At 74.6% G+C, this 41,852-nt stretch carries 42 protein-coding genes (1 of these 42 only partly in view); 21 read left to right on the top strand and 21 right to left on the bottom strand.

The window, feature by feature from the left end:
• Positions 1–82, top strand: an 82-nt coding sequence (locus ACZ5NJ_RS16400; protein WP_450619489.1) for an aggregation-promoting factor C-terminal-like domain-containing protein, incomplete at its 5' end; no start/stop codon positions are given.
• A gap of 147 nt (positions 83–229) precedes the next feature.
• Here ACZ5NJ_RS16400 and ACZ5NJ_RS16395 read toward each other — a convergent pair.
• Positions 230–1,177 (bottom strand): NmrA/HSCARG family protein, encoded by a 948-nt coding sequence (locus ACZ5NJ_RS16395; RefSeq protein WP_468765554.1) that lies wholly within the window; start codon positions 1,175–1,177, stop codon positions 230–232.
• A gap of 235 nt (positions 1,178–1,412) precedes the next feature.
• On the opposite strand from ACZ5NJ_RS16395, the gene ACZ5NJ_RS16390 reads away from it, so the two are divergent.
• The 3 genes from ACZ5NJ_RS16390 to ACZ5NJ_RS16380 all read left to right on the top strand — a co-directional run bounded on the left by ACZ5NJ_RS16390 (position 1,413) and on the right by ACZ5NJ_RS16380 (position 4,476).
• Complete coding sequence (locus ACZ5NJ_RS16390) at positions 1,413–2,417, top strand: BtrH N-terminal domain-containing protein (RefSeq protein ID WP_468765553.1); 1,005 nt, start codon at positions 1,413–1,415, stop codon at positions 2,415–2,417.
• 241 nt (positions 2,418–2,658) lie between these two features.
• Complete coding sequence (locus ACZ5NJ_RS16385; protein WP_468765551.1) at positions 2,659–3,732, top strand: chitinase; 1,074 nt, start codon at positions 2,659–2,661, stop codon at positions 3,730–3,732.
• Between the two features lie 207 nt (positions 3,733–3,939).
• Positions 3,940–4,476 carry a hypothetical protein gene (locus tag ACZ5NJ_RS16380; protein ID WP_468765550.1) on the top strand — a complete coding sequence of 179 codons (537 nt, stop codon included), beginning with the start codon at positions 3,940–3,942 and terminating at the stop codon, positions 4,474–4,476.
• A gap of 13 nt (positions 4,477–4,489) precedes the next feature.
• On the opposite strand, the gene ACZ5NJ_RS16375 is transcribed toward ACZ5NJ_RS16380, so the two are convergent.
• Positions 4,490–5,389: an NAD-dependent protein deacetylase gene (locus tag ACZ5NJ_RS16375; protein WP_468765549.1), complete on the bottom strand. Its 900-nt coding sequence runs from the start codon at positions 5,387–5,389 to the stop codon at positions 4,490–4,492.
• A gap of 89 nt (positions 5,390–5,478) precedes the next feature.
• Entirely contained in the window at positions 5,479–5,949 is a 471-nt protein-coding gene (locus ACZ5NJ_RS16370) for a lamin tail domain-containing protein (protein ID WP_468765548.1), read from the bottom strand.
• A 370-nt stretch (positions 5,950–6,319) separates the two neighbouring features.
• Here ACZ5NJ_RS16370 and ACZ5NJ_RS16365 point away from each other — a divergent pair, with 370 nt between their 5' ends.
• Entirely contained in the window at positions 6,320–6,982 is a 663-nt protein-coding gene (locus tag ACZ5NJ_RS16365) for an AAA family ATPase (RefSeq protein WP_468765547.1), read from the top strand.
• On the opposite strand, the gene ACZ5NJ_RS16360 is transcribed toward ACZ5NJ_RS16365, so the two are convergent.
• Entirely contained in the window at positions 6,948–8,222 is a 1,275-nt protein-coding gene (locus tag ACZ5NJ_RS16360) for an FAD-dependent oxidoreductase (protein ID WP_468765546.1), read from the bottom strand. The two genes, ACZ5NJ_RS16365 and ACZ5NJ_RS16360, sit on opposite strands and share 35 nt — an antisense overlap.
• A 127-nt stretch (positions 8,223–8,349) precedes the next feature.
• On the opposite strand from ACZ5NJ_RS16360, the gene ACZ5NJ_RS16355 reads away from it, so the two are divergent.
• Positions 8,350–8,901, top strand: coding sequence for a dihydrofolate reductase family protein (locus ACZ5NJ_RS16355; RefSeq protein ID WP_468765563.1), 552 nt, complete (start codon positions 8,350–8,352; stop codon positions 8,899–8,901).
• 60 nt (positions 8,902–8,961) lie between these two features.
• On the opposite strand, the gene ACZ5NJ_RS16350 is transcribed toward ACZ5NJ_RS16355, so the two are convergent.
• The 3 genes from ACZ5NJ_RS16350 to ACZ5NJ_RS16340 form a co-directional block, all read right to left on the bottom strand.
• The gene (locus ACZ5NJ_RS16350) at positions 8,962–9,207 is read right to left on the bottom strand and encodes a hypothetical protein (protein ID WP_468765545.1); all 246 of its coding nucleotides are present in this window, start codon (positions 9,205–9,207) and stop codon (positions 8,962–8,964) included.
• Between the two features lie 70 nt (positions 9,208–9,277).
• A complete protein-coding gene (locus tag ACZ5NJ_RS16345; protein WP_468765544.1) occupies positions 9,278–10,198 on the bottom strand; it encodes a hypothetical protein in 921 nt (306 codons plus the stop codon).
• Between the two features lie 214 nt (positions 10,199–10,412).
• Positions 10,413–10,745: a hypothetical protein gene (locus ACZ5NJ_RS16340; protein ID WP_468765543.1), complete on the bottom strand. Its 333-nt coding sequence runs from the start codon at positions 10,743–10,745 to the stop codon at positions 10,413–10,415.
• A gap of 159 nt (positions 10,746–10,904) precedes the next feature.
• On the opposite strand from ACZ5NJ_RS16340, the gene ACZ5NJ_RS16335 reads away from it, so the two are divergent.
• The 3 genes from ACZ5NJ_RS16335 to ACZ5NJ_RS16325 all read left to right on the top strand — a co-directional run bounded on the left by ACZ5NJ_RS16335 (position 10,905) and on the right by ACZ5NJ_RS16325 (position 14,260).
• Entirely contained in the window at positions 10,905–11,669 is a 765-nt protein-coding gene (locus tag ACZ5NJ_RS16335; RefSeq protein ID WP_468765542.1) for an alpha/beta fold hydrolase, read from the top strand.
• A gap of 142 nt (positions 11,670–11,811) precedes the next feature.
• Positions 11,812–13,353 carry an AMP-binding protein gene (locus tag ACZ5NJ_RS16330; protein ID WP_468765541.1) on the top strand — a complete coding sequence of 514 codons (1,542 nt, stop codon included), beginning with the start codon at positions 11,812–11,814 and terminating at the stop codon, positions 13,351–13,353.
• 100 nt (positions 13,354–13,453) lie between these two features.
• Positions 13,454–14,260 carry a neocarzinostatin apoprotein domain-containing protein gene (locus tag ACZ5NJ_RS16325; protein WP_468765540.1) on the top strand — a complete coding sequence of 269 codons (807 nt, stop codon included), beginning with the start codon at positions 13,454–13,456 and terminating at the stop codon, positions 14,258–14,260.
• A gap of 58 nt (positions 14,261–14,318) precedes the next feature.
• Here ACZ5NJ_RS16325 and ACZ5NJ_RS16320 read toward each other — a convergent pair whose 3' ends face one another.
• A complete protein-coding gene (locus ACZ5NJ_RS16320) occupies positions 14,319–14,753 on the bottom strand; it encodes a VOC family protein (RefSeq protein WP_468765539.1) in 435 nt (144 codons plus the stop codon).
• Positions 14,754–14,788: 35 nt separating this feature from the next.
• Positions 14,789–15,472: a hypothetical protein gene (locus ACZ5NJ_RS16315; protein WP_468765538.1), complete on the bottom strand. Its 684-nt coding sequence runs from the start codon at positions 15,470–15,472 to the stop codon at positions 14,789–14,791.
• Positions 15,473–15,680: 208 nt separating this feature from the next.
• On the opposite strand from ACZ5NJ_RS16315, the gene ACZ5NJ_RS16310 reads away from it, so the two are divergent.
• The 3 genes from ACZ5NJ_RS16310 to ACZ5NJ_RS16300 all read left to right on the top strand — a co-directional run bounded on the left by ACZ5NJ_RS16310 (position 15,681) and on the right by ACZ5NJ_RS16300 (position 17,954).
• Complete coding sequence (locus tag ACZ5NJ_RS16310) at positions 15,681–16,619, top strand: helix-turn-helix transcriptional regulator (protein ID WP_468765537.1); 939 nt, start codon at positions 15,681–15,683, stop codon at positions 16,617–16,619.
• A gap of 63 nt (positions 16,620–16,682) precedes the next feature.
• Positions 16,683–17,354, top strand: a complete 672-nt coding sequence (locus tag ACZ5NJ_RS16305) for a hypothetical protein (RefSeq protein ID WP_468765536.1) — start codon at positions 16,683–16,685, stop codon at positions 17,352–17,354.
• Positions 17,355–17,444: 90 nt separating this feature from the next.
• Positions 17,445–17,954: a RidA family protein gene (locus ACZ5NJ_RS16300; protein ID WP_468765535.1), complete on the top strand. Its 510-nt coding sequence runs from the start codon at positions 17,445–17,447 to the stop codon at positions 17,952–17,954.
• A 151-nt stretch (positions 17,955–18,105) separates the two neighbouring features.
• On the opposite strand, the gene ACZ5NJ_RS16295 is transcribed toward ACZ5NJ_RS16300, so the two are convergent.
• Together ACZ5NJ_RS16295 and ACZ5NJ_RS16290 are read right to left on the bottom strand one after the other, a co-directional pair.
• Entirely contained in the window at positions 18,106–19,500 is a 1,395-nt protein-coding gene (locus ACZ5NJ_RS16295; protein WP_468765534.1) for an oxygenase MpaB family protein, read from the bottom strand.
• A 123-nt stretch (positions 19,501–19,623) separates the two neighbouring features.
• On the bottom strand, positions 19,624–20,130 hold the full coding sequence (locus ACZ5NJ_RS16290) for a MarR family winged helix-turn-helix transcriptional regulator (RefSeq protein WP_468765533.1): 507 nt from the start codon (positions 20,128–20,130) through the stop codon (positions 19,624–19,626).
• A gap of 69 nt (positions 20,131–20,199) precedes the next feature.
• On the opposite strand from ACZ5NJ_RS16290, the gene ACZ5NJ_RS16285 reads away from it, so the two are divergent.
• Positions 20,200–20,913: a hypothetical protein gene (locus tag ACZ5NJ_RS16285; protein ID WP_468765532.1), complete on the top strand. Its 714-nt coding sequence runs from the start codon at positions 20,200–20,202 to the stop codon at positions 20,911–20,913.
• Positions 20,910–21,713 carry an SGNH/GDSL hydrolase family protein gene (locus ACZ5NJ_RS16280; RefSeq protein WP_468765531.1) on the top strand — a complete coding sequence of 268 codons (804 nt, stop codon included), beginning with the start codon at positions 20,910–20,912 and terminating at the stop codon, positions 21,711–21,713. Before ACZ5NJ_RS16285 ends, ACZ5NJ_RS16280 begins: the two co-directional genes overlap by 4 nt.
• Before the next feature lie 65 nt (positions 21,714–21,778).
• Here the strand turns inward: ACZ5NJ_RS16280 and ACZ5NJ_RS16275 are convergent, their stop codons facing one another.
• Both ACZ5NJ_RS16275 and ACZ5NJ_RS16270 read right to left on the bottom strand, forming a co-directional pair.
• Complete coding sequence (locus tag ACZ5NJ_RS16275; protein ID WP_468765530.1) at positions 21,779–22,261, bottom strand: DedA family protein; 483 nt, start codon at positions 22,259–22,261, stop codon at positions 21,779–21,781.
• A gap of 189 nt (positions 22,262–22,450) precedes the next feature.
• A complete protein-coding gene (locus tag ACZ5NJ_RS16270; RefSeq protein ID WP_468765529.1) occupies positions 22,451–24,163 on the bottom strand; it encodes a helix-turn-helix domain-containing protein in 1,713 nt (570 codons plus the stop codon).
• A gap of 275 nt (positions 24,164–24,438) precedes the next feature.
• On the opposite strand from ACZ5NJ_RS16270, the gene ACZ5NJ_RS16265 reads away from it, so the two are divergent.
• Together ACZ5NJ_RS16265 and ACZ5NJ_RS16260 are read left to right on the top strand one after the other, a co-directional pair.
• A complete protein-coding gene (locus ACZ5NJ_RS16265; protein WP_468765528.1) occupies positions 24,439–26,838 on the top strand; it encodes a xanthine dehydrogenase family protein molybdopterin-binding subunit in 2,400 nt (799 codons plus the stop codon).
• 164 nt (positions 26,839–27,002) lie between these two features.
• Positions 27,003–27,614 (top strand): GPP34 family phosphoprotein, encoded by a 612-nt coding sequence (locus ACZ5NJ_RS16260; protein WP_468765527.1) that lies wholly within the window; start codon positions 27,003–27,005, stop codon positions 27,612–27,614.
• 15 nt (positions 27,615–27,629) lie between these two features.
• Here ACZ5NJ_RS16260 and ACZ5NJ_RS16255 read toward each other — a convergent pair whose 3' ends face one another.
• Positions 27,630–28,535: a Vgb family protein gene (locus ACZ5NJ_RS16255; protein ID WP_468765526.1), complete on the bottom strand. Its 906-nt coding sequence runs from the start codon at positions 28,533–28,535 to the stop codon at positions 27,630–27,632.
• Positions 28,536–28,604: 69 nt separating this feature from the next.
• Between ACZ5NJ_RS16255 and ACZ5NJ_RS16250 the strand changes: the two genes are divergently transcribed.
• Both ACZ5NJ_RS16250 and ACZ5NJ_RS16245 read left to right on the top strand, forming a co-directional pair.
• Positions 28,605–29,288, top strand: coding sequence for a TetR/AcrR family transcriptional regulator (locus tag ACZ5NJ_RS16250; protein ID WP_468765525.1), 684 nt, complete (start codon positions 28,605–28,607; stop codon positions 29,286–29,288).
• A 166-nt stretch (positions 29,289–29,454) separates the two neighbouring features.
• Positions 29,455–30,654, top strand: a complete 1,200-nt coding sequence (locus ACZ5NJ_RS16245) for an enoyl-[acyl-carrier-protein] reductase FabV (RefSeq protein ID WP_468765524.1) — start codon at positions 29,455–29,457, stop codon at positions 30,652–30,654.
• A 25-nt stretch (positions 30,655–30,679) separates the two neighbouring features.
• Here the strand turns inward: ACZ5NJ_RS16245 and ACZ5NJ_RS16240 are convergent, their stop codons facing one another.
• The 6 genes from ACZ5NJ_RS16240 to ACZ5NJ_RS16215 form a co-directional block, all read right to left on the bottom strand.
• Positions 30,680–32,092, bottom strand: a complete 1,413-nt coding sequence (locus ACZ5NJ_RS16240; protein WP_468765562.1) for a sensor histidine kinase — start codon at positions 32,090–32,092, stop codon at positions 30,680–30,682.
• A 109-nt stretch (positions 32,093–32,201) separates the two neighbouring features.
• The gene (locus ACZ5NJ_RS16235; protein WP_468765523.1) at positions 32,202–32,927 is read right to left on the bottom strand and encodes a response regulator transcription factor; all 726 of its coding nucleotides are present in this window, start codon (positions 32,925–32,927) and stop codon (positions 32,202–32,204) included.
• A gap of 18 nt (positions 32,928–32,945) precedes the next feature.
• On the bottom strand, positions 32,946–33,695 hold the full coding sequence (locus tag ACZ5NJ_RS16230; protein ID WP_468765522.1) for a hypothetical protein: 750 nt from the start codon (positions 33,693–33,695) through the stop codon (positions 32,946–32,948).
• A 32-nt stretch (positions 33,696–33,727) separates the two neighbouring features.
• On the bottom strand, positions 33,728–34,945 hold the full coding sequence (locus tag ACZ5NJ_RS16225; RefSeq protein WP_468765521.1) for an ABC transporter permease: 1,218 nt from the start codon (positions 34,943–34,945) through the stop codon (positions 33,728–33,730).
• The gene (locus tag ACZ5NJ_RS16220) at positions 34,942–35,817 is read right to left on the bottom strand and encodes an ABC transporter ATP-binding protein (RefSeq protein ID WP_468765520.1); all 876 of its coding nucleotides are present in this window, start codon (positions 35,815–35,817) and stop codon (positions 34,942–34,944) included. Before ACZ5NJ_RS16220 ends, ACZ5NJ_RS16225 begins: the two co-directional genes overlap by 4 nt.
• Complete coding sequence (locus ACZ5NJ_RS16215) at positions 35,814–37,163, bottom strand: efflux RND transporter periplasmic adaptor subunit (protein WP_468765519.1); 1,350 nt, start codon at positions 37,161–37,163, stop codon at positions 35,814–35,816. The genes ACZ5NJ_RS16220 and ACZ5NJ_RS16215 overlap by 4 nt, the downstream gene beginning before the upstream one ends.
• A 265-nt stretch (positions 37,164–37,428) precedes the next feature.
• On the opposite strand from ACZ5NJ_RS16215, the gene ACZ5NJ_RS16210 reads away from it, so the two are divergent.
• The gene (locus ACZ5NJ_RS16210) at positions 37,429–37,992 is read left to right on the top strand and encodes a hypothetical protein (RefSeq protein WP_468765518.1); all 564 of its coding nucleotides are present in this window, start codon (positions 37,429–37,431) and stop codon (positions 37,990–37,992) included.
• Positions 37,993–38,082: 90 nt separating this feature from the next.
• Here the strand turns inward: ACZ5NJ_RS16210 and ACZ5NJ_RS16205 are convergent, their stop codons facing one another.
• Positions 38,083–39,477, bottom strand: coding sequence for an aminotransferase-like domain-containing protein (locus ACZ5NJ_RS16205; protein WP_468765517.1), 1,395 nt, complete (start codon positions 39,475–39,477; stop codon positions 38,083–38,085).
• A gap of 76 nt (positions 39,478–39,553) precedes the next feature.
• Between ACZ5NJ_RS16205 and ACZ5NJ_RS16200 the strand changes: the two genes are divergently transcribed.
• Positions 39,554–40,216 (top strand): LysE family translocator, encoded by a 663-nt coding sequence (locus tag ACZ5NJ_RS16200; RefSeq protein ID WP_468765515.1) that lies wholly within the window; start codon positions 39,554–39,556, stop codon positions 40,214–40,216.
• A 40-nt stretch (positions 40,217–40,256) separates the two neighbouring features.
• Positions 40,257–41,852, top strand: partial view of an exo-alpha-sialidase gene (locus ACZ5NJ_RS16195; RefSeq protein ID WP_468765514.1) — the 5' portion only. It continues 441 nt past the right edge of the window; 1,596 of the gene's 2,037 nt are visible here — the first part of the coding sequence; the start codon lies at positions 40,257–40,259; the stop codon falls past the right edge of the window.

Genomic DNA, 41,852 nt, shown 5'->3' with positions numbered 1-41,852 from the left:
GTGGGGCCTGGACTACATGAACGACCGCTACGGCAGCCCGGTCGGCGCCTGGAACTTCTGGCAGGCCAACCACTGGTACTAAGCCGCCCACGGCAACCGCCGACGGCAGCACGGCGGACGGCAGCACAGCGGACCGCAGCACAGCGGACACACACCGGCGACGCCCGGCGGGACCTCCCGCCGGGCGTCGCCGCGTGCCGCCCGGCGGTGCGACCGCCCCGCGCGGGTGTCAGACGGAGGCGAACCGGTCCCGGTGGCCGGCCAGCCAGGTGGCGAAGTCCTGGAGCCCCGGATGCAGCGCGCGGACCGCGTCGACGTCCCGGGCGGCGACGAACCGGGCCTCGCAGTCGGCGTAGAACTGGAACATGTTCCCCGCCTCGTCCGCACCAGGGAACCCCAGCGCCCGGAAGGCGTCCGGGGTCAGCGGCCGGTAGCGAACGGGCCGCCCCAGGGCGTCGGTCATCGCCGCCGCCATCTCCGCGAGCGTCAGGTGCTCGCCGGCGATGCTCACCGTCGCCCCGATGAAGTCCGTACCGCCCCGGAACAGGGCGTACGCCGTCCGCCCGATGTCGTCCACCGCGATGCCCGACAGCCGCTTGTCGCCCATCGGGAAGACGAGCTCCAGCGCCCCGTCCTCGGCGGGCTGCGGGGCGAAGGCCCCGTAGAGGTTCTCCCAGTAGAACGTCGTCCGCAGGAACGTCACCGGGACGCCGTCGTCGAGGAAGAAGCGGTCCGCCTCCGCCTTGCCGTCGAAGTGCGGCACCTTGAACCGGCCCTGGAGCGTCGGCATCCGCCCGTCCTCCAGCGGGATGCACTCCCGGGTGTCCTCCAGCGTCGACCACACCGCGTGCTGCACCCCGGCGTGCGAGACGGCCCGCGACAGCGCCGCCGCCTGCGCCTGTTCGTGCGCGGCGTCCATGTCCTCCCAGAAGTTCGTCACGAGGTACGCCCCGTACGCGCCCCGCAGCGCCCCCGCCAGGCTCTCCTCGTCGTCCAGGTCCGCCCCGACCACCTCCGCTCCCAGCCGCTCCAGCTCCCGGGCGGCGTCCGAATCCGGCCGGCGGGTGACGGCCCGCACCGCGAACCCGCCGTCCCGGTCCTCCAGGACCGCCCGCGCCAGGGAACCGCCCTGCTGCCCCGTCGAGCCGAAGACCGTGATGATCCGCTTCCCGTTCATGACCACACTCTCCCGAGCACTCCGCCGAGCCGGCCGCCCCGCACCACGCGGGCGCTGTGCTGCGAACCTACGGCGCCCGCCCGCCCCCCGGCGCGGCCACACGCCGGGGACCACCCCGCCGGCCGCCCACCGGTGTACCGCGACGTCCCCGTCGCCGGCCGCGGCACGGAGGTGAACGGCCCGTACGTACTCAAGGACGGTGCTGAGCTGCTGTTTCCAAGGTTAGGGTGGCCGCATGACCGTGCTCGTATACGAAGACTTCGGCACCCGGCGCCACCGGGAGGCCTCGCTGATCCGCCACGCCCTGGGCAGCGTCCACGACGAGGAGCTCGTGGCCGGCCTGGCCGGCGGCATCGGCTTCATGTACTTCGTCTTCGCGTACGAGGGCAGGCCGCCCCTCGCCACCATCGTGGCCCAGGCGCACCCCGAGCCCTGGGCCCAGGTGGCGCTCGGCCGCCTCGGGGTCCCGTACGAGGCGACCCGGGCGATGAACCCCCGCTGGGGCCGGGTCCGTGCCGCGCTCGACGCCGGGCAGCCCGCCTTCTGCGTGGTCGACCGGGCCTCCCTGCCCTGGCACGGGCCCGACCCGGACGCCGAGATGACCGGCACCGACGCGCACACCGTCGTCATCGCCGGGTACGACGGCGACGAACTGCTGGTCGAGGACGGGGCCGAAACCCCGTACCGGATCGACCGCGAGCGGTTCGGCGCCGCCTGGACCGCGCACCGCAAGGGCCGCCACCAGCTGATCGTGCCCACCGGCCCGCCCGAGGGGGAGCCGGACGTCGAGGGGGCGATCGCCTCCACCGTCAGGCACCTCACCGGGCCCGTCCTGGGGAACGCCTTCGACGTGAACTTCGGCTTCAGCGGCATGGAGAGGCTCGCCGCCCAGCTGCGCGACGACAGCACCGGCGCGGGCTGGGAGCACCGGTTCGGCGGCACGCCGGATGCCTTCCGCGCCAACACCGCCCGGCTGTACGCGGGCCTGGAGGAGGAGTGGACGTCCCCGGGCGCGACCCGGCCGCTGTACGCGGACTTCCTGGACCTCGTCGGCCGTCCCGAGGCCGCCGCACTGCTGCGGGAGTCGGCCGGCCAGTGGTCGGAACTGGCCGCGCTCGCCCGGGACGCGGCCCCCGACGCCGGCCCGGCGCAGCGGCGCGAGCTCTTCGACGCGTGCGCGCATCGGGTGGACCGCTGCCTGGACCTGGAGCGGCAGGCGGTCCGGTCCCTGACGGACTGACGGACTGACGGACTGACGGGCCGGGGTGGCGGCGGCCGGGGCGGCCCTCTCCTGCCGCCACTCTTGACGGATGGTCTGGACCAAACCTACGTTGAGGCGTTGGGGCACCTCGCCCCGCGAACGCTCCCGGGACCCCGTCCCGCCGGCGTTCGCACCCCACGGTCGCACTTCCCTCCCGGTCACCCCGGCCTGCCCGCCCGCCCGCGCGTCCAGGCGCGGACGGCGCGAAGGGAGCACACCCATGCCCCGTCGGACCCTCCGCTTGCTCGGACTCGGCCTCGGACTCGCCGCGTCACTGCTCGCCCCGTTACCCGCCGCGGCGGACACCCCGCCGCCCGCCGGCCCCCGCACCGCCCCCGACACCTGCGCCCTGCGGCCGAAGCCCTCGGGCAAGGTGCTCCAGGGGTACTGGGAGAACTGGGACGGCGCCGCCAACGGCGTCCACCCGCCCCTCGGCTGGATCCCCCTCACCGACAGCCGTATCCGCGGCCACGGCTACAACGTGGTCAACGCGGCCTTCCCGGTCATCCGCTCGGACGGCACCGTCCTGTGGGAGGACGGGATGGACAGCACGGTGAAGGTGCCCACCCCCTCCGAGATGTGCCAGGCCAAACAGGACGGCCTCACCGTCCTGATGTCGATCGGCGGTGCGGCGGCCGGCATCGACCTCGGCTCCACCGCCGTGGCCGACCGCTTCGTGGAGACGATCGTCCCCCTCCTCAAGAAGTACAACTTCGACGGCATCGACATCGACATCGAGACCGGCCTCGTCGGCTCCGGGAGCATCGACCGGCTCTCCCCGTCACAGGCCAACCTGATCCGCGTCATCGACGGCGTCCTCGCCCGGATGCCGGCCGGCTTCGGCCTCACGATGGCTCCGGAGACCGCCTACGTCACCGGCGGCAGCGTGGCGTACGGGTCGATCTGGGGCGCGTACCTGCCCGTCGTCAAGAAGTACGCGGACAACGGCCGCCTGTGGTGGCTGAACATGCAGTACTACAACGGCAGCATGTACGGCTGCGGCGGCGACTCCTACTCCGCGGGGACCGTCGCGGGCTTCACGGCGCAGACCGACTGCCTCGACCGGGGCCTGGTCGTCCAGAACACCACCGTCAAGGTGCCCTACGACAAGCAGGTCCCCGGTCTGCCGGCCCAGCCGGGCGCGGGCGGCGGCCACATGGCCCCGAGTACGGTCGCCCAGGCGTGGAACTCCTACGGCGGCCGGCTCAAGGGACTGATGACCTGGTCGCTCAACTGGGACGGGTCCCGGAACTGGACCTTCGGCGACAACGTCAGGGCGCTCCAGGGGCGTTGAGCCGGACCGTGGCACCTCCGTGCCCCGGCGCACCGGCCGCCGCCGGTCGTACGCCCGCACCCCGTGGGAACACCTGTACGTCAAGAGCCCCCCTCCGCGGTGACCCGCGGAGCTCCCGGTCCCGCGCCGGTGCGCCGGTGCGGGATCATGAGGGGGTCGAACGCGGACGGACGGGGAAAGGGCGCCTTGGTGGAGGAGGAGCACACGATGCAGACGGCGACCGTCGCGGGGCTGCTCGCGGCGGTCGTGGAGAACCAGAGCGGGGCGTTGTGGCGGCTGCGGGGCAGCGACCGGCAGCTCGACGCCAACCTGGTACGCCACCTTCCCGGGGCCGGAGGGGCGCCGTACACCGAGGACGAGGTCGACGTCATGCTGGTCGTCGTCTCGGGCACGGGCATCCTCACCCTGAACGGCACCCAGTCGCACCTGGCGCCCGGCTTCCTGGCCCTGCTGCCCCGCGGAGCCACCCGGGCCCTGCTGGCCGGCCCGAAGGGCCTGGTCGTGCTGACCGTCCACCGCAAACGCCGGGGGATGAGCATCGCCCCGCCGGCCCCGGCCGCGGCCCCCGCGGCCGCCCCCGAGGCGGTCCCGGCTGCCGGGGCTCCCGCCACCCCGGCCACCGAGCCCCCGTCGTGCGCCCTGCACCTGGTCTGCCCCCGCTGCCACCGGCACGCGATAGAGGTCGACGCCCGCTTCTGCTCCGGCTGTGGCACCCGGCTGCCCGGCCGTCCCGCGGGCGGCTGACCGCCCGCCGGGGTCAGTCCGCCGACCCGCCGTCGACGGGCACGCCGAGCCGGTCGGCCACGGTGGTGAGGGCCGCACCGAGCGGGAGCGCGACCCGGGTGACGGCGTGCCGGTCGCCGCGGGTCCGGTCCCGGTTGACGATCAGCACCGGTTTCCCGGCCTCCGCCGCCTGGCGGACGAACCGCAGCCCGGACATCACCGTCAGCGAGGACCCCAGCACCAGCAGCGAGGTCGCCTCCCGCACCAGCCGGCGGCAGTGTTCGACGCGTTGCGGCGGCACGGACTCGCCGAAGAACACCACATCGGGCTTGAGGACGCCGCCGCAGGCCGCGCAGGGCACCACGCGGAAGTCCCCGACCTGCTCCCGGGTGAGGTCGGCGTCACCGTCGGGGTTGATCCCCGCGGCCACGGGCTCGAATCCCGCGTTGGCCTCCTCCAGTCGCCGCGCCAGCTCGCGGCGCGGGCTGAGGGCCCCGCAGGAGAGGCAGAGGACGCGGGCCAGGCTGCCGTGGAGCTCCACGACGTCCTCGCTGCCGGCGGCCTGGTGCAGCCCGTCGACGTTCTGGGTGATCACCCCCGAGAGCAGGCCGTGGCGCCCGAACGCCGCCACGGCCCGGTGCCCGGCGTTGGGCCGGGCCCGGCCGAAGGTGCGCCAGCCGAGGTGGCCGCGCGCCCAGTACCGCTGCCGGGCCGGGGCGTCGGCGGTGAAGTCCTGGTACGTCATCGGGGTGTGCCGGCTCAGGCTGCCGCCCTCGCCGCGGTAGTCGGGGATGCCGGACTCGGTGGAGATCCCCGCCCCGCTGAGCACCAGCACACCGCCGGCGCCCAGCACGTCGGCGACCGGCTGCAGATCCGTGGTTCCCGGCGGCAGGTCCCCGGAGGGGGTCCAGTCCAGGGTGGGACGCGTACGCATGCCTCCAGGGTACGAACCCTCCCGCGGCCCGGACGGGCCGGACGGCCCGGCTCCCGCACCCGGGCGGGTGCGGGAGCCGCAGGAGCCGCTCAGCTGTGGTGGTGTCCGCGCCGGCCCCAGGACTTGGAGTCGAGGACGTTGCCGCGGTCGTCGCGGAGGGTGGCGGTGTCGCGCTCGTCCCAGATCTGCCGGCGGCGGTCCTGGTAGACGTCGTGCTGCGTGTCACGGCCCTGGCCCGTGTGGACCCGGACGCCGGAGCGGCCGGCGAGGCGGAGGTCGTGGAAGCGGTAGCGGTTGCCCTGCTTGTCGGTCAGGGTGTAGCCCCGCAGGTTGACGCTGTGGCGGCCGGTGTTCCTCACCTCGACCCATTCGCCGTTGAGGGCGCGGTCGTCGTGCCCCCGGCCGGCGTTCTCGACGGCGCCGATGACGAGGGCGGAGTGCGTGCCGCGGTGGTCGCGGTGGTGGTCGTCGGCGGCGGCCGGCACCGACGCGGCGCCGATCAGGGCGCCGACCGCCAGAACGGCGGCGAGGGTGCGGCGGGTGGCGAGGGAAGCGGACATGCGGATGGCTCCTTCAACGGTCGGCACGGCCCGGCCTCGTGGCGGCCGGGCGGGCTCCGAACAGTCCCGGCGTCCTGCCGAGGAGCCACACTCTGGTCCTCGTCGAATCCTCAAACCTGCGTAGACATGACGTATTGCCCAAACTAGACATTTCCGTGACCCTTCCTTGTAGGGGCGGGGAAGAAGGCCAGGCCAGGCGGCCCGCCGGACCGGCATCCGCGGGGAACGGGGGCGCCCGGGTGCCGGATAGGGTCGGGGAGGGCCGGACACCGCACCGCGGTGCCGGGGGACCCCCGGGCCCCTCGTACGCCACCCGGCATGGGAGTAGGAGCACGATGTACCGTCCGCTGCGGCCGAGGCCGGCCCTGACGTGAACGACGCGAAGCCGGCCGTGGACCGAGGACGGAGCTCCGTCCGCGACATCGCCCCGCAGGGGATCGTCGACCTGAGGGGCCGTAACGACGAGGCCGTGCGCCTGTCCTACCCGCGGGACGCCGTCGTCGTCATAGCCGGGCTCCCGGGCAGCGGGAAGAGCACCCTGCTGCGCGCGTGGGCCGGTTCGGGGACCGTGCTCGACCCGCGCCGCACACGCGCCTCCTGCGAGGCGTTCATGCCTTCCTGGCTCCCCTACGCGGTGTACCGGCCCGTGGCGCGGCTGCACCACCTGCGCACGATACGCAGGCGGATGCGCGGCACCGGACCGCTGCTCGTCCACGACTGCGGCAGCCGGCCCTGGCTGCGCCGCTGGCTGGCCCGCAGCGCCGAGCGGACCGGACGGCCGGCGCACATGGTGCTCCTCGACGTCGGCGCCCAGGAGGCCCTCTCGGGGCAGCAAGCCCGCCGGCGCCTCACCTCGCCCCGGGTCTTCGCCACGCACGCACGGGGTCTGGCGGCCCTCCTCACCGGCATCGAGGGAGGCGGCCCGTCCGGGCCCACCGGCTTCGCCTCCGTGGTGCTCCTCGACCGGCGGCTGCGCGACTCCTCGCCCCGCGCCCGGTTCACGGGACCGCCCCCGGCACGGCGGGAGCCCTGAGGTCGGCGAGCACCTCGCGGGCCGCCCTCGCCCCCGAGGCGAGCGCTCCCTGGAGCGAGCCCGTCGCACGGTGGTCCCCGCAGACGTAACGGCCCGGGGCGAAGCGGGTGGTCCGGGTGAGCGGGAGCGGCGGCGGCATGGCGGGCAGGGCGTGGCGCACCGTCACGCGGTGCACCGGCTCCCAGCTTCCCGTGTCCGCGCCGTACGCCTCGGCGAGGGCGGAGACCACCGCCGCCTCCTCCGCCGGACCCGGGGCCCCCAGCACGGACGTCGACACCAGGGCCCTGCCGTCACCGGAGTACCCGGGCTGGACCTCGGTGAGGACGCACGAGTTCAGGAACCGGCGGCGCGCGTCGACCAGCAGGGTGGGTTCGCGCAGCGGAGAACGTCCCACCGCGTGGTACAGGGTCGTGACGGTCCGCCCCTCCGGCGCCCGCAGGCCGGGCAGCAGGCGTGCCGCCGCGCCGGCTCCGGTGGCGACGACCACGGCGCGCGCCCACAGTTCCCCGCCTGCGCACACCACTCCGCCCGGAGCCAGTCCGGAGACCTGTGACGAGGTGCGCAGGACGCCCGGGGGCAGGCCCGCGGCGAGTTGCGCCGGTACCGCGCCGATCCCGTCGCGGGGCAGACAGAGCGTGCCGCGCAGCATGCTGCGCCAGACCAGGTGGAAGAAGCGCGCGGAGGTCTCCAGGGAATCCTCCAGGAACACGCCCGACAGGAAGGGCCGCAGGTACGTCTCGACGAACTCCTCGGACAGGCCCGCGTCGGCCAGGGCCGTCCGCGTCGTGACGTCCGGCCGGGCCCGCACACGGGACGCGGGCTCCAGCAGGGAGCGGGCCGAGAGGACGCCGAAGGCGAGCGCGTCGCGCGGACCGACCCGCCCGCCGGTCAGCAGCCCGATGCCGTCGCGGGGGCGGCGGGTGGGGTCGGCGAGTCGGACCCGCCCGGCGTCGGTGTGCACCAGGACCCCGGGGGTGAACGGCCGCAGGAACAGGGCGCGCAGGTCGAGGCGGCGTCTGACCTGCGGATAGCAGGTGTTGAAGACCTGGAAGCCACGGTCGGCGGTGAAGCCCGCCACCCGGTCGGTACGGATCCGGCCGCCCACCGCGTCCCCGGCCTCCAGCAGCCGCACGCGCAGCCCGGCCGCGCGGAGGTCCGAGGCGCACGCCAGCCCGGCCGCCCCCGCCCCGACGACCACGGCGTCGTACGCGTACCGGTCGTCGCCCCGTGCCTCGGCCATGAACGCCCCGCCTTCCCGTCTCCCGCCGCCTCGGGCCGCCAGGCTACGCGCGGGGCCTCCCGCGTGTTCCGTGCCGCGCCGCGCACACTGGACGGAGGAAGGGGAGGCAACCGTGCTGATCTACTCCATGAACGTCTCGGTGGACGGCTACATCAAGGACCGCGAGGGCGGGTTCGGGTGGACGGAGCCCGAAGAGGAGCTGTTCCGTTTCCACCTCGCGCAGACGGGCCGGCTCGGCGCCCACCTGTGCGGTCGCCGGCTCTACGAGACCATGCTCGTGTGGGAGACGGACCCGGCGCTGCGTGCCGACGCGCTCGGGGACGCGTTCGCCGACGTCTGGTGCGCCCTGCCGAAGATCGTCTTCAGCCGTACCCTCGACACCGTCGAGGGCAACGCACGCCTCGCGCGACGGCCGCTGGCGCAGGAGGTCGCCGCGGCGCTCGACGCGTCCGACGGGGACGTCGCGATCGGCGGCGCCGGCCTGGCCGCGGAGGCGATCGGCCTCGGTCTCGTCGACGAGCTGCGCATGGTCCGCCACCCGGTCGTCGTCGGTGGCGGCACGCCGTTCCTGCCGCCGGTCACCGCCCTCCTGCGGCTGGACCTCGTCGAGACGAGGACGATCGGCTCCCACGTGGTCTACGAGCGCTACGCCCGCACCCCCGGGGAGAAGACGGGCTGACCTCGGGCACGCCCGCGCGCCCGGCCGGCGCTGCTCCGGCCGGGCGCGGTCCCGGTGCGCTCAGGCTTCGCCGTCTTCGCCCTCGGCCGCCGGGCGACGCCGGTCACCCCGGAGCCTCTCGCGCTCCTCGCCCTTCTCGTGCTTCTCGTGCTCCTCGCGCTCGGCTTCGTCGAGCTCGCGCATCCGGCGTTCGACGCCTTCCCGCAGGCTCTCCCGTTCGGGAGGCCCGGGCTTCGACCCGGGTCGTCGGATCATCTCGCGCAGGCGATCCGCGCGCTCCTTGCGTCGCTGGGTGTCCTCACTCACGACGGCCTCCCTGCCAGGCGGGCTGAAGGTGCTACGCGACCGATTGTCCTCCGCACCTGCGCACCTCCGCCTACTTCCCCTTCCCCTTGGCCTTCGCCTTCGCCTTGCCGGCCTTCGTCTTCCCCTGTCCCTCGGCCTTGAAGGCGTCCGCCGCCGGGTTCGCCGCCTTCAGCCGCTCGATCTGGGCCCGCCATGCGTCGGCCCGGGCGCTGGTGGACTCGTGGACGCGGGCCGTGAGGGCGCGCGCCGCCTGATAGGGCTTGGAGGAGGGGCCGCTGGCGGCGAGGCGGCTGACGGTCTTGGTCTGGGCGTCGATGGCCTCGCGGATGCTGCCGCCGCCCGACAGCTTGCCGAGCTTGCGGAACGTCGGCGCCTTGCCGTCGAACCAGGTCTGCTGCCACCACTCGTCCGCGACCGGGTCCCGCCAGGAGATGTACCCGCCGCGCAGGATCGTCCGGGGCGCGGTGATGTGACCGCCGAAGCTGTAGCGCACGCCCGCGACGGTGACCGGATCGTAGAAGCGCGGGGTGAAGAAGTCGGAGACGAGCAGGCCGTTGACGGTGTAGCCGAACTCCTCGGCCTCCGACGGGTCGGAGACCTCCACGAGGAACTCGACCTGTCCCTGGTCGGGGTGCGGGGACTTGCCGGAGACCACACGGTTGCCGAACGGGTCGCCCAGCATTTCCAGCATCTCGTGGCTGGCCGTCAGCGACCAGCTGCCGCTGAACTCGATCAGGGAGTACGGCTGCCCGTTCTCGTCCGTGTGGAACCCCGCCGCGCCGCTCACCTCGTCGACGACGATCAGCGGCCAGTACCCGACGGGTACGTCCTCCAGCCTGTCGAACGCGTCCACGGTCGCGTTCACTTGCCACAGGGGTGCGAAGTCGCGCGTCGCCTGTTTCTGGAGCGCGGCGGCGACGCGGTTGAGCTGCGAAGGGGTGATCTGGTTGGTCTTGGTCTCGGATACGAGAGCGAGCTGGTTGACGAGCATGGTCGCGGCTGGCCTTCCGTTTCGGGACGGCGGCGGCTTGGAACCGATCCGGCTCCCCAGCCGCCAGACCCGTCGAGCGTGACCGAGCGGCGGCCCGATGGTGGGGGGACGTGTCCTGACCCGCCGGAGAGACCAGCCGAATGGCGGTTTACCGGAAGGCGTCGACCTGAACCCGCCCAACCCTCGCCGCCGGCCGCTGCACTCGCCCCGCCCGTCACATGGCGCTCGTCAGCAGGATCACCGCCACCGGGGGGAACAGAGCGGCCCGCCCGGCCCAGCGTCCGGCGACGGCCAGGTCCGGGCGGGCGGACAGCAGCCGGGAGGCCGCGACCAGGAGCGGGGTCGCCGTCCAGGACGACCACCACAGGGCCGTCGTGACGGCCACCGTCCCCGGGTGGGCGTCCGTCGCCATCGGTGCGAGGCCGCCGAAGAGGAAGGCCACGGGGATCAGGGCCACCGTCCAGGCCGTCGTCCACATCGACGCCCCGCCCGTGCCGGGCCGCCCGGAGGCGGCGTCGGTGGGCGGGGACGGGTTCGTTTCGCGCATGACCCCAGCCCACCGGATTCCCGTTCCGGCCGCATGAGCGGAGGTACTCAGGCCGCCCCCGGCCCCGTGCTCATCCCAAGCGCCTCCGCACGGCCGCAAAGGGGATCATGGGATGGTCACATCCCCCGACTGTCGGTGCCGGGTCCTATGATCCGCCGCATGCGTACGTACTTCGGAGCCGGTGGGCGGAAACTGTCGTATCTGGACTTCGGCGGTCCCGGGGCACCGCTGCTGGCCCTGCACGGGCACTACAACGAGGCGGCGGCGTTCGCACCGCTGGCCGCGGAGCTGGCGCCGCGGTGGCGGGTGATCGCGCTCGACCAGCGCGGCCACGGGGAGTCCGACCGCGCCCCGGACTACGGCCGCGACGGCTACGTCGCCGACCTCCTCGACTTCCACCGGCACCTCGCGGTCGGCCCGGTACCGGTGCTGGGCCACTCCCTGGGCGGGGTGAACGCCTACCAGTTCGCCGCGCGCCACCCGGACCGGGTCGGCCGGCTGATCGTGGAGGACATCGGGGCGGTCGTCGACTGCGACTGGTCGTTCACCACGCGCCTTCCCCGTGCCGCCCCCTCGCGGGAGGCCCTCGTCGCCGCCCTGGACGCGGCGGCGCCCTATCTGGAGTGCTCCTTCCGGCAGCGGGACGGGGGTTGGGGCTTCTCCTTCGACGCCGACGACACCGTGGCGTCCCAGCGGGCGCTGTGCGGCGACCACTGGGACGACTGGACGGCGGTGTCCTCCCCCACCCTGCTGGTCCGCGGGACGGAGAGCGACGAGCTGGCGGCCGGACACGCCCGGGACATGGTGGCCCGCCGGGGCGCGGGTGCCCGCCTGGTCGAGCTGACGGCCGGTCACGTCGTCCACCACGACGCCCCGTCCCGCTTCGCCGCCGAGGTCGACCGCTTCCTGTCGGAGCCCGGCTGAGCGACGTGCCCGGCGGCGTCACGCACCGCACCGAGCCGATCCGGGCGGCCCGCGGTGGCCGGATGTCGGCGTCCGACTTGGGCTTGTGGATCACCGGCCGCTAATCTCCGCCTAGTTGCTCAAGTCAACCAATAGGATCGGTATGGACGGCACCACCGAACACTTCCACAGCCACGTGGAGGAGATACTCGACACCCTGGCCAAGGAACCCGCCCGTGAGGCCCTGGTGCACGGGGACCGGCGCATCAGCGCGGGCGAACTGCGCGGCCTCGTCCACGCCATGGCCCGCGCCCTGCGTTCCCAGGGGATCGGCCGCGGCCAGACGGTCACCCTCCTCTCCGGCAACCTTCCCGAGACCCTCGCGGCCCGCTACGCCGCAGGGCTCCTCGGCTGCGCCGTGAACCACCTCTACGGCGGCCTTTCGGCCGATGTGCACGCCGACATCCTCCGGGACGTCGAGACCCGCGCGCTGATCGCGGACCCCGCCCACCACGAGCGCGCCGCCGACCTGGGCCGCCGGGTGCCGCTCGATCGGGTGCTGGTCCTCGGCGGCGGCACCGGCACGGGCGTCGACCTGACGGCACTCGCCGCCGGCGCCTCCACCGAGGCCTTACAGGGCGAGGCGCGTCCGCAGGACATCTGCACCATCCGCCACACCGGCGGCACCACCGGGCACCCCAAGGCCATCTGCACCACCTTCGAGCAGTGCGCGTCGATCGGACCGCGCTGGTCGCAGGAGGAGCCGGTCAGGACCCTCGTGTGCACCACCCTCGCGCACGCGGCGGGCCTCATGGCGGACACCACACTGCTCGGCGGCGGCACCGTCGTCCTGCTGGACGGGTTCGAGGCCGGCGCCGTGCTCGACGCCGTCGAGCGCGAACGCGTCACCCACATGTTCCTGCTGCCGCCACTGCTCTACCAGTTGATGGACCACCCCCGGATCGACCGGGCCGACACCTCCAGCCTGCGCGTGCTCACCTACGGGGGCTGCGCCTCCTCCCCGGCCCGCCTCGCGGCGGCGGTCCGGCGCTTCGGCCCCGTACTGACCCAGTTCTACGGACAGAACGAGGCGGGCGGCATCAGCCTGCTCACCCCCGAGGACCACGACCCGCGCCGCCCGGAGCTGCTGCGGACCGCCGGGAAGGCCATGGAGGGCGTCGAGGTCGCCGTCCTCGCCCCCGACGGGCGGCACCTGCCCGCCGGCGAGCACGGTGAGATCTGCGTACGCTCCCCCCACGTGATGAAGGGCTACTGGAAGCAGCCCGAACTCACCGCCGAGGTCCTGCGGGACGGCTGGCTCCACACCGGGGACATCGGCTACGTCGACGCGGACGGCTACCTCACGATCGTGGACCGGCTCAAGGACATGATCGTGGTCGTGGGGGGCCACGTGTACACCGTGGAACTCGAAGACGTGCTCAACTCCCATCCGCAGGTCCAACAGAGCGCGGTGCTCGGAGTCCCCGACGCCAACCTGATGGAACGCGTGCACGCCGTCGTCGTCCGCACGCCCGGCGGCACCGTCGGCGAGGAGGAACTGCGCGCCCTGGTACGGGAGCGGAAGGGCGCCATGTACGAGCCCGCGCGCATCGCCTTCGTCGACGCGCTGCCCCTCACCGACGCGGGCAAACCGGACAAGAAGCTGCTCCGCAGCCGCGCGCTCCCGCCGGCCGGAGGCCGGTGACCGCAGCCCCGCCGGGACGGCCGGTTCGCGTCCTTGTGGGGGAGGTCCGGGCACAGGAGGATCCCCCTCGACCCGATGGGAGCGGCAGAAGGGGGCGGCGATGGGGTTGTGGGGGGTTCTCGGGAGGGCGGGGCTCGTGGTGGTCCTGGCGGGCGCCGGGCCGGCCGGGGGCGGAGCGGCGCAGGCCGCGCCCGCCGGCCCGGAGCTCGCGGTGCAGCGGACCACCAGGCTGCTCGACGGCGACGTCGTCGGGTTCTCCGTCAAGGGCGGACCGCCCAAGGCGTACGTATGGGTGGAGATGTGCGCTCCGGACACGGTGGCGGGAGCCTGCGACGAGGCCACCGGGCGGCAGTTCCGGGTGCTGCCGGACGGCACCCTCGACCCGTCTCCCAAGAAGCTCTACGCACAGCTCGCCACCGGTGCGGGCACCTTCGACTGCCGTACCGCCGCCGCGGCGCACCCGTGCCGGCTGGCCCTGACGGACAACACCGGCGCCGTCCTGACCACCGTCCCGCTGGCCTTCCGGCCCCACGGCGCGCCGGAGGCGCCCCCTACGGTCCGTGTGGACCCCTCCGAGGGCCTGGTGGACGGCCAGTCCGTGCACGTCACCGGGCGCGGTTACGAGCCGCAGTACCACTCGCTGGTCATGGAGTGCGTGGCGGGCTCCACCGAGGCCACCGGCTGCCGCCCCCGGAGCCGCCCGCCCGCCACGACGGACCGGGGGCGGCTGGACGAGACGGTCGCGCTCTCGGCGACCTTCACCACCGTCGACGGGCGCACGGTCGACTGCCGGGTCGCGCCGGGCTGCGAGGTCGTCGTCTTCGGGACCCGGGTGCGCGGCCCGCACGCGGTGTCCCGTCCGGTTCGCTTCGCTCCGGCGGTCACACCGGCGGGCCGTGCGGGGTGACCGGCCGCCGCCGGGCGGGGCGGGGTGGCCACGGCCGGGGCGGGGGAGTCCGTCCGGCTCAGTGGCCGCCGAAGTCGGGGAGGGTGATCGAGCCGTCCTCGTTGAACGGGAACCCGGGATTGTGGGCGATCTCCCAGGCGTGTCCGTCGGGGTCGGTGAAGGCGCCGGAGTAGAACCCGACGGCGTTCACGGTGGCGGGCCTGGTGACCGTCGCGCCGGCCCGTTCCACCGTGGCGAGCAGGGCGTCCACCTCCGCGTCGGAACGGACGTTGTGCGACAGGGCGATCCCGCCGAAGCCGGTCGCCGGGCCCGGCTCCAGGCCGCACTCCCGGGCGAGTGCGCCGCGGTCCCACAGGACGAGTGCCAGGCCGCCCGCCTGGAAGAAGACGGTCTCCTCGACCTCCTGCCCCCGCCAGCCGAGCGCCTGGTAGAAGGCCTTGGCGCGGGCGAGACCGGAAACCCCGAGCGTGACCAGGGTGATGCGCTGCTCCATGGGGCCACGGTATGCCCCGGCGGGCCCGGGGTGGTTCAGCCGCAGGTGGACACGGAGCAGAGGCCGACCCTGCTGATGCCGGGCAGCCGGGCGATCTCCCGCCTCAGGCTCGCGCGCTCCGGCTCGGAGAGCCCGTCGGGGAAGCGGACGTCCAGGTGGGTGCCGCCGTCGGACTCCGATCCCCACACGTGCGTCGCCCCGTACTCCGTCAGGCGGCTTTCGATGGTCCCGATGGGCGGCCTCGCTCCGGGGCTGATCTGGGCCCGGTAGGTGTGGGGCGGGGTCCACACGGGGGCGAGGTAGAAGTGCCAGACGTAGGCGGCGCAGCACGCGAGCGCCGCCGCCGTCACCACGGCCCCCAGGGCGCCGGCCACCCGCGCGGTGACAGGGCGCCGGCGCGGGTCCGCGTACGCCGCGAGCAGGAGCAGCAGGGCCGACGGCCAGAACAGGAACATCCCCAGCATCACGCCCAGCAGCCCCCAGCAGAGGAGCCCGAGCCCCGCGGCCACGCAGGCGGGGCCGAATCCCGACGACCGGTGCGTGCGCAGGGTCAGCAGCGGGAGCGCCACGGGAATGGCCGTCAGGACGAACAGCCCGCCGACTCCGCTCGGAAACCCCCAGGCCACGACGGGCACGGCGACCACGGTCGCGGCCACGGCCAGGCCCTTGCGGAGCCAGTGGACGGGCGCCGCGACGTCCGGGTCCCGGTCGACTTTCATGATCCCCCCAATGAATTGAACACGTTCAACTGAACGCGTTCAGTGTACGGGCTGCGCGGGCCCGTGCAAAGTGGCCGAAGGGGTGCGGCGCGGGCCCGGCCGGCCGGGGGCGGTTTTCGTCCGCCGCACGGTCGGCGTAGCGTCGTAGGCCCAGGAACCGCGCGGCCCCGGCCGGCGGCCCGGCGTCGTGTCGCGGAAGGTGCGGATCGTGGAGCGGTTGTCGTTCGCCAGTGAGAGCCTCAGCGAGACGGAGGCCTTCCTCTCCTCCGCCTACACGCCGATGCGCATCGGCGGCCGCCCCGAGCGGACCGGCACCCGGGTCGAGCGGCGCGCGGCCCCCGGGCTGACCGTCGACGAACTCGCCTTCGACTACACGATGGCCTACGACGCCGGCTGCCTGGAGCGGATCTGCCTGCTGACGATCCACGACGGCACGGTGGTCGACACCACCGGCGGCCAGGAGGAGATCCACGGGCCCGGCGAGACCTTCCTCATCGCCCAGCCGGACCGGCCGTATACCGGCGAGGTGCGTGCCGCCTCCTACACCATCACCATGTTCGACCCCGGCCTCCTCACCGGTGTCGCCGCCGCCCCCGGCCCCGTACGCCTGACCGGACAGCGCGCGCACGACGCCGCAGCCGACCGGCTCCTGGCGCGGACCGTCGCCTACCTGCGTGACGACGTCATGGCCGGACCGGCGGCCCAGGACCCGCTCGTCGTCGCCACCGCCGTGCGCCTCCTGGCCGCCACCGCCCTCGCCGCCTTCCCCCACACCGACGCCGACCCCACCCCCGCACGGAGGGACAGGCGGGACGCGACGAGCGACACCCTGCGCCGCGCCATCGACTTCATCGAGGCCAACGCCCACCGCGACATCGGCCTCGCCGAGATCGCCGCCTCGATCCCGCTCAGCCCCCGGGCCGTCCAGTACGCCTTCCACCGGCACGCCGGGACCACCCCCCTCGCCTACCTGCGACGGGTCCGCCTGGCCCGCGCCCACGCCGAGCTGAAGTCCGCCGACCCGGCCACGGCCTCGGTCACCGCCATCGCGGCGAAATGGGGCTTCGGGCACTTCGGGCGCTTCGCCGGGGCCCACCGTGCCGCCTACGGCGTCAGCCCGGCCTCCCTCCTGCGCACCCGCCGCTGACCGGGGCGCGCCCTGCCCTACGATCGGGGAGCACCCGTACGAGGAGCGAAGGAGCGGCACCCCATGGCGATCGAGAGGCCGGGCAGGCCCGAGGACCTCCCCGCGGCCGAACTGTTGTGGGCCCGCTGGGCGTTGGCCGCCGTGCTGGAGGCCACCGCGGACGCGGAGACGCACGGCGTCCACCGCACCGGCACCTGGATCGACGGGGCGGGACTGCACCTCGACGACTGCGGCTGCACCTGGTGGACCCTCGCCCCGATGGGCCAGGGCCGCTACGTCCTCTACGGCGAGGACGAGTCCAGCGGGGTCAAGTGGCACGACCCGGAGATCGACATGCTGGCCCAGGCCCCCGACTGGCTGCCGTTCGAGCGGCTGCGGGAGCTCCTGGACGGCAAGGAACTGGGCTGCGTCTACTGGTACGAGGACGGCGCCTGGGCCCGTGCGCCCTACCCGGACGGACTGCCGGACGACGGCCTGGACTGCGGCATGAGCCGCTTCGCGGTCCGCGAGGAGGCCCTGGACCTGCTGGTGCGCTCCGAGCGGGGCCTGCCCCGGGAACGGGCGGCGCACCTGCTGAGCGTGGCGGAGGCCGGCCGTCTCACCCGTCCCGAGGCCGAAGCGTTGCTCGTCCCCGATGACGGCGGCGAGGACGGGGACGGGGACGAGGAGGCGGAAGCCGACCGGCAGGCCGTCCTGCGCGCACTGGAGCGCTCCGGCCTCTCCACCTCCGGCTGACCTCCGCTCGATCCCCGTACGAGGAGTTCTCCTTCCGCCCGTGACAGCGTCAGGGCTCCAGGCTCCACCGGGGACGAAAGGACCAAGGGAATGACCAAGTCAGGGCGCAGGTTCGGCATCGGCGCCGTGGCGGCCGCGATCGTGGCCGCGATGATCACCTTCACGGCGCCGGAGGGGGCCAGCGCGCAGGACCAGGCGCGCCGGGGCTGGGACCACTTCGGGTTCGGGGTGCCGTGGGAGGAGTCCTACGGCTACTCGCAGGGCATCAGGGCCGGGGACACGATCTACATCTCGGGGCAGGTCTCCCACGACGCGGCCGGGAACTTCGTGGGCGCCGGCGACTTCGAGAAGCAGGTCCGCACCTCGTTCGACAACCTGGACAAGGTCCTCGCCCACTACCGGGTCCCGCGCAGCCAGATCATCAGCATGAAGATCTTCACCAAGGACCTCCGCCAGAACTTCGACACGGCCGCGCGCCTGCACAAGGAGTACGTCGGCAACCACCGCACGACCGACACCATCGTCGGCGTCAGCGACATGTCGGTCCCCGAGCAGCTCGTCGAGATCGAGGCCATCGTCCAGGTCTCCCCGCGCTCCTGACCACCCGCCCCCGGCCGGCCCGGCAGAACCCCTGCCGGGCCACCCGCGGTTGACGGCCTCCGGGCACCGTGACGGCCCTGTGGGCCGCAGGGGCGACCCGGACCACCGCCGGCCACGGCATCAGCGGCCCGCGCGGGCGCGGAATTTCGCTTCAGGCCCGCCCGAGCAGCCCCGCCCCCGCCGCGCCCGCGGTCCGGGCGGTGAAGAAGGCGCAGAACGCGGTGACGAACTCCTCCTCGTCGACCTGGCCGTCCCCGTCCGCGTCCAGCTCCCGGAACCCGTCGTTGAGTTCGGCCGGGTGCACCCGCGGGCCCCCGAACAGCCGCCGGTACTCGTCCGCCCCCAGGTGGCCGCTGCCGTCGGTGTCGGCCGCCCGGAACAGGGCCCGCACGGCCGGTACGAGGCCCTTCTCCAGGTACCCCGGGTCACGGTCCACCCCGGCCAGCATCGCGGACACGAACTCGCGGCAGTCCACGCCCCCGTCGCCGTCGGTGTCGGCCGCCCCACGGAGCTGCCGCCACCAGCCCTCGAACGCGGCGTACACCTCGTCCTCCCGCTCGGCGGGCAGTTCGAGCCGCCAGCAGACGGTGTGGACCATGGCCTGGAGGTCGGCGGAGTCGACCCGGCCGTTGCCGGTCTGGTCCAGCACCTGGCGGAAGAACGCCTCCAGCCGGGCCGGACGCGAGTCGCCCCCGTTCCGGGCCCGGGGGACCGAGGCCCGGGCGGGCGCGGGTGCCCCGCTCACCGACCGGTGGCGGTAGCGGATCCGGTCGGGAGCCAGCTGCATGGCGTGGCGCAGCCCGTGGTGCAGGGTCCACGACAGCGCGGCGCCCGCGGGGCCCCGCGAGGTCCCGAACCGCTCGTGCCAGGCCGGCGGGAGGTCGCTGACCGTGAGGGCGGCCAGCGCACGGGCGACCACGACCCGCAGCAGCGGCCACGCGGGCGCGAGCCGCCCCAGCCGGCGCGGGGCGGGGGCCTGGCGGAGCATCCCGTGGAGCAGGTCGCGCACCTCGGGGCCGTACTCCAGGACCTCCCGGACCATCCGCTCGACGTACGCCGGGACCTCGGCGGCGCCGGCCGGGAGCACCTCGACCGGGATCCCGAGGGCGGTGCACACCTCCAGGAACTCCGCGTACAGCATGTCGCGTTCGGCGGGGGACAGGGGATCCCCGGACAGTTCGCGCATCGCGGTCATGGACTCGTACAGCGTCACCATCACCCAGCCGCGCACCTCGGGATCCTCGGCGCTGTACGGCCGGCCGGCCGCGTCGGTCCCGCTGATGCGGCGGTGCGTCCGCCCGAGCCGGGCCACCTCCAGGCGCCGTTCCTCCGGCCCGGCGAAGAACAGCCGGCTCCCGCTCTCCATGGTGTGCTCGATCCGCCGCCAGGGGTGGGCGCGGTAGGTGGAGTACCGGTCCATGCCGGCGGCGACGACGGGGTGGGCGATCTGCAACACGAGCAGGCGCCAAGCCACCAGGCCCATGCGTCGCTCACCGAGGGTCCGCCGCAGCAGGGTCTCGACGGCGGGTAACGCCACAGAAGTCACAGGAGTTTCCGTTCCTCACAGGAATACCAACACCCCTACAACGCTCCCGCCCCCTACCCGTCCCACCCGACCCTGGGTCTCCACCCTGACGTGCGTCCCCCCGAACGCCCGCACGCCTCGGCTTCAGCCGCGGCCGCGGTAGCCGGGGTGGACTCCCGGCGTCAGTTCCTGTTCGGTGGCGACGCGTTCGAGGAGCCCCAGGAGCTGCGCGCGCTGCTCCGGGTCGAGGGCGGCCAGCAGGGCGTCCTCGTGCGCGGCCGCCGCGCGGGAGACCTCGCCGAGGGCGCGCCCGCCCCCCGCCGTGAGGTGGAGTTCGTGGTTGCGGCGGTCCTCGGCGCTGCGGCGCCGTTCGACGAGGCCCTTGCCCTCCAGGCCGTCGATGAGCGTGACGACACGGCTCGGTACGACGCCCAGCTCCTCGGCGAGGGCCCGCTGACTACGGCCCGGCTGACCGGCGATCATGCGCAGCAGCCCGACGTCCGCCGGGGTCATCCCCAGGTCGCCGACGCGCTCGGCGAAGCGTCCCGCGGCGTGCGCGCCGATCTGGGCGAGGAGGAACGCGGCTCCTCGCGGCCCGGTGGCCGGGGCGGGGCCCGTCGTACGCGCTTGCGCTTGCCGAGGACTGTTCACCCGCCTATCGTAAGCGACGCGCAATGATTCTCCTCGCTGAACCATTAAGTTGAGAGAACGGATACTGCCGTGACCACCACCTCCCAGGCGCCCCCGCAGGCCCGCCGTGACCCGCAGGCCGGGCCGCCGCCCGGCGTCCTCGCGGTCGTCTTCACCGCCCTCTTCCTCGCCGGGCTCGGGCTCGCCGTCCTCCTCGCCGACGGAGCGGTCTTTCCCTCTCCCTTCGGCCCCGCCGACACGGTGACCTCCTACTTCCGCGACCACACCGGTGCGGTCCGGGTCTCCGGCGCCCTGCAGTTCGCCGCCTCGGTGCCCCTCGCGATCTACGCCGCGACCGTCTCGGCGCGGCTGCACAGACTCGGGGTCCGCGCCCCCGGCGCCACCATCGCCCTCACCGGAGGCGTCCTGGCCTCCGCCTTCCTCGCCTGCTCGGGACTGGTCACCTGGGTGCTGTCCCGGCCCGAGGTCGCGGGGCGCCCCGACGTCGTACGGGCCCTGCACCACCTGGCGTTCGGGCTCGGCGGGCCCGCCCACGTCGTCTTCCTGGGGCTGCTGGTCGCCGGCATCGCCGTACCCGGACTGCTGGCGGGCGTGCTGCCGCGCGCCCTGGCCGTCGCGGGCCTGGCCGTGGCGGCGGTGGCCGAACTGTCCACGCTGGTCCTGCTGACCGACGGCGCCGCCCTGCTGCTGCCCGTCGCCCGGTTCGCCGGCCTGCTGTGGCTGATCGCGGCGGGCTTCCTGCTGCCGCGCCGCCGGGTCCGTACGGAGGCCCGACCGTCATGACGGACACCACCGCCGTCCCCGACCACGACCGGGCGGAACGGATGCTCCGCTTCCACCGGCCCGAGACGGCCCTGCGCCACCTCGGCCCCGCCCCCGACGAGGCCGTCCTCGCCCCCCTGTTCGGCCTCGACCGCACCCGCTACCGGACGCACCTGGACCGGCTGGAGGAGCGCAACCGCAAGGCCGCCGCCGCGCTGGCGGCCGCGCCGGGGGCGGCCGCACGCCTCGCGGGGCTGCCGTTCCGGCCGGGCGAGCACGTCGTGGCCGTCGGGGAGAGCACCACCGCCGACCGGCTCTCCTGGTTCGAGATCCTCCGGCACCTGCTGCCGGAGGGCGTCCGCTGCACCAACCTGGCCGTACCGGGCAGTACGACGGTCCAGGCCCTGGCGGCCGTTCCGCTGCTCGCGGCGCAGCGGCCGGACTGGGTGCTGTGCATGCTGGGGGCGAACGACGCCCAGCGGCTGGACGGGGTCCCGCTGGTCGCCGCCGCCGAGACCCGTCGCGCCCTGCGGGCCCTGCGCGACCTCACGGTCGGCCGGACCGGGGCCCGGTGGATCCGGCTCACCCCGACCGGTGTCGATCCCGGGCGCGTCGCGCGGTACGCGCACTTCCGGCGGGCCGGGCTCGGCTGGGCCCCCGCGGACCTCGACGCGCTCGCGGAGTTCCTGCTCGCGGAGCCCGGGACCACGGTCGACACCCGGGCCGCCGCGCACGGCCGTCTGGAGGAGGACGGCGTCCACCTCACCCCGGACGGCCAGCGCCACGTCGCGGCGGCCGTGCTCGGCGCGCTCGGAGGGTGACGGCGATCCCCTCGCATGCGGGCGGTCCCTCGGGTGCGGGCGATCCCTGGCGGGCGATCCGGGGCTCAGGATTCCCCGGCCGCGGTGTCACCGGCGGAGCGCGCCGTCCTTCTCCTGCGGTACACCACCGCCCCGCACACCGCGAGGAGGAGGACGGCCACGGCCGACACCCCGAGGGCCGTCCGCTCGGCGAAGAGCCGCCCCAGCACTTCGAGGAGGCCGAGCCCCGCGGTCGCGTAGATCAGCGCCCAGGCCGCGCCGCCCACGAACAGGGCGGGGAGGTAGCGGGGCAGGGGCATCCGCATGCTGCCGGCGAGGAAGTTGGCGGCGGTCTGGAGACCCACGGTCAGGAAGGAGACGGCCACTCCCGGCGCGCCCCACCGCTGGATCGCGCGCTCGACCCGCAGGAACCTGGCCGAGGAGATCCGCCCGGCGAGCCGGCTGCGCCGGGCGCCGGCGCCGGCCAGCCATCCCAGGGCGAACGTCCCTCCGGCGCGGAGCAGCACGATGGCGTACAGGGCTCCGGCCGTGACCGCGACCTTATCCACGGCTCCTCCGGTCACTGTCCCTCACCTGTATCCCGCCTCTGTCCGATCCGTCCGATGGGCCGCCTCACCCGTGCTGTGGTACCGGAACCCCGGACCCGCGCGCAGGCAAGGTAAGCCTAACCGAACGTGCATGCGGCGACTTGATTCCCGGTCCAGAGCCCTGAGCCGTACGGGGCCGCCCCTGCGGCGTCAGCCCGCCCTCAGGGCCGCGAGGAAGTCGAGGCGGGTTTCGAGGGAGGCGAGGTCGCGCCCCGTGAGCTGCTCGATACGGGTGACGCGCTGGCGCAGGGAGTTGACGTGGAGGTGGAGTTCGGCGGCACAACGCGTCCAGGACGCGTCGCAGTCGAGGAACGTCCTCAGCGTGCGCAGCAGCTCGGTGCGGTGGCGGCTGTCGTGATCGCGCAGGGGGCCGAGGAGACGGGCGGCGAAGGCGTGCAGGGTTTCGGCCGGAAGGAGGGACAGCAGGGACAGGACGTGTGCGGTCAGGTCGTCCGGGCCGCGCACGGCCACCGGCTCCGGGGCGTTCAGGGCGGCGCGCAGCGCGGTGCGGGCCTCGTCCAGCGCGCGGCGTGCGCCCGCGGCGGTCTCCACCGGGGAGCTCACGCCGACGCACACCCGGTCGGCCGGGCCGAGCCAGCGGGCGAGCGCCGCCGTGAGGCCGCGCTGCACGGCGGCGGGGTCGACCGCCGGCCCGACCGCCTGCCCGGCCGCCGGCCCGGACGGCGTGTCCGGGGGAGTGCCGGTGACGGGGCCCGGTACCAGGACGAGGAGGACGGCCTGGTCGCCGTCGGTCGTGGCGGCGATGTCCCGCGGTGACACCGGCACCGGGCCGGCCGGCCGCAGCAGCGCCTCCTCCAGCAGGACGCGCAGGGCGGCGGCCGGGACCGGGCGACCGCCCGGCCGCAGGCCCTCGGCGACCACGAACTGGCAGGGCGGCCAGTGCGTCACCCGGCTGACCAACGCCTGCGCGGTGGCGCTCAGCCGGACGGGGATCTCCTCCGCCGGCACGCTGCTGTACAGGAGGGGGAGGAGCCGGCCGGCCAGGTCGTGGAGCGCGGCCTTCCCGTGCTCGTGGGCCGACCGGGCATCGGCGATCAGTTCGACCGTGCGGTCGAGGAGCTCCTTCTCGGGAGCCGGCCAGGCCGAGGTGTCGGCCTCCACGACGAGCAGCCAGTCACCGAACTCGGCCGCCTCGTCCCGGTCCGGCGGCCCGCCGGGACCCGGTACCGCGAACAGTGAGTGGGTCCGGTCGCCGATCGTGACCCGGTGCGCGGCGGGCCCGCCCGAGCGGCGTGCGGACAGGTACCTCGCCGCGAGCGCGGCCGCCGTCTTCGCGTGCAGCGCGGGCCGGGCCCCGGCGATCTGACGTCCGGTCACGGACAGGACGCGCACGGCGACCCCCAGGCTCCGCCGGACGAGTTCCAGGACGGCGTCCGGGGCCGACGCCCCGTCGGCGAGGAGCCTGCGGTGGCGCTCCACCCGGGCGGCCAGGTCGGCGGTGGGCCGGCCGGGCAGCCGGCGCAGCACGTACTCCGTGACGGCGGCGAACGGTGTCTCCGGGCCGACGGCCACGAGCGGCAGACCGTGACGCCGGCACGCCCGCACGAGGTCGTCCGGAACGTGTCCGTGCGCGGCCTCCCCGGCGGCGAGGGCCGCCACGCCCGCCCGGGCGAGGGCGCCCACGAAGGGCTCGGCGTCCCCGTCCCCGCGCCACCACGCGAGTTCGCTGAGGACGAGCTCCCCGCCGTGCAGGAACCGTCCGGGGTCGGCCAGGTCGAGGGTCGGGACCGCCCGTACGTCACGGTCGAGCACGTCCGCGGCGGTCTCACCCTCACCGCCGTCCCGTCCCACGAGCAGCACCAGCCCCAGCCCGTCGGCGTCCAGAAGTTCACGCAGCCGCATGATCGCCCCCCTCAGGCCCCACCCTTGCACCACCGGGATCATCGCAGCTCACCGGCGTACGGGCAGGGGAAAGCACGTTCTTCCACAGGCGGCGGGGCGCAGGCTCTGAGGGATCGGTGACTGCCCCGGCGGCCGGACCGCGCTGTCTACTTCTGCGCAGCCGGCCCGGCACGGGACGTGCCGCGCACGGGGGTCGCGGCACGGCCGGCGGTCCGCACCGGCATCCCGGAAGCACCAGGCACCACGAGCACCAGGAAGAAGAGGCGGTCTGCACCATGGCTCGAACTCGAACCACCACCGGCGTCCCCACCGACGTCTCCCAGGGCTCCCGGACCGCCCGGGGAGGCATCGGCGAGTCGACGCTCCGCCCGGACGGCACCCTCAAGGTCACCGGTGAGTTCGCGTACTCCTCGGACCTGTGGCACGAGGACATGCTGTGGGGTCAGATCCTGCGCTCCACCGTCGCGCATGCCGAGATCGTGTCCATCGACACCGCCGAGGCCCGGGCCCTGCCCGGAGTGCGCGCGGTGCTGACCTACGACGACCTGCCGGCCCCGGTGAAGTACTACGGCATGGAGTTCCGGGACACCCCGGTCCTCGCCCACCGCAAGGTCCGTCACCACGGTGAGCCGGTCGCCGTCGTGGCCGCCGACCACCCGGAGACCGCCCGCCGCGCGGCCGCCCTGATACGGATCGCATACCGCGAGCTGCCCCTCGTCACGGACGAGGCCTCCGCGACCGCACCGGACGCGGTCCTCGTCCACGAGGACCGCGACGACCACCACGCCGCCCACGTCCCGCACCCCAACATCGTGCACCGCCAGCCCATCATCCGCGGCGACGCGGACGCGGCCGCCCGGCGCGCCGACGTCATCGTCACGGGCGAGTACACCTTCGGCATGCAGGATCAGGCCTTCCTCGGCCCGGAGTCCGGTCTCGCGGTCCCCGCCGAGGACGGCGGCGTCGACCTCTACGTCGCCACCCAGTGGCTGCACTCGGACCTCAAGCAGATCGCACCGGTGCTGGGGCTGCCCGAGGAGAAGGTCCGCATGACCATGGCCGGTGTGGGCGGTGCCTTCGGGGGCCGCGAGGACATCTCGATGCAGATCCTCGCCCCCGTGCTCGCCCTGCGTACCGGGAAGCCGGTCAAGATGGTCTACAACCGCTTCGAGTCCTTCTTCGGCCACGTGCACCGCCACCCGGCGAAGCTCCGGTACGAGCACGGCGCCACCAAGGACGGCAGGCTCACGCACATGAAGTGCAGGATCGTGCTCGACGGCGGCGCGTACGCCTCGTCCACGGCCTCGGTCGTCGGCAACGCCGCCTCCCTCTCGGTGGGCCCGTACGTCATCGACGACGTGGACATCGAGGCGATCGGCCTCTACACCAACAACCCGCCCTGCGGTGCGATGCGCGGCTTCGGCGCCGTCCAGGCCTGCTTCGCGTACGAGGCCCAGATGGACAAGCTCGCGGCGAAGCTGGGCATGGACCCGGTCGAGTTCCGCCGGCTCAACGCCATGGAACAGGGCACCGTCATGCCCACCGGCCAGCCGGTCGACCACCCGGCCCCGGTCGCCGAGCTGCTGCGGCGGGTCAAGGCCCGCCCGCTGCCGCCGCGGCGCCAGTGGGAGACCGCCGACGGCGAGGCCGACGTGCGCGCCCTGCCCGGCGGCCTGTCGAACACCACGCACGGCGAGGGCGTCGTCCGCGGCGTCGGCTACGCGGTCGGCATCAAGAACGTCGGCTTCTCCGAGGGCTTCGACGACTACTCCACCGCCCGCGTGCGCCTGGAGGTCCTGGGCGGCGAGCCCGTCGCGATGGTCCACACGGCCATGGCGGAGGTCGGCCAGGGCGGTGTCACCATCCACGCCCAGATCGCCCGCACCGAGCTGGGCGTCGACCGGGTCACCATCCACCCCGCCGACACCCGGGTCGGTTCGGCGGGTTCGACCTCCGCGGGCCGCCAGACGTACATGACCGGCGGCTCCGTGAAGAACTCCTGCGAACTCGTCCGCGCGAGGGTCCTGGAGATCGGACGGCGCAAGTTCGGCGCCGGCCACCCGGCGTGGGCCGGAGCGGGCCTGCGCCTGGCGGACGGCAAGGTCGTCACCGCCGGGGGCGAGGTCCTCGCCGCCGTCGCGGACGTCCTGGAGGACGAGGCCGTGGAGATCGAGGCGGAGTGGCGGCACCGCCCCACCGAACCCTTCGACCGCGTCACGGGACAGGGCAACGGCCACGTCCAGTACTCCTTCGCCGCACACCGGGCGGTGGTGGAGGTCGACACCGAACTCGGCCTGGTGAAGGTCGTCGAGCTGGCCTGCGCGCAGAACGTGGGCAGGGCGGTCAACCCGCTGTCGATCGTCGGCCAGATCCAGGGCGGAACCACCCAGGGGCTGGGGGTCGCGGTGATGGAGGAGATCATCGTCGATCCGAAGACGGCGAAGGTGCGCAACCCGTCCTTCACCGACTACCTGATCCCGACGATCCTCGACACGCCGACGATCCCCGTCGACTACCTGGAACTGCCCGACCCGCACGCCCCGTACGGGGTGCACGGCATCGGCGAGGCCCCGACCCTCTCCTCCACCCCGGCCGTCATCGCGGCGATCCGCGACGCCACGGGCCTGGCCCTGGACCGCACCCCGATCCGCCCCGAGCACCTCACCGGCCTGTGACCGGCGGTCCCACCGCAGGCAGGCCGTGAAGAACCCCCGGGCCGCGCCCAGGCGCTGGAAGTCCCTGCCCAGGACGAGGTTCACGGGCGCGCCGGACGTCGCGCTCCTCGCCCGGAGGGGTCCGCTGCGCCTACCATCGTGGATGTCTGCGAGGGGAGCCGTTCATGAGCACGGCGAAGGACCTGTTCGTCATCGCGCTGGACCCGGAGGCCGAACGGCCCGTGGGGCAGGGCGATCTGTCGCTCGCCCTCGCGGGGGCGGAGCTGATCGATCTGATCGAGGCGCGGACCGTCACCCTGGACGGCGACCGCATCGTCCCGGGCGGGACGGGGGCTCCCGCCGACCGCCTCCTGGCCGACGCGGCGTCCGCCCTCACCCGGCACGCGCCCTACGAGCGGGTCGAGGACTGGCTGTGGCGGCGGGGCCATGAGCTGGCCGCCGCCTACCTGGCCGCCCTGGAGGAGGACGGGCAGCTCGTCCGCACCCGTGGCGGCCGCTCGCCGTTCGGGGCCGACCGGGTGGAACCGGCCGACACCGCCGACCGCCGGCTCGCCCTCGACCGCCGCGCACGCAACGAACCCGTGCTCGCCGTCCTCGCCGCGGCCGTGGGCCTCGACGACACCCGGCCCGAGGCCGAGGCCGAGGCGGACCCCGGCGACGAGGCGGTCACCACCGTCCTGGCCGTCGTCCACGACGCGGTGATGGAACTGGAGGCCGTACGCCAGAGGCGGTCGATCGAGAACGCGGCCTTCGCCAACATCTGGCGCGCCCCCTGACCCTGCCCCGCGGGGTCAGGGCCGCCAACGGGCGATGGCGCCCGCCTCCAGGGCGACGTACAGGGCCCCTTCGGGACCGAAGGCGAGGCCGTGCGGTTCGGGCGCGGGGGAGGGGGCGCCGGGGATCGCGGTGGTGGGCAGCGGATGGCCGGTGACCCGGCCGTCCGGGGTGATCCGGCCGAGCCGGCCCGTCCCCCACTCGGTGTACCAGCAACCGCCGTCGCTCCCCGCGACGACGGCGTGCGGGCGGCAGCCGGGGTCCGCGAGCGGGTACTCGGTGAGCGTCCCGTCCGGGAGGATCCGGCCGATGCGGCCGGCGCCGATCTCGGTGAACCACACCGCCCCGTCCGGGCCCGCGGCGATGCCGACGGGTGCGGCGCCCGGGGTGGGCAGCGGGTACAGCGCGACCTCCCCGTCGCAGGTGATGCGGCCGACGGCACCGGCCCGGTTGAGGGTGAACCACAACGCCCCGTCGGCGCCCGCGGTGATGAAGGAGGGGAACGCCTCCTCGACGGGCAGGGGGAAGGCGGAGACCTGCCCGTCGACGGTGATCCGGCCGATCCGCCCGGTCTGCGTCTCGGTGAACCAGAGCGCGCCGTCAGGACCGGTGGTGATGCCGAACGGGGCGCAGCCGGGGGTGAGTTCGTGGCTGGAATGGGTGCCGTCGACGGCGATGCGGCCGATCCGGTGGTCGCGCATCCGGGTGAACCAGAGGGCGCCGTCCGGGCCCGCGGTGATCACGGAGGGGCCGGATTCGGGCGCGCCGAGCGGGTACACCGCGCTCTGCCCGTCGGGGTGGAGGCGCAGGACCGCCCCCGTGTGGACGAGCGTCGCCCACAGGGCGCCGTCGGGTCCGGCGGTGATGCCGTAGGGGCCGGCCGCCCCGGGGACGGGGTGCAGGGTGAAACGGTGCTCGGTCATCGGGCTCCTTCCGGTGACGGGCTGCCAGGAGAACCCTTAAAGCTACGGATGTTGCGTTAGGATCGTGGCATGGACTCCACCAGCCCCGCAAGTGACACCCCCGCAGGCACCCCTTCCGCCGGCTCCCGGCCCGGCGGCCGCAGCGCCCGCGTCCGGGCCCAGGTTCTGGAGGCCACCGGCCGCCGACTGGTCGAGCAGGGCTACGACGCGCTGACCGTGGACTCCGTCGCGGAGGCCGCCGGAGTGCACCGCACGACGGTCTACCGGCGCTGGCACGACGTCGGCGGACTCCTGGCCGACCTGCTGGAGGCCGCCGCGGACGACGCCTGGCGGCCCGCCGACACCGGTTCCCTGGAGGGCGACCTGACGGCCCTGAACCAGGAGGTCCTCGACGCGGTGGCCGCCGAACCCTCGCTGACCACGGCCCTGATCGCGGCCTCCTTCCGCTCCGCCGAGGCGGCCCGCGCCCTGCGCGCCTTCTGGGAGGACCGCTACGCCCGCTCGGCCGAGGTCGTCACCCGGGCCGTCGAGCGGGGCGAGGCCCCGCCGGGGACCATGGCGCGGCCCCTGCTGATCGCGGCCACCGCGCCGCTCTACCAGGAGCTGGTGCTGCTGGGCTCGGCGCCGGACCCTGCCCTGCCCGCCGCGGCCGCCCGCACCGCCGCCCTCGCCGCCCGGGCGGGCGCCTTCACGCCGCCCACGGGCGCGCTCACGCCGCCGACGCGCGCGCTCACGCCGCCGACGGAGGCCTGAACCCGCGCGCCTGTCAATCGCCGCAGGCCACAAGGGGCGGCCGCCGGATGCGTGACGGATTGTCATAAACGTGCGACCGAGCGCTGGATACGCTCGGTGACATCGGACGGCCGCACCAGGACTTCGGTGCCCCCGTCCGCCACGCCCCCGACTGAACGGACCCTTCGTGAGCCCTCGCCGGATCGAGCCCAAGCAGCGCGGCTTCCTCATCGTCAACTCCCACCCCGAGGGCGCCGCGCGGACGGTGCACCGCACGTGGGACGCCATCGCGCCCCGCACCGACGGCCGCCGCCCGGTCGCGCTGGTCCTGGGGCACTCCGCCGGGTACGGACTCGCCACCCTCCTGACCGGCCTGCGCCGGCACGGCATCCGCGGCATCGGCGTCGCCTACGAGACCCCCGACACCGGCCGCCGCACCGCGAGCGCCGGCTGGTACCGCACCGCGGCCACCGCCGAGCTCGCCGCCGCACACGGCCACGACATCCGCTTCGTGAACACCGATGCCTTCTCCGCCGACGCCAAGACCCACGTCGCGGACCTGCTGGCCGAGCACTACGGGCCGGTCGACCACCTCGTCTACAGCCTCGCCGCACCCCGCCGTACCGACCCGGCCACCGGCGAGGTCCACCACTCGGTCATCAAACCGCTCGGCGCCGCCTACGAAGCCCCCGCGCTGGACTTCTCCGGCCCCGAGCCGAGTGTCTCCGGGGCCCGCATCGAACCCGGCACCGACGAGGAGACCCGGGCGACCGTCGCGGTCATGGGCGGCGACGACTGGGACCTCTGGGTCCGCGCCCTCGCCTCCCGCGGACTCCTCGCCGAGGGGTTCACCACCGTCGCCCTGACCTACGTCGGCTCCGAAGTCACCGCCCCCGTCTACCGGCAGGGCACCATCGGCGCGGCCAAGGCGCACCTGGAACGCACCGCCCGCGCCCTCGACGACTCCCCCCTCCTCAAGGAGAAGGGGGGCCGCGCCTTCACCGTCGTGGCGGGCGCCGCCGTCACCCAGGCCTCCAGCGCCATCCCCTCCATCGCCCTCTACACCGCCTTCCTGCGCACCGTCCTCGGCGGCGGCTTCCGCACCACCGCCGAGCAGGCCGCCGACCTGTGGGACCAGCTCGAAGGCCGCAGCCCCCTCGTCCTCGACGAGGAGGGGCGGATCCGCCTCGACGGCTGGGAACTGGACGGTGCCGTCCAGGACCGCGTCCGCGAACTGTGGGCCGACCCGCGCAGCGCCCTGAGGGCCTCCCGCTCCGGCGCCGACTGGTTCATGGACGAGGTCAGGGCCCTGTACGGCTGGGGCGTCGACTCCGTCGACTACGACCGGCCGGCCGAGACCGACATCCCCTGGCCGGCGCCGCGGTAGGGGGCACACGGCGGCCGGGCCGACGTCAGGGGGCGGCGGCGCGCAGCCGTACCCGGAACACCGCCCCCCGGCCCGGCGCCGTCTCCAGGTCCAGGTCGCCGCCGTGCGCGTGGACGAGCGCGGAGGCGATGGCCAGGCCGAGGCCGGCCCCGCCGCCCGCCTGGCGGCTACGGGAGGCGTCCACCCGGTAGAACCGCTCGAACACCCGGGCCGCCTGCTCCGCGGTCAGCCCCGGCCCCCGGTCGGCGACTTCGATCACCGGGCGCCCGTCCACCACGCCCACCCCGACGCGTACCGGCGAGCCCCCGGGCGTGTGCGCGACGGCGTTGCCGACCAGGTTCGCCACCACCTGGCGCAGCCGTGCCTCGTCGCCCTCCACCGGAGCCGGGCCCGGCGGGCCGAGACCGCCCGGCCCGGTCAGCGTCACCTCGCGCGCCGGATCCAGGGCCCGGATGTCGTGCAGGGCGTCCACCGCGAGGGTGCGCAGGTCCATCGGGGCCAGCTCCAGTGGGCGCTGCTCGTCCATCCGGACCAGGGTGAGCAGGTCCTCCACCAGCGCGCCGAGGCGTACGGCCTCGCTCTCGATCCGGGCCATGGTCCGCGTGACGTCCGCCTCCCCGGTGAGGGCGCCCATACGGTACAGCTCGGCGAAGCCGCGGATCCCCGCCAGCGGCGTGCGCAGCTCGTGGCCGGCGTCCGCGACGAAGCGCCGCATCCGGGTCTCCGACGCCGTGCGGGCCGCGAACGCCGCCTCGATCTGCGTGAGCATGCCGTTGAGGGCGATGCTCAGCCGGCCGGTCTCGGTCCGGGGCGAGGCGCCGGGGATACGGTGCGAGAGTGGGCGGCCGGCGGAGATCTCGGCGGCGGTCTCCTCGATGCGCCGCAGCGGCCGCAGCCCCGCCCGCACGGCGAACCAGCCGGCCACCGCCAGCACCAGGGACACCACGACCCCGATGATCCGGAAGGCGTCCTCCAGGCTGTCGAGCGTGGAGGTCACGTCGTCCAGCGGAGCCGCGACCACCACCCCCGCGGGGAGCGCCGCGTCGTCCCCGTCCACCGGGACGATCAGCACCCACCAGGTGCCGTCACCGTGGTCGCTCGGCACCTCGAACGGCTTCCCGGTCCGCGCGCGCAGCCCCGACGCGTCCATCGCGGGCCACAGCGGACCGGGGTCCCCGGCCGCCACGGGCTGGCGCAGCGGCTGAGACACCGTCCCGTCCGCCCCGGCGAAGGCCATCACGTACTGGCTCGGCAGCCAGGCCCGGCCGCCGGCCGAGTGCCCGGCGTGCGGCTGCGGCAGCCCCTCGGCCCGCACCCGGTGGGCCATCGAGTCGCCGAACCGCTGGAGCTGCTGGTCCACCCGGCCCAGCAGCTGGGCCCGTACGGAACCCAGCACCACGGTGTCGCTGACCGCCAGCCCCAGCGCGACCAGGACCATCGACAGCGCCACGAGCCGGGCCCGCAGCGACAGGGCGGCGAGCGGGCTCGCGAGCCGCCGCAGCAGCGGCCGCACCCGAGGCGGCCGCGGGGGAGCGCTCCGTGCCACGTCAGGCCTGCGGGCGCCGCAGCACGTACCCGATGCCGCGCACGGTGTGGATGAGCTTGGGCGCACCCTGCGCACCCGAATCCACCTTGCGGCGCAGGTAGGAGATGTACGACTCGACGATGCTGAGGTCACCGCCGAAGTCGTACGCCCAGACGTGTTCGAGGATCTGCATCTTGGACAGCACCCGGTCGGGGTGGGCCATGAGGTACGCGAGCAGCCTGAACTCGGTGGGGGAGAGCGACACGGGCCTGCCGCCCCGCAGCACCTGGTGCCCCACCGGGTCCAGTTCGAGGTCGCCCGCCCGCAGTCGGCCGTCCCCGCCCGGAGTGCCGGTACGGCGCAGGATCGCCCGGATCCGGGCGATCAGCTCCTCCAGACTGAACGGCTTGGTGACGTAGTCGTCGCCCCCGGCCGTCAGCCCGCTGATCTTGTCGTCCACCCCGTCCTTCGCCGTGAGGAACAGCACGGGCAGCTGGTCGGCGCCCGGCCCGGTACCGGCCGCCTCGCGCAGCCGCCGCACCACGGCGAAACCGCTGATGTCGGGCAGCATGACGTCGAGCACCACCAGGTCCGGCCGTTCCTCGGAGACCGCGGCGAGGGCGTCCCCGCCGGTGGCCGCCGAGGTGACCTTGAAGCCGACGAAGCGCAGGGAGGCCGCCAGCAGCTCCCGGATGTTGGGTTCGTCGTCGACGACGAGCAGGCTCGCTTCGGGCACGGCCGAATCCATGCGGTCCTCCCTCTCGGCTCAGCCCCGGCCGCCGCCCGCGAAGCCTCCTGCGCCGCCCTGGGCGACGGAGGCCGCGGCGACGTCGCCGGAGGCGTCCTGGGTGCCGCGGACGGTGACGGTCTGACCCGGCTGGAGGTCGGACACCTTGCCGCTCTTGGCCTCGGTGATCTGGGTGTCGGTGGATGTGGTGACACGGACGACGCCGCCCTGCGCGTCGGTGACGTACAAGGTGGTGCCGTCGACGAGCTTCACCGTACCGGTGGTCACCCCCGCCCCGGCGCCCGGGCCGCCGGAAGCACCCGCGAACCCCTGCCGCTGGCCGCGCTGCCCGGTCCCGGAGCCGGTGCCGCCCGGGGAGCCGGATCCCGTCCGGCCCTGGCCGGCGCCGGCCGCGGCGGCGAAGCCGCGGCCCGTCGGGGTGGAGGTCCCCTGGAGGTGGCCCTTCTCCACCAGGACGCCCCCGGTGAAGGCCAGCCCGGCCACCACGCCGCCCGAGAGCGCCAGGGTCAGCCAGGGCATCCGCGCGCGTGGCGGAGCGGAGAGCTCCGCCGAGATGTCCCGGGTGTCCGGGGGCTCGGCGAGGATGTCCTCGGGGTGCCGGGCGTCCGGCTGCGCGTCCGCGCTCGCCTCCGCCTCCGCCTCCGCCTCCGCCTCCACCTCCGCGTCGCCGAGGGTGTCCGCCGAGGCGGTGAACACCTCGGCGAACGGGGTGAACCGCTCCCCGTCGGCCCCGGGGTTCTTCTCCAGTTCGGTGCGGCGTCGTGCCATGTCAGCTTCTCCCTGTTCCCGCGTGTGCCGGCTCACTCGTGCCGCAGCGCTTCGATGGGCCGCAGGCTCGCGGCCCGGTTGGCCGGGTAGCCGCCGAAGAACAGCCCGATCGCCACGGCGATGGCGAAGGCGCCGACGACCGACTCCGGAATGACGACCGGCCTGATGCCGACGATCGTGAAGTGCGAGCCGATCAGTCCGGCCGCGACACCGAGCCCGCCGCCGATCAGCGAGAGCAGCGTCGACTCGGCGAGGAACTGTCCGAGGATGACCCCCCGTGGCGCTCCGATCGCCTTGCGAATGCCGATCTCGCGGGTCCGCTCGGTGACCGTGACCAGCATGATGTTCGTGATCCCGATCCCTCCGACCAGCAGGGAGATCGCGGCGACCGCGCCCAGCAGCACCGTGAACGTCTTGTTCGTCGACTCCTGCGTGGTCAGCAGGGACGCCTGGCTCGACACGCGGAAGTCGAGCGCGGCCGGTTCCTTGATGCCGTGCCGCGCCATCAGCACCGTCGTGATCTCGTTCTGCGCTTCGGTCGTCGCCTGCGCGGACTGGGCCTCGACGAGGATCTGGCCGACCGAGCCGAAGCCGGTGAAGGCGTTCTGCACGGTGGGCAGTGGGGCGACGACCACGTCGTCCGGATCCTGGAACCCGGTGCCGCCCTTGGTGGTGAGCACCCCGGCGACGGTGAACGGCGTGCCGCCGAGGACGATCTTCCTGCCGACCGGGTCGGCCGTGCCGAACAGGTCGGCGGCGGTCGTAGAACCGATGACGGCGACCTTCCGGGACGCCAGGACGTCGTCGTTGCCGAAGTAGTCCCCCTTGGCCACCTTGCTGTTGGAGGCCTTGAAGTACGCCGGGTACGTGCCGACGACCTGGCCGACGGTGTGCGAGGTGCCCTCGTACAACGCGGTCTGCGAGGTGGTGACCTCGGGGGCCACCGACTCGATGTGCGGTGCCGCCGAGGCGTCGGCGAGCGCCCGGGCGTCCTCGACGGTCAGCGGCTTGGCCGCGGTGGCGGAGCCGGAGCGCCCGCCGCCGAACCCGCCGCCGGGGGAGACGGTCAGGGCGTTGGTGCCGAGCTTCTCGATGGACTCCCTCACCGCCTGGGAGGAGCCGTTGCCGACGGCGAGGAGCAGGATCACCGCCGCGACGCCGATCAGCACGCCCAGCATGGTCAGCGCGGAGCGCACCTTGTTCGCCGCGAGGCCGCCGAAGGCGAAGCGCAGCGTCTGGAACGGGTTCACCGCGCGCCTCCCGCCACCGGGCGCCGCTCGCGCAGGGCGGGCGGCGGTCCCGCCACGGGCGCCTGCCGGACGTCCTCGACGATCCGCCCGTCCACCAGGCGCAGGACCCGCTTGGCGTGCCGGGCCACCTCGTCTTCGTGGGTGATGAGGACGACGGTGCGGCCCGAGGCGTTGAGCCGGTCCACCAGGGTCAGGACCTCCTCGGTGCTGTGGCTGTCCAGGTTCCCGGTCGGTTCGTCCGCGAGGAGCATGGCGGGCGCGGTCACCAGGGCCCGGGCCACGGCCACGCGCTGCTGCTGGCCGCCGGAGAGTTCGTTGGGCCGGTGGTGCAGCCGGTCCGCCAGGCCCACCAGGGTGAGCGCGGCCTCCGCGCGCCGGCGCCGCTCGGCGGCCCTGACCCCCGCGTACGCCAGCGGCAGTTCGACCTGGGCGACCGCGGTGGTGCGGGGCACCAGGTTGAAGGACTGGAACACGAAACCGATCTTCCGGTTGCGCACCAGCGACAGCTGGTGCTCGTCCAGGCCGCCCACGTCGATCCCGTCGAGCAGGTAGCGGCCCGAGGTGGGGACGTCCAGGCAGCCGAAGATGTTCATCAGGGTGGACTTGCCCGATCCCGAGCTCCCCATGACGGCGACGAAGTCGCCCTGCTCGATCGTCAGGTCGACCCCCGGGCGCCGCCCGGTGGCGGGGTCGGCGGGACCGCCGAGGGCGCGGACGGCCGCGTCGCCGTGCCCGTACGTCTTGAGCAGCGAGCGGACCTCTATCACGGGCGGCACGGGCACGGGTGGCACGGGCCGGCCGCCCGGCCGGGTGTCCGCGGCGCCGGGCGGCCCCGCGGGGCGGGTCCGGCGCGGCCACAGCGGCGGCGTCATCCGCGGCCACCCCCGCCCCCGCCGCTGCGGACGCCGCCGCCGGAGCCCCCGGAGCTGCCGGAGGCCCCGGTCCCACCGCGGCCGCGGCCGGCGCCGCCGGCGCCCCCGGGGAAGGCCCCGGTCGGGAAGCCGCCGTTGCCGGCCGAGGACACGGCGGCGAGCTGCACCTGCTGGCCCTCGCTCAGCCCGCTGAGGATCTGGTCCGTACCGTCGCCCTCCAGGCCCACGGTCACGGGCGTGCGCCGCGTGGTGCCGTCCGCCTGCACGACGGTGACGGAGCGGTTCGCGCCGGTGCCCGAGACGGCGGCCGTGGGGACGGACAGTGCGCCGGAGGCCTCGCCGACGACCACCTGGATGCTGGTGCTGAGCCCGCTGCGCAGGTCGTCGGTGGGGCTCGTGATGTTCAGGGTGGCCGCGTACTGCACGGCGCTCGCGCCGCCCGCCCCGCCCCCGCCGGAGGAGCCGCTGCTGACGGGCAGCGAGCTGACGGACAGCACCTGGGCGTTGAGGGTCCTGCCGGACATCGCGTTGAGGGTGACCGTGGCGGGCTGGCCCGGCTTGAGCCTCAGGGCATCGGCCTCGGAGAAGTTCGCCGTCACCTGCATGCCCGAGGGGTTGGTCAGCACCACGAACCCGGACAGGGAGGAGGAGGCCGCGGACGAGGCGGAGGCCGAGCCCCCGCCCCCGTTGCCGCCGCTGCTGCCGCCGTTGCCCGTCCCGGTGCCGTTCGTGCCCGGGACGGTGTCCCCGGACCTGGCGGAGACGGAGGCGACCGTACCGGCGACCGGGGCCTTCAGCACGGTCCCGTCGACGGCGCGCTGCGCGGCGTCCACGGCGTTCTGGGCCTGGGTGAGCTGGGCGTGGGCCTGGGCCAGCTGCGCCGGATCCACGGTGGGGGCCGGTGCCGGGGCGGACCCGGTGCGCGAGGACGAGCCGCCGCCCGAGGTGACGGGGGTCTGTCCGGCCTCCGCCTTGGCCAGGTTCGCCTGCGCGGCCGTCAGCGAGGCCTCGGCCTGCGCCAGCGTCTCCTTCACGGCGGTCGCGTCCACCCTGCCGAGCACCTGGCCCGCGGTGACCTTGTCGCCCGCCTTGACGTCCACCTCGCTGAGCCGGCCGCCGGTGGTGAAGTTCACCCCCGCGTCGTTGGGCGAACTCAGGGAACCCGAGCCGGAGACGGTCGCGAGGACGGTGCCCTTGGTGACCGTGGCGGTCCGCGCACCGCCGCGCGCGGGGCCGTCACCGCCACCGGTCACCGCCGCGTAGGCACCGCCGACGCCCGCGAGGACGGCCACTGCGAGCGTCGAGTTGATCAGGACGGCCCTGCGCCGCCGGGGGAGCACCTTCATGGAGGGGATGCTGGATGCCCGCGCTTTGGAGGTTCTGGGAACTTCCTGGGAGTTCCCTGGGAGCCGGACTCCCGGCCGAACCGGACGTACGGCCATGAACGGTGCACAACACCCGGCCTCCGGGCCGTTCCGGGTGCCGTCGCCCGGCCCGTTCCCAGGCAACTCCCAGCGGGCGCCCGGCCCGCTCCCACGTCCGTACGGTTCAGTTCCGGTCGCCGGTGTGCCCGAGCCGCCGGCCGACCGAGGCCCCGAGGAGACCACGGACATGCCCTGGACCACCACCGGCCCCACCTCCCGGGCGGCCCTGTCCGCCGTACTCCTCGCGGTGTCCGGGGCGTTGCTCGCGGGCTGCGCCTCGGGGCACGGCGGCGCGGCGCGAGCGGCGGCCGGAGCCTCGTCCGCCGCACCGTCGCCGGGCGCCACGTCGATGGACGCCTACCGCCAGTGCCTGGCGCAGCACGGCGTCACGGCGGCCCCCCGGCCGAGCGGTTCGCACGGCCCTGGCGGCTGGGGCGGGGGCTCCCGGGGCCCCGGCCGCGGACCGTCCGCCGACCCGCAGCGGCAGGAGGCCGCACAGGCGTGCGCGAGCCTGCGCCCCGCGTTCGGGGGCGGCCGCGCGGGCGGCGGAGACGGCAGCGCCATGAAGGCGTTCACGAGCTGCCTCAAGGACCACGGCGTGGCCCTGCCGTCCGCCTCACCGAACGCGCCGGGCACACGCGGCTTCCCGACCTCCGACCCGGCGTCGGCCCAGGCCTTCGAGACCTGCAAGGCCCTGCTGCCCCAGCGCCCCCGCACCACCCCCACGCCCGGCACAAGCCCGTCCGCCTGACGGGACCCGGTCTCGGCCGCCGGGAAACAACGTCAGGGCTCCCGGCGGCGGACCGCAGCCTCCGGCCGGTCGGCCGGCGACGGCCCCGGGTCAGTACAGGAGGTCCTCCGGCGTGCCGCCGGCCGTCCGGGCGAGGGTCTCCAGGGCTCCGGTCAGCACGGGGAGCGGCGGTGAGGCGAGCCCGACCCGCACCGCGGACGGGCTGGTCCGGCCGTCGACCGCGAACGCCGCGGCGGGCGTGACGGCGATGCCCTGGCGGGCGGCGGCCGCGACGAACGTCTCCGCGCGCCAGGCCGGTGGAAGTTCCCACCAGACGTAGTACGAGCACGGGTCGGACCGCAGGGTCTGTCCCGCCAGGATGCTGCGGGCGAGCCGCTGGCGCCGCGCCGCGTCGGCACGTTTGGCCGCCACGATCGCGGCCACCGTGCCGTCGCCGATCCAGCGGACCGCCGCTTCGAGGGCGAAACCGCTCGGCGTCCAGCCGCCGGAGCGCAGCGCGGCCGTCACGGAGGCGCGGAACCGGGCCGGGACGACGGCGAATCCGGTGGTCAGCCCGGGGGCGGCGCGCTTGGACAGGCTGTCGACGAGGACGGTCCACTCCGGTGCGAGCGCTGCCATCGCAGGGGTGCCGGGCCGCAGGAAGGACCAGATCGCGTCCTCGACGAGGGGCAGGCCGAGGCGCTCCAGTGTCGCGGCGAGCGCGTGGCGGCGTTCCGGCGCGAGGGTGGCCCCGAGGGGGTTGTGGAGGCGCGGCTGGAGGTAGAGCGCCTGCAGGGGGGTGGCCCGGTGGACGGCCGGCAGGGCGTCGGGGAGCAGGCCGTCCGCGTCCGTCGGGAGGGGGACGAGCGTGATGCCGAGGCGTTGCGCGAGTGCCTTGACCACGGGGTAGGTGAGCGCCTCGACGCCCAGGCGCTGGCCGGGCGACACGAGTGCGGTCAGGGCGGCGGCGATGGCCTGGCGGCCGTTGGCGGCGAACAGCACGTCGTCGGCGGCCGCCCGCCAGGTGGCCCCGCCGCCTGCCCCGCCACCCGCCGCGTCGCCTGCCCCCTCGCCGGCCGCCGCGTCGGTGCCGGAGGCGAGCGAGGCGAAGGCCCCTCGGGCGACGTCCGTTCCCGCCGCGCCGACCGGCCGGAGCGCGGCGTCCAGCGCATCCGCCCGCAGCATCGGCGCGAGCCCGGTGGCGAGCAGGGCGGACTGCTCCGGGACGACCGGGTAGTTGAGCTCCAGGTCGACCCGGGCGACGGCGGGCTCGGCGAGCGCCACGCCCGGCGTGCCACGGCCCGCCCGTACGAAGGTGCCGCGGCCGACCTCGCCCACGACCAGCCCGCGCCGGACCAGTTCGCGGTAGACCCGGCCGGCCGTGGACCCGGCGATGCCGTGCCGGCGCGCGAAGGCGCGCTGCGTCGGGAGCTGCTCGCCGGGACGCAGCCGCCCGTCGGCGATGGACGCCGCGATCTCGTCGGCGATCACACGGTAGTCCTCCATCGGGACATCCCTCCTCATTGCACCGAGTGCAAAGTCATTATTGCACCGACCCGGTCGGCGCCCCTAGCCTCGCCGCATGGACGCACTCACCTCCGCCGTCGACCTGTCGGGCGTGCTCGGGATCGCCGCCGTGGCGACCGGCATGGTCCTCACGCCGGGACCGAACATGCTCTACCTGGTCTCCCGCTCCCTCACGCAGGGCCGCCGCGCGGGGCTGATGTCCCTGGCCGGGGTCGTCCTCGGCTTCCTGGTCTACCTCACCGCCGTGACCGCGGGCATCGCCACCGTGTTCGCCGTCGTACCGCTCCTGTACACCGCGATCAAACTCGCCGGCGCCGCCTACCTGCTCTGGCTGGCCTGGCAGGCCGTCAAGCCGGGCGGCGCCGCCGTCTTCTCACCGCAGGAGCTGCCCGCCGACTCCCCGCGCAAGCTCGTCACCATGGGCTTCCTCACCTGCCTGCTCAACCCCAAGATCGCCGTCATGTACCTCTCGCTGCTGCCGCAGTTCGTCGTCCCGGAGCGCGGCCACGTCGCACAGCAGAGCTTCCTGCTGGGTCTGACGCAGATCGCCGTCGCCGTCACCGGCAACGCCCTCGTGGCGATGAGCGCGGGCGGCATCGCCGCCTTCCTCGCCCGGCGCCCCGGCTGGCTGCGGATCCAGCGGTACGTCATGGGCACGGTCCTCGCGGGCCTGGCCCTGAACATCGCCGCGGACCGGGCGAAGGCCGTCGCCGCCTGAGCCCGTACGGTTCCTTGATCATTCCCGTACCCTTCGCCCGGTGAGAGACAACAGAACGGACATTCGACGCGGGCGGGGGCCACGCCGCCCCGCCCTGTTCTTCGCCCTGGTCGCCGCGCTGGTTTCGGCCCTGCTGACCACGGCCGCGCCGGCCGGTGCCGCCGACCTGCCGGGCGCGCGCACCACCCTGTTCTCGGTGAACGAGTCCGGCTACAAGTGCTTCCGCATCCCGAGCCTGGTCCGCGCCGGCAACGGCGACCTGCTCGCCGTCGCCGAGGCCCGGGTCGCCGACTGCTCCGACGTCGGCGACATCGACATCGTGCTGAAGCGCTTCGACCGGCGGACCGGCACGTGGGGAGCGCTCCGGGTGCTCCGCGGCGCCGGGGACTCCGGCGGGTTCGGCAATCCGGTGCCCGCGGTGGACGCGTACTCCGGCCGGATCACCCTCCTCTACATGTACAGCCCGTGGAAGCTCAAGGACGGCAAGCGGGAGCGCGGGGTGCGCGACCTGCGCCGGATCGAGAGCGCCGACAACGGCTTGAACTGGTCGGCGGAGGAGCCCCTGCCGAACCTCAAGGGCGCCGACTGGAACTGGTGGTCGGTCGGGCCCGGCAAGGCCGTCCAGCTGCCCCAGCCCGCCCCGGACAGGCCGGGCCGGCTGATCGTGGCCGGCGAGTACAAGGTCGACGCCGTCCAGGACGCCGGCGGGAAGACCGTCGTACCCGCCTCCGCCGGGGCCCAGTTCTACTTCAGCGACGACGGCGGACGGACCTGGCAGTTCGGCGCCCGTTCCGGCGGGCCGGCCGACAGCGCCACGCCCACCGAGCCCTCGATCGCCCTGCTGTCCGACGGCAGGCTGTACGTCAACGCCCGCTCCCGGAAGATCTGCGACACCGAGGACCGCCGGGTGCACACGGTGCTCCTCCCCGACGCCGCCACGGCGGTCCGCAGCGGCGACCCGGCGACGCCCGTACCGGCGCTGCCCTCGGACACCGTGCCGACCGTCGCCTTCACCCCGGTGCGCGGCCTGGACGCACCGCCGGCCTCCGGCTCACTGCTGCAACTGCCGGGCGGCCCCCTGCTGTTCTCCTCGCCCACCCGGCCGGGCGCCGAATCCAATGACCGCTTCACCCTCGCCATCCGCTCCTCGGACACCGGCGGGACCAGCTGGAGCCGCTCCGGCGGCGTCGTCCACCGGATGCGCGCCGGGTACTCCGACCTGGCGCTGGTGGAGGACGCGCCCGCCCTGAAGGACGACGTCATCGGCATCCTCTACGAGCGGGCCGGCGGAAGCCCGAACGGCTTCCTCGACTACCTCTCCTTCAAGAAGGCGGACCTCGACGCCGCGGCCGAGGACCTGACCCCCTCGCGGACCAGTGACGCGAGCCGCTACAAGAACCACCCGTTCCTCCAGGGCACCCCGACGCCCGGGGAACGCGGCACGGGCCAGGCCTTCGAGTTCTCCGGCAGCGACGGCAACGCCAACACCGTCGACGACTCCGTACGCCTCTCGTGCGAAGAGGAACTCCGGATCGGCGCGGGCGACTTCGCGCTGAGCACCTGGGTCCGGTACGGCGGACCCGACGCCGGGCAGTACCCGGTGATCTCGGGCTACGGCAAGGACACCGCCGACTCC

This window comes from Streptomyces sp. NPDC032091 (assembly GCF_055580265.1).
This window is presented reverse-complemented; position numbering and strand designations above follow the sequence as displayed.

Excerpts from the sequence above, each read along its gene's own strand:
- ACZ5NJ_RS16395 (WP_468765554.1), bottom strand. The coding sequence starts at position 1,177 with ATGAACGGGAAGCGGATCATCACGGTCTTCGGCTCGACGGGGCAGCAG.
- ACZ5NJ_RS16390 (WP_468765553.1), top strand. The coding sequence starts at position 1,413 with ATGACCGTGCTCGTATACGAAGACTTCGGCACCCGGCGCCACCGGGAG.
- ACZ5NJ_RS16385 (WP_468765551.1), top strand. The coding sequence starts at position 2,659 with ATGCCCCGTCGGACCCTCCGCTTGCTCGGACTCGGCCTCGGACTCGCC.
- ACZ5NJ_RS16380 (WP_468765550.1), top strand. The coding sequence starts at position 3,940 with ATGCAGACGGCGACCGTCGCGGGGCTGCTCGCGGCGGTCGTGGAGAAC.
- ACZ5NJ_RS16375 (WP_468765549.1), bottom strand. The coding sequence starts at position 5,389 with ATGCGTACGCGTCCCACCCTGGACTGGACCCCCTCCGGGGACCTGCCG.
- ACZ5NJ_RS16370 (WP_468765548.1), bottom strand. The coding sequence starts at position 5,949 with ATGTCCGCTTCCCTCGCCACCCGCCGCACCCTCGCCGCCGTTCTGGCG.
- ACZ5NJ_RS16360 (WP_468765546.1), bottom strand. The coding sequence starts at position 8,222 with ATGGCCGAGGCACGGGGCGACGACCGGTACGCGTACGACGCCGTGGTC.
- ACZ5NJ_RS16355 (WP_468765563.1), top strand. The coding sequence starts at position 8,350 with ATGAACGTCTCGGTGGACGGCTACATCAAGGACCGCGAGGGCGGGTTC.
- ACZ5NJ_RS16345 (WP_468765544.1), bottom strand. The coding sequence starts at position 10,198 with ATGCTCGTCAACCAGCTCGCTCTCGTATCCGAGACCAAGACCAACCAG.
- ACZ5NJ_RS16340 (WP_468765543.1), bottom strand. The coding sequence starts at position 10,745 with ATGCGCGAAACGAACCCGTCCCCGCCCACCGACGCCGCCTCCGGGCGG.
- ACZ5NJ_RS16335 (WP_468765542.1), top strand. The coding sequence starts at position 10,905 with ATGCGTACGTACTTCGGAGCCGGTGGGCGGAAACTGTCGTATCTGGAC.
- ACZ5NJ_RS16330 (WP_468765541.1), top strand. The coding sequence starts at position 11,812 with ATGGACGGCACCACCGAACACTTCCACAGCCACGTGGAGGAGATACTC.
- ACZ5NJ_RS16325 (WP_468765540.1), top strand. The coding sequence starts at position 13,454 with ATGGGGTTGTGGGGGGTTCTCGGGAGGGCGGGGCTCGTGGTGGTCCTG.
- ACZ5NJ_RS16320 (WP_468765539.1), bottom strand. The coding sequence starts at position 14,753 with ATGGAGCAGCGCATCACCCTGGTCACGCTCGGGGTTTCCGGTCTCGCC.
- ACZ5NJ_RS16315 (WP_468765538.1), bottom strand. The coding sequence starts at position 15,472 with ATGAAAGTCGACCGGGACCCGGACGTCGCGGCGCCCGTCCACTGGCTC.
- ACZ5NJ_RS16305 (WP_468765536.1), top strand. The coding sequence starts at position 16,683 with ATGGCGATCGAGAGGCCGGGCAGGCCCGAGGACCTCCCCGCGGCCGAA.
- ACZ5NJ_RS16300 (WP_468765535.1), top strand. The coding sequence starts at position 17,445 with ATGACCAAGTCAGGGCGCAGGTTCGGCATCGGCGCCGTGGCGGCCGCG.
- ACZ5NJ_RS16280 (WP_468765531.1), top strand. The coding sequence starts at position 20,910 with ATGACGGACACCACCGCCGTCCCCGACCACGACCGGGCGGAACGGATG.
- ACZ5NJ_RS16270 (WP_468765529.1), bottom strand. The coding sequence starts at position 24,163 with ATGCGGCTGCGTGAACTTCTGGACGCCGACGGGCTGGGGCTGGTGCTG.
- ACZ5NJ_RS16265 (WP_468765528.1), top strand. The coding sequence starts at position 24,439 with ATGGCTCGAACTCGAACCACCACCGGCGTCCCCACCGACGTCTCCCAG.
- ACZ5NJ_RS16260 (WP_468765527.1), top strand. The coding sequence starts at position 27,003 with ATGAGCACGGCGAAGGACCTGTTCGTCATCGCGCTGGACCCGGAGGCC.
- ACZ5NJ_RS16255 (WP_468765526.1), bottom strand. The coding sequence starts at position 28,535 with ATGACCGAGCACCGTTTCACCCTGCACCCCGTCCCCGGGGCGGCCGGC.
- ACZ5NJ_RS16250 (WP_468765525.1), top strand. The coding sequence starts at position 28,605 with ATGGACTCCACCAGCCCCGCAAGTGACACCCCCGCAGGCACCCCTTCC.
- ACZ5NJ_RS16240 (WP_468765562.1), bottom strand. The coding sequence starts at position 32,092 with ATGGTCCTGGTCGCGCTGGGGCTGGCGGTCAGCGACACCGTGGTGCTG.
- ACZ5NJ_RS16235 (WP_468765523.1), bottom strand. The coding sequence starts at position 32,927 with ATGGATTCGGCCGTGCCCGAAGCGAGCCTGCTCGTCGTCGACGACGAA.
- ACZ5NJ_RS16230 (WP_468765522.1), bottom strand. The coding sequence starts at position 33,695 with ATGGCACGACGCCGCACCGAACTGGAGAAGAACCCCGGGGCCGACGGG.
- ACZ5NJ_RS16220 (WP_468765520.1), bottom strand. The coding sequence starts at position 35,817 with ATGACGCCGCCGCTGTGGCCGCGCCGGACCCGCCCCGCGGGGCCGCCC.
- ACZ5NJ_RS16215 (WP_468765519.1), bottom strand. The coding sequence starts at position 37,163 with ATGAAGGTGCTCCCCCGGCGGCGCAGGGCCGTCCTGATCAACTCGACG.
- ACZ5NJ_RS16210 (WP_468765518.1), top strand. The coding sequence starts at position 37,429 with ATGCCCTGGACCACCACCGGCCCCACCTCCCGGGCGGCCCTGTCCGCC.
- ACZ5NJ_RS16205 (WP_468765517.1), bottom strand. The coding sequence starts at position 39,477 with ATGGAGGACTACCGTGTGATCGCCGACGAGATCGCGGCGTCCATCGCC.
- ACZ5NJ_RS16200 (WP_468765515.1), top strand. The coding sequence starts at position 39,554 with ATGGACGCACTCACCTCCGCCGTCGACCTGTCGGGCGTGCTCGGGATC.